This window comes from Mesorhizobium sp. M0898, assembly GCF_040319695.1.
Taxonomy (GTDB): Bacteria; Pseudomonadota; Alphaproteobacteria; order Rhizobiales; family Rhizobiaceae; genus Mesorhizobium.
The window spans coordinates 1-55,060 of record NZ_JAMYOE010000023.1 but is presented as its reverse complement, the minus strand read 5'-3'; the positions used below and the strand labels follow the sequence as shown (position 1 = coordinate 55,060).

Here is a 55,060-nt window from a genome sequence, read left to right as displayed (position 1 = left end):
CATCGAGCGCCAGCAGGTTGCCGGCGACATTGCGATGATAAGGCCCGGCGAAGACGCGATGTCCGGAATAGGCCAGGATAGGCGATCCGAGATTGGAAATTGCCAGCACGGTGGTGCCGGGCAGGCGGCCGAGTGCCGCAAAGGAGGCCATGCGCTGGCAAGCGACATCGGCGCCGTCGCCATTATCGGCGGCGGTATTGCTGTCCTCGAAGGCGACCGAGGTTGCCGCGGCAGCCCCAGTCCAGACGGCATTCACTGAAACCAGCCAGACGGCGGCCATGCGCAGCGCCACGCCGCGCGACGGGCTGACCTCTGCCCGTTGACGCCATTTGGCAATCCAGGCGGCAAGCGGGATGACGGCGAAGGCGATCGAGAATGTCGAACCGCGCACCTGCCAGGCACTGACGATGAAGGCCACGACAAGCAGCGCGCCGACAAGGCTGTCCTGCCGCCGCCAGCCGCCACGGCCAAGGCGAAGCGCCATCAGCACGAGCGCGATGAGCGGCGTGGCATAGCGCGCCACCACCCCGGCCGGATCTTCAGCGAGCAGCTTGAACAGCGACTGCGCCTCGTCGATGTGATCAAGCCATAGCTCCTTGAGGCGCGGATCGAGGTTGGCGTAGGGCGCTGCCAGGCATTGTGGGAACAAAAAGACGATGACAGCGGCCAATACCAGGGCAAGCAGGCCAAGCGAGGCGATGCGCCGTTGGCGCGTGCGGCCGGCGGGCTCGATCGACGCTATCGCCGCAAGGCCGGTTCCGGCAATCGCCGCGACGACGAACTGCACGGCCGAGAAGGCGTCGCATTGCGCCTGACCCCAGGCAGACGGCGCAATGGTGGCGACAAAGACGAGAGCGGACACGCCGGCAAAGCCGAGGCCGAAATCCCGGGCGATCAGCCTCTCGCCATTGGCGCCGAGGGCGAACAGCATGGCAACAGAGGCGCCGATGGTGGCCACATAAGGCGCGGTCTCCATGCCGACGGCCAGCATCAATCCGGTGCACAGGCCGGAGAGCAATGCCGCCGGCCTGCGCGTTGGCGCTTCAAGCAACAGGCTCAGGCTGGCCATGCTCAGCATCAGCTGGACATTGTGGTGATCGAGCGCGCCAGGCGAAAAAATGCCGAGGAAATACAGTGCGGCAGCGCCGATCACGACAGCGGGCAGCACGGCGCTGTCACCGGCAAAGCTGCGCGCGGCGCGAGCCGTGAAAAATACGGTCAGGCAGAAGAGCAGCGCCGGCCACAGCACTTGCGCAACATTCTCGGCAAAGGCCGCGCTGCCGGTCAGGGCCGATACGGCGATGATGATGGCGGCGATCGGCGCATCGACCAGCCGCGACCAATGCATGACGAAACCGCCTTCCAGGCCCATCCTGTACTGGTGGAGATCGAACCACCTTTGGCCGGCCAGCATGTCGCGAACTTCGACGAGGCGCAGCAGATTGTCGTTGTCGCCGCCGGCATTGGTCAGTGCCGGGAAGCCGGCAAAGGCATTGACGGCAAGCGCCAGCGCCGTGGCAAGCAGCGCCAGCGCGATATCGGACCTCCAAATGGAGGCGCCATCGTCGGCTGTGCTCATATCGGGACCTTTGGAAGGAATACGGTGCGGTTTAAACCTAGCCTTAACAGCTTCAATAAATAGTAAAGCCGCCCGAGCGAGGCCGGCGTTTGAGCGGTCAGGGGCCTTACAGGGCATCCGGAGACGAAAATGCCACAAGAAGTGCGCCATGAGCCGAGCATCGCCGTGCTCCTGCCTTGCTACAATGAGGAGCTGACGATCGGCGAAGTGGTGCGGCGCTTTCGCGAAACGCTGCCTGCCGCCGCGATCTATGTCTACGACAACAATTCGCGCGACCTGACGGCGCTCCGAGCCCGCGCCGCCGGCGCCATCGTGGTGCGCGAGCCGCGCCAGGGCAAAGGCAATGTCGTGCGCCGCATGTTCGCCGACATCGAGGCCGACATCTACCTGATGGCCGACGGCGACGGCACCTATGCGCCGGAGGACGCGCCGCAACTGATCAACACGCTGCTGACCGAGCGCTCCGACATGGTGGTGGGCACCAGGCGCGGCGTCGCCAACGACGCCGGCAGGACAGGCCACGCCTTCGGCAACCGCATCTTCAACAGCCTCTACAAACGTTTGTTTGGCTCGGACTTTACCGATATCTTCTCGGGTTACCGCGCCTTCACCAGGCGCTTCGTCAAGAGTTTTCCCGCCGTTTCCGGCGGTTTCGAGATCGAGACCGAAATGTCGGTGCACGCCTCGCAGCTCAAATTGCCGGTCAGCGAGATCGGCCTCGACTATGGCCGCCGGCCGGAAGGCTCCTCGTCGAAGCTGTCGACCTTTCGCGACGGCGCGAAGATCCTGTGGATGTTCGCCATGCTGATGAAGGAGACGCAGCCGCTGCGTTTCTTCGGCGCTTTTTCGGTGTTCTTCCTGGCATCAAGCCTGTTTCTGATGGCGCCGGTGCTGATCGAGTTCGCCGAAACCGGGCTTGTGCCGCGCATGCCGACGTGGGTGCTGTCGGTCGGGCTGCTGCTGCTGTCGATGCTGGCGGCGGTGACCGGGGTAATCCTCGATTCGGTGTCGCGCGGCCGGGCCGAGCAGAAGCGCATCTTCTATCTGTCGATGCCTTCCGGCCGCGTCGAACGCGAACGCGCAAGTGCGCTCGCGACTTTGAAGACCGGACCGCGCAAGACCCCGCGGGCGGCTTAGAGCCCTAAATGGGACGCCTCGCCCGCTTCATTGTCGCCGGCGGTATCGGCTTCGTCGCCGACGCGGCGGCGCTTTGGCTGGTGTTGGCGATAGCGCCGCTTGGCCCCTTCGCAGCCCGAATCATCTCGATCGGTTTTGCCTTGTCCGTCACCTGGCTGATCAATCGCCATCTGACCTTCTCGCCTTCCAGCCGCGGCGTCGCGCAAGAGGGCGCACGCTATGGCGGCGTCGGCATCGCCACCAGCCTCGTCAATTATCTCGTCTATTGCGCCATGCTGTTCGCGCTGCCGATGGTGCCGCCGCTCGTCGCCCTTGCGGTCGCCTCGCTGGTTGCCATGGCGCTGTCCTTCCTCGGCTATTCCAAGCTGGTCTTCGACCGCTGAACGCACATCGCATTGGGGTCTGCGCCAGAAGCGCAGCCTCATCATGACCTTGGCCGATTGGCAGAGGCCGCCGATTTCCTTATATCGCTCTCGTCGATGCATCGGCCCGAAAAATCGGAATCGATTTTCGGAAAGCGCGATGCATGGATTCAAAGTGTTGGAGCGTATGTGCGTCCGGGTGGACGCACGTTCGTTGCAACTGCGCCGGAGAGCACCCATGCCCCTGAAAGTCGCCGTCCAGATGGACCACATCTCTACCGTGTCGATTGCCGGCGACACGTCGTTTGCGCTGTCGCTGGAAGCGCAGCGGCGCGGGCACCAGCTGTTCCACTACACGCCCGACCGGCTGTCGCTGCGCGAAGGCAAGGTGTTTGCCCGTATCGAGGCGATGCAGGTCCGCGACGAGAAGGGCAACCATTATTCGCTGGGCGAGAAGGTGCGCACCGATCTTGCGGAGATGGACGTCATCCTTTTGCGGCAGGATCCGCCCTTCGACATGAACTACATCACCACCACGCATATCCTCGAGCGCATCCATCCGAAGACGCTGGTGGTCAACGACCCGGCCTGGGTGCGCAACAGCCCGGAAAAGATCTTCGTCACCGAATTTCCCGACCTGATGCCGGACACGCTGATCACCAAGGACCCGCTCGAGGTCGCCGCCTTTCGCAAGGAGTTCGGCGATATCATCGTCAAGCCGCTCTACGGCAATGGCGGCGCCGGCATCTTTCACCTGCACGAGGCCGACCGCAACCTCGCCTCGCTGCTCGAAATGTTCGGCCAGTTGTTCCGCGAACCCTACATCGTGCAGCGCTACCTCAAGGAGGTGCGGGGTGGCGACAAGCGCATCATCCTGATTGACGGCGAGCCTGTCGGCGCCATCAACCGCGTGCCGGCCGAGCATGATTCGCGCTCCAACATGCATGTCGGCGGCCGCGCCGAAAAGACCGAATTGACGGAACGCGAACGCGAGATCTGCGCCCGCATCGGCCCCGCGCTGAAAGAGCGCGGCTTCATCCTCGTCGGCATCGACGTCATCGGCGACTACATGACCGAGATCAACGTGACCTCACCGACCGGCATACGCGAAGTGCAGCGCTTCGGCGGCGCCGACATCGCCAGCCTGTTCTGGGATGCCGTGGAGGAGAAGCGCAACTAGCGTACATTGCTTCTGGAAGCGGCCGCGTTGCAAACCATTGCAGCCGTGGCGCTCAGCTGTTCCCCAAATGTTCTTGCCTTCGCCGGTAATCTGTGGTTGTCTCCGGTGACGCCGTTCGCGGCATGATCGCAAAGGCTTGGGGCAAAGCCTGCATCCGGGGTGAAGACATGGTGGCGCGGGTTCGCACGGTTGCTTTCCAGGGCATTGAGGCCGTGCCGGTCGACGTGCAGGTGATGATCGCGCCGGGCAAGGTCAACATGCACATCGTCGGGCTGGCCGACAAGGCTGTCGCCGAAAGCCGCGAGCGGGTGCAGGCAGCGCTGCATGCATCCGGCCTGTCGATGCCGTCGAAGAAGGTCACCGTCAATCTGGCGCCGGCCGACCTGCCCAAGGAAGGCAGCCACTACGATCTGCCGATCGCCCTCGGGCTGATGGCGGCGCTCGGCGCCATTCCGGGCGACATGCTGGCCGGCTATGTCGTGCTTGGCGAATTGTCGCTCGACGGCACCATTGCCGCGGTGGCCGGCGCGCTGCCGGCGGCGATCGGCGCCAATGCCGAAGGCAAGGGCTTGATCTGCCCGTTCGCCTGCGGGCCGGAAGCGGCGTGGGCCGGCAAGGATTTCGACATATTGGCGCCGCGCAGCCTGATCGCCATCGCCAATCATTTTCGCGGCACGCAGGTTCTGTCGCGGCCGGAAGCCGGCATCCATGCCGCGGCGCGCGACCTGCCCGATCTCGCCGATATCAAGGGCCAGGAGACCGCCAAGCGGGCGCTGGAGGTGGCGGCCGCCGGCGGCCACAATCTTTTGATGGTCGGACCGCCGGGGTCGGGAAAGTCGATGCTGGCGCAGCGGCTGCCGTCGATCCTACCGCCGCTGGCGCCCAGGGAATTGCTCGAAGTCTCGATGATCGCCTCGGTGGCCGGCGAACTCGGCGAAGGAAAACTCACCGACCGGCGGCCGTTCCGCGCGCCACATCATTCGGCCTCGATGGCGGCGATGGTCGGCGGCGGTCTGCGCGTGCGGCCGGGCGAGGCCTCGCTTGCCCATCACGGCGTGCTGTTCCTCGACGAGTTCCCCGAATTCTCGCCGCAGGCGCTCGATGCACTGCGCCAGCCGCTCGAGACCGGCGACTGCATGATCGCGCGCGCCAATCATCGCGTCACCTATCCGGCGCGTATCCAGCTGGTCGCGGCGATGAACCCGTGCCGTTGCGGCATGGCCGGCGAGCCGGGCTATCGCTGCCTGCGCGGCGATCGCTGTCGCACCGACTACCAGGCGCGCATTTCCGGCCCGCTGCTCGATCGCATCGATCTCAGGATCGAGGTGCCGGCGGTCTCGGCCAGCGATTTGATCCGGCCGGACCGGGCCGAGAAAAGTGCCGCCGTCGCACTACGTGTTGCCCGCGCCCGTACGATCCAGCGCGAGCGCTTCGAGCGGCTCGGCGCGACCGCCACCACCAACGCCCATTGCTCGCCGTCAGTCATCGAGGAGATCGCCATGCCCGATGCCGCCGGCCTGTCGCTGCTCAGGGACGCCAGCGAAAAGCTCGGCTTTTCCGCACGAGCCTATCACCGCGTCTTGAAGGTGGCGCGGACCCTGGCCGATCTCGAGGCCAGCGAGACGGTCGGCCGCATCCATCTGGCCGAAGCGATTTCCTATCGCATGAGTTCGGAACGGATGGCGCAGGCGGCGTGACGTTCCCCTCCCCCTTGAGGGGAGGGGGGCCGCGAAGCGGCCGGGTGGGGTCGCCGGTGAGACGCTCGGCCTGTCGCATTTCGAAACCGACCGAGGTGCGGAGCGTTGCGATGCTCCTCCTAAGGCGCACCGTCAGAATTGGGTTGGCGCACTGCGTTGGCGACCCCACCCGGCCCTTCGGGCCACCCTCCCCTCAAGGGGGAGGGGGGACGCCGGCGCTTACCCTTGGCCGGCGTGCATCGTGCTTTCGGTTCAGCCGTTATCCCGCGCCTTCAGCTCCAGCCGCCGTGCGTGCAGCACTGGCTCGGTGTAGCCGTTGGGCTGGATGCGGCCTTTGAAGACCAGGTCGCAGGCGGCGAGGAAGGCGATGGACTTGTCGAAATCCGGCGCCATCGGCCGGTAGAGCCGATCGCCTTCGTTCTGGCGGTCGACGATCGCCGCCATGCGTTTCATCGTCTCCATGACCTGCTCGGGCGTGCAGACGCCGTGATGCAGCCAGTTGGCGATGTGCTGCGAGGAGATGCGCAGCGTGGCGCGGTCCTCCATCAGGCCGACGTCGTTTATGTCAGGCACTTTCGAACAGCCGACGCCCTGGTCGATCCAGCGCACGACATAGCCCAGAATGCCTTGCGCATTGTTGTCGAGTTCCTTCTGGACGTCTTCAGGCGACCAGTTCGGCCGCCTTGCTACCGGCACCGACAGGATGTCGTCCAGTTTCGCCTTGGGCCGGCTCTCCAGCGCCGCCTGGACGGCGTGGACATCGACCTTGTGGTAGTGCGTGGCGTGCAGTGTCGCCGCCGTCGGCGACGGCACCCAGGCGGTGTTGGCGCCGGCCTTGGGATGCGCGATTTTCTCGGCCAGCATCGCCGCCATAAGGTCGGGCATCGCCCACATGCCTTTGCCTATCTGGGCGTGGCCGGCCAACCCACATTCCAGCCCGATGTCGACGTTCCAGGCTTCGTAGGCGGCGATCCAGGCGGCCTGCTTCATGTCGCCCTTGCGGATCATCGGGCCGGCTTCCATCGAGGTGTGGATCTCGTCGCCGGTGCGATCGAGGAAGCCGGTGTTGATGAAGACGACGCGTTCTTTCGCGGCGCGGATCGCCTCCTTGAGATTGACGGTGGTGCGCCGCTCCTCGTCCATGATGCCCATCTTGATGGTGTTTTTGGGCACGCCGAGCAGCGCCTCGACGCGGTCGAAAATCTCGACGGCGAAGGCAACTTCGTCGGGCCCGTGCATCTTGGGCTTTACGATGTACATCGAGCCGGCGCGAGAATTGGCGCGGCGCCCGTTCACGCCGATGTCATGCAGCGCGATCAGCGCCGTCAGCGCCGCATCCATGATGCCTTCCGGCACCTCGTTGCCGTCGCGGTCTGATATCGCCGGATTGGTCATAAGGTGGCCGACATTCCTGACCAGCATCAGCGAGCGGCCGGGCAAGGTCAGCGTGCCGCCATCGGGCGCGGTATAGGTGCGGTCGGGGTTGAGCCTGCGGACAAAGCTCTTGCCGGCCTTGGTGATCTCCTCCGCCAAGTCGCCCTTCATCAGGCCGAGCCAGTTGCGGTAGACCAGCACCTTGTCCTGCGCATCCACTGCGGCGATCGAATCCTCGCAGTCCTGGATGGTGGTCAGCGCCGATTCCAGCACGACATCGGCAATGCCGGCCGGATCGGTGCGGCCGATCTGGTTGTTGCGGTCGATGACGATTTCGATGTGCAGGCCGTTCTTGGTGAGCAGCACGGCTTCGGGGTCGGCGGCATCGCCGCGATAGCCGGCAAACTGTCTGAGGTCGGCAAGCGTGGTGGCGCCGGCACCCTCGCCGAGCCGCAACATGCCGTTGGCGACCGAAAGCCCGTTGACGCCGGCCCATTTGCCTGTCGTGAGCGGCACCGCCTCGTCGAAGAAGCTTTTCACCCAGGCGACGACCTTGGCACCGCGCGCCGGATTGAATTTGTTGCCTCGCTCGGCGCCGGCCGTCTCCGGGATAGCGTCGGTGCCGTAGAGCGCATCGTACAGCGAGCCCCAGCGCGCATTGGCGGCGTTCAGCGCATAACGCGCGTTCATCACCGGCACCACCAGCTGCGGCCCGGCAACCGAAGCGATTTCCGGGTCGACATTTTCGGTGGTCACGCTGAACGCCGGCCCCTCGGGCAGGAGATAGCCGATCTCGCGCAGGAACGTCTTGTAGGCCTCCATGTCGACGGGCGCGCCATTGTCGCGATACCAGCGGTCGAGCTTGTCCTGCATGGCATCGCGCTTTTCGAGCAGCGCCCGGTTTTTTGGCGAGATCTCATGGACGATGGCCGAAAAACCGTTCCAGAATGCCTCCGCCTCGATGCCCGTGCCCGGCAGCGCTTCGTTCACGACGAAATCATGAAGCTCGCGGGCAATCCGCAATCCGGCGATCTCGACGCGATCGGTCATCAGGGCTTCTCCAGGGCTTGGCCGGCTTGCCGGCCTCGGGCCTTTGACATGGCAAGGTTGTAGGGTCAACTCGGCCTAAGGTGAAGGTAGGGCGTTTTCGCTGCCGATCTCCCCCCTTGAGGGGGAGATGGCCAGCAGGCCAGAGGGGGTCGCCTCGCGTGGAGTGCAACGCCATGTGGTGCAAAGAAGGGGTCGCGCTTCATGCGAGGCGACCCCCTCTGTCGCCTTCGGCGACATCTCCCCCCTCGAGGGGGGGAGATTACGCGCTCACACCGCAATCCTTGGCCGTCCCGACGCCACCGCCACGACATGCGCCTCGATGAACATGCGCTGGCCCTCTACGGTGGAGACGCGGAACTCGCTGGCGATTTCGATCTCGGCGCTGTCGGTGCCGGCGTCCTTAGCCCGCCCGGCGGCAATCGCGCGCACATCCTTCTCCGCCGCGGCGATTGCCGCCGCCTCGTCGTTGAAATCGCGCACGCTTTCACCGGAAGCAACGCGGAACAGCCCTTCCTTGGGCTGGCTGACCCGCGCCTCGGCCGAAACCCGGACCTGGCCGACGACGGCGCCGAGTGCGTTGGCGACATCGGTATCCTGCGGCACCACGCATCGATTGCCGACCAGCTCGGCCAGGCCGACATAGTGCAGCGGCGCCGAGGCGCCGAGGCCGATCACCGGACGGTCGAGCGCGACGCTGAGCCGGGCGATGCCGGGATGCGCGTCGACGGCGCGCTGGACCAGGGCATGGGCGACGGTCGCCGCGCCATCCAGCCCGTCCTCGGCAAAGGCGGTCTCGAGGATGACTTCCGCCGACAGGCGGGTCAGCGCGGTCAGCACCCGTTCCGAGATCGCCTCCGGCGAGGCGGCGATGAACTGGCCGCGGCCGTCGCGCCTGCGCGCGAACAGCTCGGCACCCAGACGCGCCGCGGCCGCATCCCAATTGGCCTGCCGGCCCAGCACATGCGCGGCGTCCGACGGCGTGAAGCCGGCGACATGCACCAGCCCGCGCGACACCAGCCGGTTCAAGGTGGCGTTCTGGGCGTTCGAGGTCAGCAATCTGTCGAGAGCCTGCGGCACGGCGCCGATCAGCTCGTAGAGCTTGGCTTCGGCGCCGGTCAGTCCGGCCGCCAGCCGCTCCGGCACGCCGGTGCGCACCGCCAGGCGGCCATCCATGCGGCCGGGATTGGGCGCGCGCAGCTGGCGCTCGAGCTCCGCCGTGACGGCCTCGCCATGCATCAAGCCGGCCAGCGCCAGCGGCACCAGGCGGCGCGGGCCGAGCAGGATTCTCGGATTGAGCGCGCCGTCCTCCAGTGCCACTTCGGAATCGCCGCCGAGGCCAAAGGTGCGCATGGCGACGGCCTCGACCATGGTGCGGAACCCGCCGACGGTGGCGCCTTCCGGATCGAGCCGCGGCCGGCCCTTGTCGAGCACGGCGACGTCGGTGGTGGTGCCGCCGATATCGGAGACCACGGCATCGTCGAGGCCGGTCATGTGGCGGGCGCCGACGAGGCTGGCGGCGGGGCCGGACAGGATGGTCTCGATCGGCCGCTGGCGGGCAAAGGCGGCCGAGACCAAAGCGCCGTCGCCGCGCACCACCATCAGCGGGGCGGCGATGTTGCGCGCGGCCAAAAAGCCTTCGGTTGCCGCGACCAGCCGGTCGATCATCGAGATCAGCCTGGCGTTGAGCAATGTCGTCAGCGCCCGGCGCGGGCCGCCGAGCTTGGCCGACAGTTCGTGGCTGGCGGTGACCGGCAGGCCGGTCCTGTCGCGGATCAGGTTCCGCGCGCTTAGCTCATGCGCCGGGTTGCGGGTGGCGAAATAGGCGCAGACGGCAAAGCCGGACACCGACTTTTCCAGTTCCGGCAAAGCTGCCTCCAGCCCGGACAGATCGAGCTTTGCCGCATTGCCGTGGACATCGTGGCCGCCGGGGCAGAACACCACGGGATCGGTGCCGAGCGCCGCCTTCAGCCCGTCGCGGGCAAGGTCGCCCTCGGCAAAGCCGATCATCACCAGCGCCACGCGGCCGCCCTGGCCCTCGACCAGCGCATTGGTGGCTAGCGTCGTCGACATCGACACCAGTTTGATCGCTGCCGGGTCGGTGCCGGCCATTTCGAGCACCGCATCGACCGCGCCGGAGATGCCGACCGCCAGATCGTGCCGTGTGGTCAGCGCCTTGGCCTTGGCCAGCACTTTTCCGCTTGGTCCGCCGGCTTCCGACCACAGCACGGCATCGGTATAGGTGCCGCCGGTGTCGATGCCGAGGAACAGGGTTGAGGGTTTGGGCTTGGCGGTCATATTTGGGTCCGGAGAATTCGTCTCCGCCCCTTAGCCGATATGCGCCGGGCGATAAAGGCACGAGCGCTGGGCCAAGGCAGCGTAATCTCCCCCCTCGAGGGGGAGATGGCCGGCAGGCCAGAGGGGGTCGTCTCGCGTGGAGCCCCGGCATTCTCTGGCCGCGATGGCGTTGGCGTCAGGACGTACCGACCCCCTCTGTCGCCTTCGGCGACATCTCCCCCTCGAGGGGGGAGATCGCTAGGCTAGCCGACAAACCCCACGCGCTTGTGCGAGCCATCGCAGAACGGCTTGTTGGCGGAGTGGCCGCAGCGGCAGAGGAAGGTGCGTTGCGTGCGGTCGACCGTGTGGCCGGTGCCGGTGACGATTTCGACATTGCCTTCGAGCTTGAGCGGGCCGTTGGTCGTCGGTGTGACGGTCAGCGGGCCATTCCGCACCTCCAGCGCCGGCGCGTCCTTCAGCGCCGGCTCGCCGGTGGCGGTGAAGCCCGATTTGGTGTGGCTGCCGTCGCAGAACGGCTTGTTTTCCGAGGCGCCGCAGCGGCACAGCGTGGCGCGGTAAAACGTTTCGCCGCCCACCACAATCTCAGCATGGACGGCAAGCGGACCGTTTTCCCTTATGCGCACAATGTTGACCACCGGCGGCTGTTCCTGCGGCCCGCCATCCTTGCGGACATAGGTGATGGCGCCGGACGGGCAGGCTTCGGCGAGCGCCACAATCTTCTCGACGCTGGCCGCATCCGGATGGATCCACTGGCCGGGCGCGTTGGGCACGAAAACATGCGGATCGCCAAGCACGCAGTTGCGCGAATGGATGCAACGTTTTCCCGAAAAGCCGATGTCGATCTTCTCGCCTTCGACCACTGCCATGGGTGGGTCTCCTGTCGGACTACGCTATGGCGACAGTCAGGACGACGTCAAGGCAGCATTCTCCCCCTCGTGAGGGCCGACCTCGGGCGCGGCGGGAAGGGAATTCGCATTTTTTGCTCGCAGCACCACATTTTGTTCTTGCTTTGTGCCGGCAGCTATGCTACTAATTTGCGTGTGGTGCCAATTGGCTCCAACGACCCGCCCACCGAGGCGGGTTTTTTGTTTCAGCTTTGAAATTCCGTTGCCGGCCTGCACTCGCGGGACGGCCCTCTCCCCCTCGAGGGTCCCTCGAGGGGGAGATGGCCGCGCAGCGGCCAGAGGGGGTCGGCACGACCGGACTCGGCCTACTGCTGCAGAACAGGTTGGCGCTCTATGCGCGGCGACCCCCTCTGTCGCCTTTGGCGACATCTCCCCCTCAAGGGGGGGAGATCTGCCACGTCACGGAACCAGATCGATTTCCTCGGTCTCGCCGCCACTGCAGGTGTAGCAGCAATCGTCGCACTTTTCCGTATTGCCTGGGCCGACGCCCCAATAGGTGTTCTCGTCGCCGTCGACCCAGGCGCCGTAGCAGATCGATTCGCCGTCACTGCAGGACAGCGGGATCGACTTGGTCTCGCCATCGTTGAGATAGTAATCCTGATTGTTGCCCGGCCAGACATGATCGCGGTCCTGGCTGTAGAGCTCGACGCGCATGGCGTTCGGATGGCTGTTCTTGATCTCGAAGGTGACATCGCCGGCATGCGCGACGGGCCCAAACAGCGTGACAATGAACAGCGACGCGGCGACGCGGCGCGCGAGAGCATAGGACGACATGATAATTTCCCCCCGGAATGAAGCGGCCTGCCCGGCCGCGAGGGGGAACATGGCATGGCGGCGGGATGGGTGGAAGGGGATGCGCCATTTGCACATCGCGAAAGCGCAGCGTTGCCAAGGAAGACCCCTCTCTGGTTTGCTTCGCAAACCACCTCTCCCCACTTCGTGGGGCGAGGAAATGCCAATCACCGAAGCCTCACAAGACCTGGGTTCCTCGCCCCCACAAAGTGGGGAGCCGCGAAGCGGCCGGAGAGGGGGCGGTCCGACTGGCCTCACCGGCTGGGCTTCAGCAGCGTCCAGATCCAGCCGATGAATGTGAGCACGAGGAAGGGATATCCGGCAGCGGGCAGCGGCGCCGAGGTCGGCAGCAAAGGCGCACCCCACAGGATCAGGCCGGCCGAGACGACGAACAGCACAGCCGCCACGACAGCGGTAAGCCGCATCCACGGCGCGAAGGTTTTCGGCGCGCTGACCATGACCAGCGCCGCCGCCCAAAGCGAGATGCCGCCGACATAGGAGGGCACGCTGGCCTCAAGCCCTGCCGCATTGCCGGCCAGCAGCAGGCTTTCGCCGGCGAGAAAGGTCAAAAATCCAGCCGCCACCCAGTCATTGCCCTGCCGCTGATATTTCATCGTCAGCAGCGCGGTCGCCACCACGAGCGCCACGCCGTCGATCGTCCAGAGCGTTTCGCGAAGCTCGGCGCTCGCCACGAAGGTGCCGGCGAGGCCCAGAGCGCCGCCGATGGCGAGGCCGATTGCGGCGACGATGTCCAGAGTGGAAGGCATTGAGACCTCCCTTCCAAGCCAAAGGATACTTCAGGATTGGGCGTTCTTAAAGAGTGGGCTTATGCGGGCCGAAATCAACCATTTCGTGAACGGCCCGATGCCGGGAAGATTTTCCCCAAATAGCGCTGTCACGGATTTCGAGCGGCGCAGTATTGCCGGGCGAAGTGAACGGAACGAGACGGAGGCGTCGAGAGGTGCCATTCCTTTCGGGCGATGGTATGTTTCGGGTTATTTTGACCGATACAGCACACCCACGGAGCGGAAACACGTGTCTAACCGGACCACGGAGTTTCCCCACAGTTGAAATTGCAGAAAATATCTTGAACATCCGCGATATGGGGACGAATCAAATCGAAAAATTGAGCGATGCGTGCTTCGCTTCAACACGATCCGAGCGGATTTCTGAATATAAGAACCGCAAGCAGGCATTTGACTATCAGAGAGTCAGCCCCGCGTCTGTCGAGGAATTTAAAAGCCAAGGGTGGGAATTTGACAGATCCCTGAAGACGGGGACGCGTCTACGTCGAGCGAAATCAAGTGAGGAAATGTTAGAGAATCGATTTTGGTCAGTTCTCTACTTACTTGGATTTGAACGTCTTAACCTCGGGCATGATCTGGCTTTGCCGATCGAGGCGGACGGCGGGCGCACGTCTAAAACGATAAGTGTGCTGGGAATAGACGAGGACACAATTGTCGTAGCTGAGTGCCGGACAGCCGAGAGCTTAAAGCGGAAAAGCCCGTTCAGTGTGGTTGCCGATCTTGATGTGCACAAGCGATCAATAGCGAACACCCTGAGGAGGTTCCTTGGCGAGGGTTCAAACAGAAAGATAATCTGGTGTGTAGTTACCGCTCATATTCGCTGGGCGGACGGAGACCTTGAGAAGGCCAAGGAAAAACAAGTGCACGTTCTGCGAGAGCAGGAGCTGAGGTACTTTCAAGAGATTGCGAAAACGCTGGGGCGAGCAGCAAAGCACCAGTTCGTTGCCGAATTTCTAAGCGGCCAAAAAATCCCTGCACTAGCAAATAGACATGTTTCTGCCTCAAAATTTAAGCTTGGGGGTCGAACAGCATATGCTTTTACCATACCTGCAAAGGACTTGCTTAGGCGGGCATTCGTCAATCATCGCGACCTTCGAGATCCGTCTGGGGCCCCTTCGTACCAACGACTGATCGATTCCAGGAGAATAAAGGCAATTGCCGCCTTCCTTTCGAAAGGAGGATACTTCGCGAACTCCATTATCGTCAGCTTTCACACGCCGGTTCGATTCGACCAAAAGGACCGCGACGAAGATGCCGATGTGCGATTTGGTAAGCTCTATCTACCGGACTCATATAAAACCTGTTGGGTGATTGACGGGCAGCACCGACTGTATGGGGCTTCTTTGATGGAGGAGGGACGGGACCCAATTATACCGGTTGTTGCTTTTGAGAAGCTTCCCGCCACCGAAGAAGCTATTCTTTTTACGACGATCAACAAGGAGCAGAAGCAGGTTCAGCCCCGCCTGCTTGATGAGTTGGATGGCGAATTGAAATGGAACTCAGACGATCCTGAAGAGTCGGCGGGGGGAATAGCGGCTCGATCACTGGATCAACTTAGGCATGAGATTGCAGGGCCGTTCGAAGATCGTTTTGCGCCACCCGGTGTTCCAGCCACCAAAAACCAAGTTCTGACCTTGCCTCAAGTCAAACAGGCTCTCTTGAAAAGCGGGTTGTTGGGGCGACGCTCCAACCGAGATGATTCATACCTACCGGGCGCCCTAACCGGTGGCAGCAGAAAATCTACGCTGGAAAATACCTCCGACTTTCTGAGCGGCTATTTTAGCGCTGTTCGAGCCGCCAATGTCCCCAGATGGGAAGGGGGGCCTCAGCAACTGCTTTGCTACAATCCGGCGATCCAAGCCCATTTGAGGCTTTGTGGGGAGGTTGTGCGCCATTTCAATCTGAAACTAAAACTCGACCCGCACGAGATGGAGCCCCAAGCGCTCGTGTTAAGGATCGTGGAGTTTGGTAAGTCCCTTTTTGATTTCATCTCGGACAGCTCTGACGAAGCCTTTAAAGAGCGGTTCTACGTTCCGTTTGGCTCCGGGGGGCCAGCTCGCTATTTCTACAAGGCGGCAGAGCTGGTGAGTCGAGATCACACCGATTTTGAGCCAGATGGGCTGAAAGAATATTTGGCCGGTACGAACAAGGAACTACGAGAAGAATGTGACCGATTGGTTTCGTGGATCACAGACGAGGTTCACAGCTTCGTAGTTAGGCGGCTAAAAGAGCAGTATGGCTCAGACTTCTTTAATGCAGGTATTAAGAATAAAGAAATAAAAAAGAAGGCTTACGAAAAGAGCCTGGATGACCCCACTGGCGCAAAGCCGCTTGAAACTTACCTGGATCTTCTTGAATTGAAAAAGATTGTAGAAAGTTCGGAAAACTGGCCTTTCTTTAAGGAGAGCCTGCATTTTCCCCTCCCGATACAGCCCAAGGGCCTTGCAAAGAATCTAATTTGGCTGGAGGACTTTAACGAGGTTCGCAAAGTATGGGCGCATCCTTATAATCGTGCTTATTCTGAAGAGGACGTGGCTCTCCTAAAGTTTATAGAATCTGAACTTAGAAAAAGGCTGATTTGATGCTTCTCCGTGCACCAAATTCGGTCATCTCTCCGCTTAAGTGGGCTGGTGGCAAGAGGTGGCTAGCCAACCGCCACCGGGAACTGTTCCCCAACCATTTCAAGCGATATTTTGAACCCTTTCTAGGCGGTGCGTCGATCTTTCTGGGGCTGCGACCTCAAAATTCGATCTTGTCTGATGCAAATGCCGAACTGATTGCAATGTATCGAGCGATTCGCGATGACTGGTCATCCGTAGCAGAGCAGTTGGAATCGCATGCTGGGCTTCACAGCGAATCTTATTATTATCTTCAACGAAGCTCGCCTCCAGACGAGCGCTTCGCCCGGGCTGCGTGGTTTCTATACATGAACAGAGCGTGCTACAACGGTCTATATCGCGTCAATAGGAGCGGAGAGTTCAACGTACCTAAAGGTTCTAAGTCTGAAATATTGCTGAAGACCGACGATTTTTCGGCCGTTTCGTCAGCGTTTTCCGAATCGGAACTTATCTCGAAAGATTTCGAAACCATCGTCGATATGTCTAGCGAGGGGGATTTCGTCTATCTAGATCCACCATATACTGTAAAACACAATTACAATGGATTTAATAAATATAATGAAAGACTCTTTTCGTGGTCGGACCAAGAACGACTCGCAAAGTCTGTACTAAAAGCTAAAGGACGAGGAGTTAAATTAGCCGTTAGTAATGCCAATCACACTAGCGTGTTAGAGCTCTACAAAACATTTGGTGAGATAGTTGAACTTACTCGCCATAGCACTATCGGTGGGCTCAAGGCCTCGCGCGCTTCCATCACGGAGATTTTTGTGCGCGTGGGCTACTGAAAATAGGCCTCAATCGCCCATCTTCAGCGCCTGGATAAACGCTTCCTGCGGGATGTCCACCTTGCCGAACTGGCGCATCCGCTTCTTGCCCTCTTTCTGCTTGTCGAGCAGCTTGCGTTTGCGTGAGACGTCGCCGCCGTAGCATTTGGCGGTGACGTCCTTGCGCAGCGCCGAGATGGTCTCGCGGGCGATGACCTTGCCGCCGATCGCCGCCTGGATCGGGATCTTGAACAGATGATGCGGGATCAGCTCCTTCAGCTTCTCGCACATCTGGCGGCCGCGCTTTTCCGCCGCCGTCCGGTGGACCAGCATCGACAGCGCATCGACCGGCTCCTCATTGACCAGGATCGACATCTTGACCAGGTCGCCTTCCTTGTAGTCGGTCAAATGATAGTCGAACGAGGCGTAGCCCTTGGAGATCGACTTCAGCCGGTCGTAGAAGTCGAAGACCACCTCGTTGAGCGGCAGATCGTAGATCAGCATGGCGCGTTTGCCGACATAGGAGAGGTCGGCCTGAATGCCGCGCCGGTCCTGGCAGAGCTTCAGGATGCCGCCGAGATAGTCGTCGGGGGTGAGGATGGTGGCGCGGATCCACGGCTCCTCGATGGCCGCAATCTTGACGACGTCGGGCATGTCGGCCGGGTTGTGCAGTTCCTTGACCGAGCCGTCGTTCAACAGCAGGCGGTAGACGACGCTAGGCGCGGTGGCGATGAGGTCGAGATTGAACTCGCGCTCCAGCCGCTCCTGGATGATTTCGAGATGCAGCAGGCCGAGGAAGCCGCAGCGATAGCCGAAGCCGAGTGCCGCGCTGGTTTCCATTTCAAACGAAAAGGACGCGTCATTGAGGCGCAGCTTGCCGACCGCGGCGCGCAGATCCTCGAAATCGGCGGCGTCGACCGGGAACAGGCCGCAGAACACCACCGGCTGTGCCGGCTTGAAGCCGGGCAGGGCCTGTGCCGTCGGCCGCTTGTCCTCGGTGATGGTGTCGCCGACGCGGGTGTCGGCAACCTCCTTGATCGAGCCGGTGAAGAAACCGAACTCGCCGGGGCCGAGCTCGTCGACATTGATGCGGGCTGGCGTAAAGACGCCGGTGCGCTCGACCAGGTACCTGGCGCCGGTACCCATCATGCGGATGGTCTGGCCCTTCTTCAAGACGCCGTCGATGATGCGGACCAGCACGATGACGCCGAGATAGGCGTCGTACCAGCTGTCGACCAGCATCGCCTTCAGCGGGGCCGCGATGTCGCCCTCGCGCGGCGGCGGCAGATCGTTGACGATCGCTTCCAGCACGTCGGGGATGCCAAGCCCGGTCTTGGCCGAGATCAGCACGGCGTTGGAGGCGTCGATGCCGATCACCTCCTCGACCTGTTCGCGGATGCGCTCGGGCTCGGCGGCGGGCAGGTCGACCTTGTTCAGCACCACGACGATCTCGTGGTTGTTGTCGATCGCCTGGTAGACATTGGCCAGCGTCTGCGCCTCGACGCCCTGCGAGGCGTCGACGACCAGCAGCGAACCTTCGCAGGCGGCGAGCGAGCGCGACACTTCATAGGCGAAGTCGACATGGCCGGGCGTGTCGATCAGGTTGAGGATATAGTCCTGTCCATTGTTGGCGCGGTATTTCAGCCGCACCGTCTGCGCCTTGATGGTGATGCCGCGCTCGCGCTCGATGTCCATCGAGTCCAGCACCTGCTCCTTCATGTCGCGCAGCTCCAGCCCGCCGGTCGACTGGATCAGCCGGTCGGCAAGCGTGGATTTGCCATGGTCGATATGGGCAACGATGGAGAAGTTGCGGATGTTCTTGATCGGCGTGGTCATGCGGCGCGCTTTAGCAGGGGCACGGTACATCGGCAAGCGGCGGGACGCGGGTGCGGCGGCGGGGCGGCAAAGTCGTTAAACTTTGATCCATGAGATTAGAGCATAGTTTGCGCCCGGCGTGGTAGCCCACCGGTCTATCGCCGTTTCGGGGGGATCGGAATGCCGCCGTCAGCACGCAAATTTCTCAGATCGGTGAGCGGCTCGTTCGCGCCATTGCTCGCCATCTTGCTTATCCCGATGGTTGCCGCATTGGGTTTTTCCATCGACTATACCTCCGCGGTTTCAACCAGGGCATCGATGCAGAACGCCCTCGATGCAGCGTCGCTGTCGATCACGACGCTTGCGACGACCACGACGTTGGCGGACCGCCAGGTAAGCCTGCAGGACTCATATCTGGCCAATGGCGGGCAAGGCACGGCCAAGCTCGACAGCTTCGTCGTCGCCACCGACGGCGCCGCCAGCATCAAGGCTTCGGCCGGCTTTGCCATGCCGACGAATTTCATGCAGATCGCGAGGATCAACACGGTGCAGGTCGGCGTTGCGTCGGCAGTGACAAAGCGGCCGGCATTGGTGGAGGCCACGTTCAAGGTCGACAAGATCTCTGGCTGGTGGGACAAGACGGTGACGCTCTACGGCACCAAATTCGGGGACACGGTGGCCAACAAGCTGATGAGGATCTCCTACGCGTACAACAGGTTTGGCGATCCCAAAGGCTACGGGACGTCCTCTGTTTACACGATCAACGGAACGACGGAGACGCTGGTCCAGAAACAAGTATGCACGACCGTCACGGTGACCAGCTTCTATGGCTTGCCCACCGGCACAATCACTCAGATCAGCGGCACCAGGAAATACGCAACCACCTGCGTCAACACGATGTATCCCGCGACCGGCGCCGGTGCGGTGATCGATGTGAAGGACATGGATAACCTGTCTCTGGAGATGAAGATTCCGAATCCCAATCCTGGTCTTGGCGGCGGCTATCTGGCCTCGGGCACGAAAGAAACCCTGCGATCGGACGATCCGGCCACGTCCGACCGATTGTTCATCGACAAGGTCAAGACACTGGCCAATACGACTGTCGACATCTTTGAGGCCGTGCCGTGCGGCATCACCAGCAGTCAAGCGTGGGAAGATGGCGGATCACTTACCAACAACACCATAGACGATGCCGATTTTTCCTATTTTGTGACCGGCAAGTGCGCGTTCAACAAGCGGCCTTCGGAAACCGTGCTCACACAATAGGGGCGACTTGAGTGCCTACCTCCCCCTTGTGGGTCCTCAAGGGGGAGATCGGACATCGCCTCGGCCCTCGCCAATGCTCTAGGAACTCGGACTTCTCCTCAATCACGAAGCGGTGATGCTGTAACGAAGCGTGCGTCGGCGGCGAAGTGTGGACATGACACGATGTCTGCGCAGGAGAAATGCGATGCCCGGATCGACAGCGAAACGCAGCACAGCCCTGATGGGGCTCGCCGCGGCACTGTTTTCCGCGACTGTGCTGTCGGCAACCAGCGCGGCCGCCGGACAGACGCTGACCGTCGTAGAGCTGTTCACCAGCCAGGGCTGCTCGTCCTGCCCGCCGGCCAACGCCAATCTGATCAAGGTCAAGGACCGGCCCGGCGTGCTGGCGCTGTCCTTCAACGTCACCTACTGGGACTATCTCGGCTGGAAGGACACATTCGGCAAAGAAGAATTCACGCAGCGCCAGGTCCGCTATGAACCGTCGCTCGGCCGTTCCGGCCCGTTCACGCCGCAAGTGGTGGTCAATGGCAGGGCCGATGCCGTCGGCGCCAGGCCGGGCGAGATCGAGCAGCTGATTTCGAGCGGCGGCCACGGTGACGGACCTTCGCTGTCGCTCGCCGGCGGAAAGGTCAGCATCGGCGCCGGTCCGGTGCCCGGCGGCAAGGCCGACGTCTGGCTGGTGCGTTACGGCAAGGGCATCGTCGAGGTGCCGGTGGCGCGCGGCGAAAACACCGGCCGCACGCTGCCGCACGCCAATGTCGTGCATTCGCTGACCAGGCTGGGCAGTTGGACCGGCGACGCCACCGCACTGCCGCTGCCGGCGGCGACGGGCGGCCTCAGCACAGCGGTGCTGGTGCAGGTGCCGGGCGGCGGGCCGATCCTTGCTGCCGCTACCAACTAGAAACCCTGCCGAAATTTTCACAACGCGCAGCGGCGCCGCCGCATGCGATCAACCCTGCCAGAACCCTAGGAGATCATCATGACCAATCGTTTGACCAATCGCCCGACCCTGGCGGCACTCGCCTTCGCACTTTGCTCGACGGCGCTGTTCGCCGGAGGCCCGGCGCGGGCCGAAGATGCGATGAAGCCGGCGATGGCGACAAACGCCATGAAGCCGGCAACGGACGCCATGAAGCCGGCCGGCGCCATGGCGGCTGACGCGATGGCCACGACTGCGATGAAGGCGGACGATCCGATGAAGGTCGACTGCATGAACAAGGCCGCCGCCGAGACGGACGCCATGAAGAAGACAGAGGCGACCAAGGCCTGCGATGCCATGGCTCCGGCCAAATAGGCGATGCGCACAGCAATGTGAGAGCCCGGCGGACCTATCCGTCGTATAATCCAAACCAGCATCATGGGAGATCAGACATGACCGGAGTCGTGAAACGATCGTCGATTTTCGCAAAAGCAGCACTTGCCGCGCTCATCCTCACGGCCGCCGCGGCCGTATTCTGGCAGACGCCGGCAGTCTCGGCCGAAGACGCGGTGGTGATCCCGCCGCCGGCAATGGACGAGAAGGCCACCGCCGGCACCGAAAAGGCGGTCTTCGCCGGCGGCTGCTTCTGGGGTGTGCAAGGCGTGTACCAGCACGTCAAGGGCGTCACCAGCGCCGTTTCCGGCTATGCCGGCGGCGACAAGGACACGGCCGTCTATGAAATGGTCGGCACCAGCCGGACGGGCCATGCCGAATCCGTCGAGATCACCTACGAGCCGTCCAAGGTGACCTACGGCCATCTGCTGCAGGTGTATTTCTCGGTGGCGCACAACCCGACGCAATTGAACTACCAGGGTCCGGACAGCGGCACCCAGTACCGTTCGACGATCTTTGCCGAAAACGACACGCAGAAAAAGATCGCCGAAAGCTACATCGCCCAGCTCGACAAGGCCAAGGTGTTTCCCAAGCCGATCGTGACGACGCTGGAGACCGGCAAGACCTTCTATCCGGCCGAGGACTATCACCAGGACTTTCTGACGCTCAACCCGACCTACCCCTACATCGTCTACAACGATTTGCCCAAGGTCGAGAACCTGAAGCGGCTGTTCCCCAACCTCTACCGCGAAAAGCCGGTGCTGGTGCTGGCCGCCAACAAGAGCTGAGCTTTTGGGGCCTGCTGATCTCCCCCCTTGAGGGGGAGATGGCCGGCAGGCCAGAGGGGGTCGGTTCGGTTGGCGCGACGCGGTCCGGCATATCGAGGAAGACGAAGTTGGCACTCCACGCGCGGCGACCCCCCTCTGTCGCTTTCAGCGACATCTCCCCCTCAAGGGGGGAGATCAGCAGTTTCCGCGCTTCGCACTAGTCCCCCTTTTTCCAAGGCAGGCTCCAGCGCACCTTCTCCAGCGTCGCCTTTGCCTCGGCCGAGTCCGGATCGGGCTCTGTCTCGCGATAATGCGCCGAGCCCTCAGGCGGGTAGGCAAGTGTGTTGTTGAGGGCGAATTTGTCGATCTGGCTGAAGTCGGGGAAAGGCAGGTTTTCCGTCTCGCGCCAATCGCTGACCCTTTTCTCCGCGGCGATGCGTTTTTCGTCGTCGACCGGAAGGTCGGTGGCTCTGTATTCCAGTGACGAAGGGAAGGCGAACTGCGCGCCGGCATCGTCCATGATGTTGATCATGGACAGCAGGATGTCCTCGCGGATGGCTTGGAACTCGGCCACGTCGGCGGTTTTGACGTAGGTGAACACGTCGATATCGAGCGAATAGGCGCCAAAGCCGGCAAAGCGCACTCGGCACGGCTCATCGATGACGCGCGGATGGGCAATCAGCAGCTTGCGCAGCTCGGCCAGGACGTAACGTAGCTGATCGGGCCTTGGCCTCGATACGGCCGTTATAAAGCGGGTACACGCCCTTTACGTCAGTGCCGGTCTGCTCGAACTTGATCTGGGCGCCGCCGCCGCGCCACTTCGTGTCCCACACGCCCGTCCAGTTGGCCGCGTCCTGGGCATGCGCCTGCGGCATGGCCGGCAGCAGGCCGGCAAGCGCGAGTGCGCCGATCAGCGCGACCGTCCAGATCAGCAAAAGCAGCAGCCGATCCTGTCCTGCCGCAGAAAAGGGGTTCATTCTGTTGCCCTTCTTCTTGCCGGCGATTCTGCTGGGCCGGCCAGAGAAGGTTATTCCGCTTGAAGATGAATATTCTGTTTCAGGCTGCGACGGCGATGCCGGTCAGTCATAGGTCAGATCCGTCGCCTTGCCGGCGAACACCCGGTAGGCAAAGAACGAATAGAAGATGATGATCGGCAGCACGACGACCGTCCCGACCAGGATGACCGCCAGGCTTTCGGGTGCCGAAGCAGCCTGCCAGATGGTCAGCCGGTCGGGCACCACGAAGGGGTAGAACGACCAGGCGAGGCCGGCAAAACCGAGCGTGAAGATCGCGGCCAATGTCAGGAACGGGAGCAGCGCGTGGCGGTCGCCGGGTTTCGGCAGATGGAAGGTCTGGCGCCACAGCCACAGGAACAGCACTGCCGACAGGATCGGCAGCGGCGACAAATAGAGCATGGCCGGCCAGACGAACCATTTGTCGAAGATGCGCGCGCTGGCAAAGGGCGTGGCCAGCGATACCGCGACCATGCCGAGCGCGGTCAGCACCAGCGCCGTCCGCAGCCACAGCACCGCCTTCTTCTGCAGATCGCCTTCCGTCTTGTAGATGACCCAGGCCGCTCCCATCGCCGCGTAGGCCGCGGCAAGGCAGAGCGCCACCAGCGCGCCGAAAGCGACGCCGCCAGGGCCGACGTCGAGGCCGAGCACATAGACGCCGAGCATATAACCTTGCGCCAGCGACGCGATGACCGAGCCGAGGAAAAAGATGCGGTTCCAGCGGTGCTTCCTGCCGGCCGGCACCTTGGCGCGGAAATCAAATGCGACGCCGCGCAGGATCAAACCGACCAGCAGCACGAAGACCGGAATGTAGAGCGCCGTCAGAATGGTGCCGTGCGCCAATGGGAAGGCGACCAGCAGCAGGCCGACCGCCAGCACCAGCCAGGTCTCGTTGGCGTCCCAGAACGGGCCGATGGCGGCGATCATCGTATCCTGCTCGGTGTCTTCGGCTGCGGCGAACAGGATGCCGATGCCGAGATCGAAGCCGTCGAGGATGACGTAGATCAGGATAGCGAGGCCCATCAGGCCGGCGAAGATCAGAGGCAGCAGGGTCGGCCAGTCGAAGCTCATGATGTTTCTCCCGGTTGCGCAACCGGCTGCGACAGCGGCCTGTTCATGACGCCCGGCAGCGGCGAGGTGTCACCATCCTTCGCCGCCTTCAATGCCAGATGCACCAACACGCCGAGATAGGCGATCAAGAGCAGCACATAGAGGATGAGATAGACCGCGAGCGACAGCGCGACATGGCTGCCGGCGACCGGCCCGACAGCATCGGCGGTACGCAGCACGCCGGTGACCAGCCAGGGCTGGCGGCCGATCTCGGTGGTGTACCAGCCGGCCAGCGTCGCCAGCCAGCCGGACAGCGCCATCGGCACCATGACAAGCGCCAGCGGCTTGGGCAGGCCGTGGCGGCGCTTGAGGAAGAAGGCCGCCGACCAGGAGACGGCGAGCATCAGGAGGCCGGTGCCGACCATGATGCGAAAGCCCCAGAACACCGGAAATACCGGCGGATGGTTGCCGGCATAATCGTTCAGACCCGGCACGATGCCGCCGGCGCTGTGCCTGAGGATGAGGCTGGCGCCATCCGGAATGGTGAGCTCGAACCTGTTCTGCTTGGCCGCTTCATCGGGAAGAGCAAACAGCACCAACGGCACGTCGGGACCGGTGTTCCAGTTGGCTTCCATGGCGGCGATCTTCTGCGGCTGGTGTTCCAGCGTGTTGAGGCCGTGCTGGTCGCCGGCAAAGATCTGGATGGGAATCAGGATAGCGGCGGTGAAGACGCCGGTGCGCAGGGCCTTCCACATCGATTCCGAGCGATCGCCGTAGAGATAGCGCAGCGCCGACAGGCTGGCGATCAGGAACGAGACGGTCAGCCCCGAAGCAAGCAGCATATGAACGAGCCGGTAGGGCATGGACGGATTGAAGACAACGGCCCACCAGTCGGTGGCGTGCGCAACACCATTGCGCATCTCGAAACCGGCCGGTGTCTGCATCCACGAATTGAGCGCGATGATCCAGAAGGCGGACAAGGTGGTGCCGCCGGCCACCAGCACCGTCGCCAGCGTATGGACGCGGTTCGAGACGCGGCGGAAGCCGAACAGCATGATGCCGAGGAACGCCGCCTCGAGGAAGAAGGCGGTCAGGATTTCGTAGGCCAGCAGCGGGCCGGCAATGTTGCCGACCGTCTCCATATAGCCCGGCCAGTTGGTGCCGAACTGAAAACTCATGGTGACGCCGGAAACCACGCCCATGGCGAAGGACAGCGCGAATACCTTAACCCAGGTGAAATACGCGCGCATCCAGGCGGAATCGTTTGTCGCGTTGTAGCGGAGCTTGAAGAACAGCAGCACCCAGCCGAGCGCGATGGTGATCGCCGGGAACAGGATGTGGAACGAGATGTTCGCGCCGAACTGTATGCGCGACAGGATGAGCGGGTCCATGGCGGCTCCGGCTGCTGCTTGTTTGTTGAAGGATAGGCTTGATGCACCGGACGGTCAAAGCGGCGTCCCGCCGCGAGGCGGAACGCCGCAGTGCGGTTAATCTGCTTTTGCGTGGAATTTGGCTGGACGACCGGGCAGGTGTTGCCTATTCCGGCGAACCTCGATGTCCAGAACTGTCGGGAGCGCCATTGACATCCGGATTTGCGGACCGACATTCAGCGGATTAAATCAACAACTCTGTTTCAAGCAGTCGTTTTCAGCCATGCAGCCGATCATCTCGATTTCCGGGGTCACCAAGACCTACGCCACCGGCTTCAAGGCGCTGAAGGAGATCAATCTCGACATCGTGCGCGGCGAGATCTTTGCGCTGCTCGGGCCGAATGGCGCCGGCAAGACAACGCTGATCTCGATCGTCTGCGGCATCGTCAACCGCTCGTCGGGTTCCGTCACCGTCGACGGCCATGACATCAACCGCGACTACCGCGCCGCGCGCAGTCTGATCGGGCTGGTGCCGCAGGAACTGACCATCGACGCCTTCGAGAGCGTGTGGGCGACGGTCAACTACAGCCGCGGCCTGTTCGGCAAGCCGGCGGACAAGGCGTTCGTCGAAAAGGTGCTGCGCGACCTGTCGCTCTGGGACAAGAAGGACGCCAAGGCGATCACGCTGTCCGGCGGCATGAAGCGCCGGCTGATGATTGCCAAGGCGCTGTCGCACGAACCGCGCATCCTGTTCCTCGACGAACCGACGGCAGGCGTCGACGTCGAGCTGCGCCAGGACATGTGGGCGATGGTGCGCCGGCTGCGCGAAGACGGCGTCACCATCATCCTGACCACGCATTACATCGAAGAAGCCGAGGCGATGGCCGACCGCGTCGGCGTCATCAACCGCGGCGAGATCGTGCTGGTGGAGGACAAGGCCGAGCTGATGCGCAAGCTTGGCCGCAAACGGCTTGTGCTGGAACTGCGCAGTCCCCTGGCCACCGTTCCCGATGCTTTTTCGCACTACGCGCTGGAGCTTTCGCCGGATGGCGGACAGCTGACCTATACTTATGACAACCAGAGCGAACGGCCGGGCGTCGCCTCGCTGATCCGCGAGCTCGAGGCGGCCGGCATCCAGTTCCGCGACATCGATACGGAAAACAGCTCGCTCGAGGAGATCTTCGTCAACCTGGTGAGGAAACCGGCATGAACCCGCGCGCGGCCATGAATCTTCATGCGGTATGGGCGATCTATCGGGTGGAGATGGCGCGCGCCCTTCGCACTGTGCTGCAGAGCATCGTTTCGCCGGTGATTTCGACGTCGCTCTATTTCGTCGTCTTCGGTTCGGCCATCGGCTCGCGCATCACCGAGATCGACGGCATCAGCTACGGCGCCTTCATCGTACCGGGGCTGATCATGCTGTCGCTGCTGACGCAATCGATCTCCAACGCCTCTTTCGCCATCTATTTTCCGAAATTCGTCGGCTCGATCTACGAATTGCTGTCCGCGCCGGTGTCCTATCTGGAGATCGTCATCGCCTATGTCGGGGGCGCGGCGACAAAGTCGATCGTGCTTGGCCTGATCATCCTGGCGACGGCCTCGCTGTTCGTGCCGCTGACGATCGAGCATCCGTTCTGGATGCTCGCCTTCCTGGTGCTGACGGCGGTGACCTTCAGCCTGTTCGGCTTTATCATCGGCATCTGGGCGAAGAGCTTCGAGCAGCTGCAGCTAGTGCCGCTGCTGATCATCACGCCGCTGACCTTCCTCGGCGGCAGCTTCTATTCGATCAACATGCTGCCCGGCATCTGGCGCACGGTGACGCTGTTCAACCCGGTGGTCTACCTGGTCAGTGGGTTCCGCTGGAGCTTCTACGGCAAGTCCGACGTTTCGGTCGGCGTCAGCCTCGGCATGACGGTGGTCTTCCTGCTCATCTGCATAACGATCGTCGCCTGGATCTTCAGGACCGGCTACCGGCTGCGCAACTGATCGAACGGGCCTCGTCCAGGCGAAGCAGCCTGATCGATCGACCTTTCCTTGCCGAAGGCGATAGGCCTGCGCCCGATGCCTGGAGCCCGCGCTTGAATGCCTCGATCTTGCTTTTCATGCATTGTTATATATCATGTTATCGATGTTCATGGGGATGAATTGGCCTATGGAAGACGTCATACGATCGCTTGGCTTTCTGTGCCTGGGCAGCAGGCTGAAGCGTATAGGCGAGCAACTGCAAGCGGAGGCGCAGCGCCTGCTCGACAGGCTGGATGTCCCGGTTCAGGCGAGCCAATACCCGCTGCTGGCCGCGCTCGACAGGCTGGGTCCGCTGTCGGTCGGGGAACTGGCGCAATCCCTTGGCATCGCGCAGCCAGGCGTAACGCGAAGCGTCTCGCTTCTGGCCGAATTGGGACTGCTCGAAGTCAGTCCGTCGACCGATGACCAGCGGCGCAGGATCGTCTCGCTTACTCGGGACGGGCGGCGGCTGGTCGATGTCGCAAAGCGCGACGTCTGGCCTTGCATCGAGAACGTGGTCGCGGATTTGTGCGCAGGTTTTTCGGGGCCGCTTCTTGAGCAGCTGGCTGCCATCGAGGACGGCCTCGCCGCTGCCCCTCTCGACCGTCGTGTAAATAAGCCTGAGGGTGCCGCGCAATGAGACATCTGCTCGACCGCCCTATCTGGAGCGCGCTTCAGACGCGACATCGGGCCTTCGCGGAGGGTGACAACCTCGCCATGCGATATCGGCCGTCGATCGTCCCTTTCGCCGCCACTGGTGCGGACGACCCGGAAAGCCTGCGGGCGCTCGAAAACCTTGTCCCCCCGGGCGAGAGTGTGATCCTGCTTCAAACGGACGCGATTGCTCTGCCCACGGGGCTTTTCGCGACTTCGACCGCAGCCGGGGTTCAGATGATCGCCGAGCAGCCATTGCAGATCGTCTCCGACCCGCGCGTGCATCGTCTGACCCGAGACGATGCTGCTGAGATGCTCGCCCTGGCATTGCTCACCAAGCCTGGCCCATTCACGCTCGAAGCCTTGAGCCTGGGCGATTTTTGGGGTGTGAAGATCGAGGGCAGGCTTGCGGCAATGGCCGGCGAGCGCATGAAGCAACCTGGCTATACTGAACTCAGCGGGGTGTGCTCACATCCGGAATTTCGCGGCGGTGGCCTAGGAAAGCTGCTGTCCCTGTTCGTGGCAAACCGGATAGTGGCGCGCGGCGAAGTTCCCTATCTCCACGCCTATGCCAGCAACGCCGCGGCCATAGCGTTATACGAGTCCATCGGCTTCAGGTTGCGAAGCACAATGAATGTGGCCGTGGTTCAGCGCACCGAATGATTAGTCGGCGCATGATGCGCAGCATGGATGCATCCCGTATCGGAAGGAAGGATTTCGTACCGCCGAAATCCTTCCTTGAGACTGCAAGACCTTGCTGCGTGTCAGACCGCGATCTTGCCGCCGCCTTGCCTGGTGATGGCAACGACCGCCGGGCGCACCGGCATGTCCGGCTTGAAGTCGGGCCAGCGCGTCGACAAATCCTCATAGTAGGACGGACGGCCGAAAGCCTCCCAGTCCTCGCCGCCGTCGCCCGGATGCTGGACGGCAACGAAGGCGGTCTGGTCGTCCGGCGCAAACAGGGGACCGCACATTTCGGCGCCGATCGGCACGCGGAAGAACAGCTTTGATGTCGCCCGTGCCGTCCCCTCCGTATCGACAGCCCACAGACCATCGGTGCGGCCGGTGGCTTTCGGGCCTTGGCCGTCGGTGGCGACCCAGAGGCGGCCAGCCGAATCTACCGTGCAATTGTCCGGCATGCCGAACCAGCCATTGGCGGTGGTTGCGGTCGAGAAGGTGGCGCCGACGTCGGCCACAGCGGGATCGCCGCATTTCAGCAGGATTTCCCACCTGCCCTTTGTCGCGGTGAAATCACCGCCGTCCTCGACGATCTCGATGATGTGGCCAAAGGCATTTTCGGCACGCGGGTTGGCAGCGTCGACCTGGTCGGCCTTGCGCTTCGAATTGTTGGTCAGCATGACATAGACCTTGCCGTTGGCGGCATTGGGCTGGATGTCTTCCGGGCGGTCCATCTTGGTGGCGCCGAGCAGGTCGGCGGCGCGGCGCGTCTCGATCAGCACGTCGGCCTGGCTGGCAAAGCCGTTCTCCGCCGTCAGCGGCCCTTGGCCGAAGACGATCGGCAGCCATTCGACCGAACCGTCGTCGGCAAACTTGGCGACATGCAAGGTGCCGTCGTCGAGCAAATCCATGTTGGCGGCGCGGTTGTCCGGATCGAACTTGCCTGTGGTGACGAACTTATAGACATAGTCGAAGCGCTCGTCGTCGCCGAGATAGAAGACGACACGGCCATCCTGGGCGACGATCGATTCGGCGCCCTCATGCTTGAAGCGGCCCATGGCGGTGCGCTTCCTCGGCACCGAAGTCGGATCCTGGACGTCGACCTCGACGATCCAGCCGAAGCGGTTCGGCTCGTTAGGCTCCTTGCCGATGTCGAAACGGTCGTAATGCGCTGCCCATTCATAGGCACCTTCGGGAATGCCGAGGCGCTTGTAATTGGCCGCCTCCTTGTGGCCCTGCGGCAGCTCGCCCGAGAAATAGCCGTGGATGTTCTCCTCGGCCATGACATAGGTGCCCCACGGCGTGACGCCGCCGGCGCAATTGTTGATGGTGCCGATGACCTTCGTGCCGGTCGGATCGGCGCTGGTCTTGACGCGGTCGTGGCCGGCGACCGGGCCGGAGAGCGCGATCTCGGTGTTGGAGGTGATGCGGCGGTTGAGCTTGCCGTCGCGAACGACCTGCCATTTGCCTGATACCTTGCGTATCTCGACGATAGTGCCGCCATGCGCGGCCATCTCGACATCGACTTGCTCCTTGCTGAGGGGCGCCTGCTTGGCTTTGCCATCGACGATGGTGACCAGGCCCGGAAACATCAGGTGCGGATTGGTGTATTCGTGATTGACGACCAGCAGGCCGTGCTCGGCCGAGCCGTCGATCGGGATATAACCGACATAGTCGTTGTTGTAGCCGAATTGTCTGGCCTGGGCTTCCGCCGACTGTTTTGTCGGATCGAATCCCGGCGAATCGGCGAACAGCGGATCGCCCCAGCGCAGCAGCACGTCGGCGTCATAGCCAGGTGCGACGTGATGCTTGTCGTCGATGCCGGCCTCGAGCTCGTCGAAAGCGAAGGCGGAGCCTTCGGCGGCGCGGGCGTTGTCGGCGGTGATCAGCGCCAGCGGGCTGACGGTAGCGGCTATGGCCGAGACGGCAAGCGAACCCTTGAGGAAGCCGCGGCGTGAGAACCGCGCGGCGATGATCTCACCCATGGTGCGGTTGCCGGTGGGATTGGCTCCTGGCCCATCGTTTTCCTCGAGCAAGCTGGTGCGGAAATGGGCGTCAGGGGTGCGATGTTCGGTCATAGGGCCTGCCTCTGGCTGGATGGATTGCTGGAGCGTGTTGCCTGGCCAATCCGGTATTACCGGCAGGTCACAGTTTGATGACATGCCGGCTAAATTGCCACCTGCGATTTCGTATCCAACATCGGCCCCGCTTGACCGCGACCGGCGCTTCGGAAACAAGAGCTGCGGCAGGCGGTAGGGACCGCATCGGGAGGAACAAAAGTGAGTTTCTGGGGACTTGGGCAGCTCTGCGTCTCGACGGTGATCTTCCTGCTGGCGGCGATGGCCGCAAAACAGTGGGGGCTGGCGCCGAGCCTCGGCAAGATCGTGCTGACGTTGGCGCTCTACTCGCTGGGCAATCTGATCATGCTGAGGCTGATCCGTGAATTCGGCATGTCGGTGTCGTTCAGCCTGTCGGCGGTGATCCAGCTGGTGTCGGTGAATGTGGTGGCGCTGGTCTTCTTCGGCGAGCGCGTCAATGCCTTGCAGGCAACCGGCATCGTGCTTGCCATCGCAGCTGTGGCGCTGATCACGCTCGGGCCCTATCTGCAAAGGCTGTAACTGCGATCGGGCCGATGAAGAAGATTGCAAGCAGACTGCCCAACTGGCTGGAGTTCCCGGTTCTGCTGGCCGGGCTGGTCATTGCCGGCGGGCTGTGGGGGTTCGAGGAGCTGATGGAGCTGGCGCGGGCCACCACGCCGCATGCCTTCGACACCGAAATCCTGCTTGCCTTCCGCAAGGCCGGCCAGCCCGACAATCCGATCGGACCGGCGTGGCTGGAAGGGACGATGCGCGACATCACCAGCCTCGGCAGCGCCAGCGTACTGCTGCTGATCACGGCAGCAATGATCGTCTATCTGCTTCTTATCCGCAGGCCAGGCGCGGCGCTTCTCATGTTCGTCGCGGTAGCGGGCGGCCAGCTCCTGTCAAGCGTGCTGAAATTCGATATCGACCGGCCGCGCCCTGATCTGGTCTCGCATCTCGCCGATGTGGCATCGCTTTCGTTTCCGAGCGGCCACGCCATGCTGTCGGCGGTGACGTATTTGACGCTGGGCAGCATGGCGGCGCGGGTTTTGCCCGGGCGCACAACGAAGATCTATGTACTCGGGCTGGCGGTGCTGACGACGGTGGTGGTCGGCATCAGCCGCATCTATCTCGGCGTCCACTGGCCGTCCGACGTATTGGCCGGCTGGTGCGCCGGCTTTGCCTGGGCGATGCTGTGCTGGCTTGCGGCACGGTTCCTGCAGCGATGGCTTGGGCGGGCCGACGGCACCTGACTCAAATCAGCCTGTTGATCAGGCCATGACCGCAGCCTGCCAGCAGGAAAACCATCGACAGCAAGGCTGTCGAGGTTGCCAACGCTTTGAATATCTTCACCGGCTCATCCTTTTGAAGTCGTTCCTGTGAAATCGGGATCGCAGCGGATGTCCCGCCAAACGATGCCGAGGTTTGTAGCATGACAGCGCATCGGCTGGCAAAGAGTGCTGCATGTTTGGAGGCAGACCATCAATCCTTGGTGCAGGAAGACGTCGCCGCCCGCGCCAGCGCAGGAACTTCATCCTCGACTGTTCGGCGGTGCCGTTCTTCGATTCGACGGCAGCCAATGTCATCGAGGGCGCGGCCCACAAGGCGAGCCGCGCCGGCGTTCCCTTCATTATATCAGGCGCTTCAGCGCAGGATCCGCCGCATGCTGATCAACCATGGCGTCAGGCGGCCGCTGGTGACTTATGCGCCTCGACCACGGATGCGCGGGCGCAGCTGAGGAGAGCCGCGCCCGTCGCCTGAGCTGGCAACGCCGGCTTAGTCGAGGCCCAACGCTGAGACCTCGCCCTCGTTCATCAGCGGCACGAAGATTGTCGACCTGCCGTCGGTGCCGATGTCGGCGCTGCCCGGCTTGAACGTCGCAACCGCTTGCGGCGTGCCGCCGGCTTTGTAGCGGTAGAGCGTGCCGGTCATATAGGCAGTGGCGTAGATGCTGCCGCCGATGGCAACGACGCCATCGAGGTTGGCAAACTTTTCCGCGCCAGTCAGTGGCGAAACGGCCTTGGTAGCAAGATCGACCGAGAGCAGGCCGCCCGGCTCCGCGGTGCTGAAGTCGGGCTTGATGCCCTTGCCCCAGGAAGCGACGATCAGCCGGCCGCCATCGGCGAAGATGCCATTCGGCGAAGCAAGCGCCGCATCCCTGACGAACAGTTCGGGCCGGTCGCGGTCGATGCGATAGATCGTATCGGCAAGCATATCCGTGACGTAGACATTGCCGGATGCATCAGCGGTCATGTCGTTGAGAAAGACCGCGTTCGGCACGTCGATCGTCGATGTTAGCTTGCCGCTTGCGAGGTCGACGACGCGCACATGGGTGAGGTCGGCGACGTAGAGTTTGCCGCCGACAATCGCCATGCCCTTGGGCGCGTCCATGCCGTCGGTCCAGTGTTGCGTGACGAGCTTGCCGTCCATCGACAGGATCGACAGATAGCCGTTGCCGTCGGCTTCGCCGGGATTGCCGACGATGTTCGAGACGATAACGCGCTGGCCGGCGGCGTCGAACAGCGCCGATTCAGGCTGCTCGAGGCCGCCGGTGCGCCAGAGTTCAGCGGCCTGAACTGCCGGCGCGGCGGCGATGCCGACCAGGGCGAGAAGCATCGAGGTGAAGAGGCTCTTCATGGCTAGTCTCCTGTAATGGACTGGCGGAGAGCTAGGCCTTTCGATACTTTTCGGGAAGAGCTATCAGGACTAGTACCGAAGGCTGATACCAAATCGTGCAAAAGAGGTGCATCCCATGAACGGCCTGATCTTCGAAGCGCTGAAGCGGACGCTTAAGGCAAAGGGCATCACCTATCGCGTCCTCGCCGAGCGGATGGGTGTTTCCGAGCCGACGGTGAAGCGCATCTTCCACGAGCGCAACTGCAAGCTCGACCGGCTGATGGAGATCTGCATTGCCGCCGGCGTAGAGTTGGAGAACGTGCTCGGCTCTATGAACAGAGGACCAGGACCCGCCAACCAGATCGCGCCGGAGATCGAGCGCAAGCTCGCCGGGCGGCCGGCACTGCTGTTCGTCTTTGTCATGCTTTCCGAGAAATTCACGCCCGAAGGCATCATGCGCTCACAAGGGCTGAGCGAGGCTTCGATGTTCCTCTATCTGCGCGAGCTCGAGGAACTCGGCCTGGTCGCGCTCGGTCGCGGCCTGTCGGCAAGGCTGCTGATCGAGGCGCCGATCCAGTGGAATTTCGAGGGGCCATTGCGGCCGCTGTTCGAGACGACCAACAAGAATTTCATCGGCTGGGCCATCACCCATCTTGAGCGCGAGTCGACGTTCGTCAGCTTCTCCAGGCGGATGCGGCCGGAAACGGCGGAAATGGTCAGGCGCGAGGCGGAGGAATTGGCGGAGCGCGCCAAATTGCTTGCTCATCACGACCAGCACACGACGCCTGAAGACCGACTGGTCGGCTACAAATGGACGTTTGCGTTCGGCGCAACGCCGTTCCCGGTGATCATGCCGATCGGGCCGCATCCGCGCGACGCAGGCGCACGGACGGACGATCGAGTTGCGGCTGCCGCAAACGGACGACGTCTGCCGGCCTAGGTCAAAATGCAGAACGACCGAGTCCGGGCTGTTGGCGGCAGCCAGTCTGACTGAGCTTCTTACCCCTGAGTATCGGCCGCAAACCGGTTCTCAGAAGGTCCCCTGCTCAAACACAAGATCGAGCGGCTATTCGGCGGTCTTGTTCGCCACCTTGTCATCCCAGACCATCTGCCGGTAGTCGAAGCCGTATTCCAGCGTCGGCTTGACAATACGGAAATAGGGCGACAGGTCGAAATCGCGCGGCGTGTAGAGCGAGTGATGGCGGATGTGCAGGATTTCCCTGCGCGAAAAGCTCGACTGGGCCGAGGCACGGCCAGGCGCCCGGGTAATCTCCGGCAGGATCGGGTAGCGGATCAGGCCATACGCCTCGGCGATCAGCGACGAGCAGATGGCGCGCGTCGGGTCGCCGGAACCGAAAGCCAGCATGCGGCGGCGCCAGCGCACCGGCACCGGCGGCGTCGGCAAGAAGTAGCGCAGCATGTCGAATATGTTCCTGAGATCGTATCTGAGACCGAGCCTGCCGATCATGAACGCGACGACCGCTTCGCGATCGTCCGGAGCCAGGCCACTCGCCCGGCAGATGCGGGTGTTGTAGCTGCGATAGCGCGACAGCGGCACGGCGATGCAGCCATCGCCGAGCGTGACCTCGATCAGGCGCCGCCGCTCCGATCCGTCCTCCGGCTCCGGTAATGCATCGCCGATATAGAAGGCGGCATGCGACCAGGTCGACTGGGTGAGGTATTTGATCGCCGCCGAGATCTTCTGGTTGCCTTCGATGAGCAGGATGTCGCCGGGCTCGAGCGTGCGGCGCAACGTTTCGGCGTCCGACGGCGTGTAAGGCTCGTAGCCGGACGATTCCTCCTGCAGCCGGCCGGCAAGCCAGCGGCCAAGTCGGTCCAGAAGCGTGTCGCCGGGCTCGGTCATGCCAGACGGCGATTACCACAGGGCGGCAAGTTAGACCATGATCAGCCCACGCCAGGCGTGCCGGCGTCTTCGTGCGCAACTGTGAGATCTTCGCGCGCCTTACGGGCGAACTTCCTCGTCGAGCGCTTCGGGCTGTCGCCGAAAAGCTCGGCCGCCTCGGCGAGGCAGGTCTTTTTCAGGCTCTTTTCCGAACGCTTCAGCAGCTTGGCAAGCAACCGCGTCTCTTCAGCAGGACCGAGTGGCTGGTCCTCGGCATCGAGAAGCGCGCGCATGACGAACACATCATGCAGCTCGCCGAGCCGCTCGCCCAATTCGTCGACGGCCCTGCGCCGCGTTTTGATCGGCGTCGGCCACAGCCGGCCGAGCAGCGACAGGTGCATGCCATGCGTCTTGGCCGCCTTGCGCAGGTCGTGAAAGTCATCGGCTTCGCCGCGCGAAGCCGCCTTGTCCAGCGCTTTCTTGGCACGGCGCAAAGTGGTGCGCGCGCCTTCGGCGAGCACGTCGGCAGCCTGCTCCGGCTTGTCGGGCAGAGCGAGCTTGTCGATCCGGGCGACACCTTCCTCGCAAGCGGAAATCGCCGCGCCTATCGCAGCATCGAGGCCTCCTCCGCCATGCAGTTCATGCTGGCGCGCGACGAGCCTGTCACGGACGGCACCGAGGCCATCGCCGGCACTTTGCTCGGGAAAGCTTGCCGCCAGCCGGTCGATTGTTTCGACCAGCGCGGTCGCCTCGCGCGGGCCGGCAAGCAGGGCCGCCACCTGGCGGTAGCACTGATTCTCCGTCACGCAGAATGTTTCGTCTCCGGAACGGACAAGGCGCAGCAAGGCGCGGACGTTCTTCAGCCGTTTGCGGCATTTGTGCAGCCCCGGTTCGGGCCTGTCACGCGCCGCGTTCAGATGGTCGATCACCTTGCCGATCTCCTCGGCGAGGATGCGCCTGACCTCTCCGGTCAGCGACATGCGCGGATCGATACGAAAGCTCATGCGACGATCTCCGGAATCCCCCCAAGGGCGAGCGACGCGTTGTAAAATCTCGGCTCGCCGGTGACTTCACGGCCGAGCCAATGTGGCAGCATTTCGTCCTGTATATCATCCGGCGTCTCGAGCTCGGCGATCACCAACCCCGCAAGCGTCCCGCCGAAGACATCGACTTCGTAGCGATAGCCGCGATGTTTAACATGGTGGCGTGTCTTCTCGATGACATGTCCGATGGCAAAGGCCTGCATCTCCTGCGCCTCCGCCAAAGGTACCGGATATTCGAATTCATCGCGCTCGCGTGCCTGGCTGCCGAACTTGAGCGTCAGCTTGGCGGCCGCATCGTTGCTGATGCGAACACGAACCGTACGGCTGGGTTCGGCGACAAGATAGAATTGACGGATATGAATGTCCGCCTCGACCATTGCCCGCCATTCCTCACCTGAGACCAGGAATTTACGCTCGATTTCCTTGCCCATGGCCAGGCACTAAAGCGCGCACGGCCAGAGTTGGCAAGCCGCTTGACCGCACTTGACTTTAATCATTCGATTGATTAAATTGTTGGCCATGATCAAATCGCCCAGCGCCAGCGGCCTTCCTCATGAGGCGCCCAAGACCGCCGCCGATATGACGCGGGCGGCACTTGTCCGCGCGGCGTTGAAACTGTTCGGACGGCAAGGTTTCGACGGCACCTCGACGCGCCAGATCGCGGCGGAGGCCAAGGCCAATATCGGCTCGATCGCCTATCATTTCGGCGGCAAGGAAGGGCTCCGCAACGCGGCGGCCGACTACATCGTCGACACCATCCAGACCGTTGCCGGCCAGGCGATCGGCAATCTGCAGGCGCCGGTCGCGGCATTGGCGGACACCGAGGCCGCGCGGGCACATTTAGCCGTCGCACTGGAGCGGATGGTCGCCTTCATCGCGGCAAGGCCGGAAGCCGGCGAGATTGTACAGTTCGTCCTGCGCGAGCTGTCGCATCCTACCGCGGCGCTCGACCGTATCTATGACGGCGTGTTCGAACCGGCGCATAACCGGTTCTGCCTGATCTGGGAACAGGCGACGGGCGAGCCGGCCGAGAGCGAGCGCACAAAACTCACCGTGTTCACGCTGATTGGCCAGGTCGTCTATTTCCGCATCGGCCGCGAGGCGGTTATGCGCCGCATGGGCTGGCGCGAGATCGGCAATGACGAGGCCGGAAAGATCGCGGCGGTGGTGACGGATAATCTCAGCGCGATTTTGGCTCGGCGCGATTTGGCTGTCCGGAAGGATCGTGGATCATGAGCCTGCTCTGTTCTTTGCCGCTTGCCGCCCAGCTTTTCAGCGCCTGCGCGCCGGGAGCACCGCTCGCCGTCGGCTACGTCGAGGGCGACTACGTCCTGCTCGCGCCGATCGAGGTGGCGCAGGTCGAGACGATTGCGGTCAAGCGCGGCGACCGCGTCGCGCCCGGCACGCCGGTGGTGACGCTGGAAAACGCCGACGCCAAGATCGCCATCGCACAAGCCGAGGCGGCCCTTGCGCAGGCCCAGGCGCAACTTGCCGACCTGCAGGTCGGCAAGCGGCCTGAAGAGATTGCGGTGCTCAAGGCGCAGCTCGACATGGCCAAGGCGCAAGCCGCCGACGCCAAACGCCGTTACATCCGCGCCAGCGATCTGTTCAAACGCGGCACCGGCACACAGGCCGACTACGACACGGCTTCCGCGACGCTGGAGACGGCCAACGCGCAGGTCGGCCAGGCGGAGGCCAATCTCGCCGTCGGCGGCCTGCCGGCACGGCCGGAGACGATCAAGGCCGCCGACAATCAGGTCAGGCAGGCGCAGTCGGCGCTGGAGCAAGCGCAATGGCGGCTGTCGAAGCGCGTGCTGACGGCGCCCTCGCCCGGCCGGGTCAACGATGTCATCCGCTATCCTGGCGACACGGCCGGGCCGACCGCGCCGGTCATCTCCATGCTGCCGGATGGCGCGGTGAAGCTCAGCGTCTATGTGCCGGAAAGCGCGTTCTCCTCGGTCGACGTCGGCACGCTGCTCAACGTCCATTGCGACGGCTGCGGATCGGGCGTGAAGGCTCGCGTCAGCTACGTGTCGCCGGATCCGGAATTCACGCCGCCGGTGATCTACTCGCTCGAGACCCGGCAAAAGCTGGTCTATCTGGTCGAAGCGCGGCCGGAGGGCGACGCCAGCGCATTGCAGCCCGGGCAGATCGTCGACGTCGATCTGGCGGACATCGGAAAATGAACGTCATCGACGTGCACGGCCTGGTCAAACGCTTCGGCGACAAGACCGTCGTCGATCATGTGACTATGGCTGTGGCCGAGGGCGAGATCGTCGGCTTCCTCGGGCCGAACGGCTCGGGCAAGACGACGACCATCCGCATCATGTGCGGCTTGCTGACGCCGGATGAGGGCGAAGGCACCGTTCTGGGCTTCGACATCCGCACCGACAGCCTGCGGATCAAACGCGAAGTCGGCTACATGACGCAGAGATTCTCGTTCTACGAAGATCTCACGATCGGCGAGAATCTCGAATTCGTGGCACGGCTCTACCGGCTGAAGCCGCTCGACGAGCACGTTGCTAAGACGCTTGAGGAGCTCGGCCTGACATCGCGCAGGAACCAGTTGGCCGGCACCCTGTCCGGCGGCTGGAAGCAGCGGCTGGCGCTGGCCGCCTGCATCATGCACAAGCCGAAACTGCTGCTGCTCGATGAACCGACGGCGGGCGTCGACCCGAAAGCGCGACGCGAATTCTGGGACGAGATCCACCGGCTGGCGAGCGGCGGCCTGACCGTGCTGGTCTCCACCCACTACATGGACGAAGCCGAGCGCTGCCACCGCATCAGCTACATCTCCTACGGCAAGATGCTGGCCACCGGCACGGTCGAGGACGTGGTGAGGAATGCCGGGCTGACCACCTTCGTCCTGCAAGGGCCGCGGCTCGATCAGGTCGCTGCCGCACTTCATGGCCGCCCCGGCGTCGACCAGGTGGCGCCGTTCGGCGCGACGCTGCATGTCGTCGGCTCCGACAGGACGGCACTTCAGGCAGCGCTCGCCGATGTCGAGAAAGAGCACGAGGGCGTTACGGTGACGCCCGGCGAGACCAGCCTGGAAGATGTGTTCATCCAGTTCATGTCCGGTTCGAAGGACAACATGGGATGAAAAATGGGATAGACAGCATCTTTTCGTTCGCCAGGCTAGGCGCGCTGCTGATCAAGGAGTTCATCCAGATGCGGCGCGACCGCATCACCTTCGCCATGATGCTCGGCGTACCGCTGATGCAGCTGGTGCTGTTCGGCTATGCCATCAACAACGATCCGAAGAGCCTGCCGGCAGCGCTGGTGACGATGAGCAGCGATCCTTACACGCGGGCCATGGTTTCGGCGCTGCAGACCACCGGCTATTACCGCTTCGACCATGTTGCGCAAAGTGCCGCCGAAGCCGAATTCCTGATGGCGCGCGGCGACGTCGCCTTCGTCGTCACCATTCCCGCCGATTTTGCCCGACGGGTCGAGCGCGGCGACAGCCCGCAGATTCTGATCGAGGCGGATGCGACCGACCCGGCCGTCGCCAGCGGCGCCATCTCGACGCTCGGCACCGTCGCCAATCAGGCGCTGCTCAGGGCACGCGGTATGCAGGAGACGGCGGCCGAAGCTGCCCGGGGCCAGCTCCAGGTGGTGGTGCACCGGCGCTACAATCCGGAAGCCGTCTCACAATACAACATCGTGCCCGGCCTGCTCGGCGTCATCCTGCAGATGACGATGGTGATGATGACCTCGATCGCGCTGACGCGCGAGACCGAGCGCGGCACGATGGAGAACCTTCTGGCGATGCCGTCCAGCCCGCTCGAGATAATGCTGGGCAAGGTGCTGCCCTATCTGGCGGTCGGCGCCGTGCAGGTACTGGTGGTGCTGGCAGCCTCGAAGCTTCTGTTTGCCATCCCCTTCACCGGGTCGATGTCGCTGCTGTTGACGGCGGTCCTTATCTTCGTCTTGGCGCTGGTGCTGCTCGGCTACACGATCTCGACGATCGCCCGCACGCAAATGCAGGCCCTGCAGCTCACTTTCTTCTTCTTCTTGCCGTCGATCATGCTGTCCGGCTTCATGTTTCCCTATCGCGGCATGCCGGACTGGGCGCAGATTTTCGGCGAGGTGCTGCCGCTGACGCATTTCCTGCGCATCATCCGCGCGGTGATGCTGAAGGGCGCCGAGCTGCCGGCGGTGGCAACGGAAATCGGCTGGCTGGTGGTGTTCGTGGCGCTGTTCGCCGGTATTGCGCTGGTGCGGTTCCGCCGGACGCTGGATTAGGGTCGAACTCGATCCGCTTGTGCAAATGATCGAGATTTACACGGACTTGGCCTGGCCCGGGACCGGTGTCAATTCAGGCGCATTGAGCCCTTCGAAGGGATCGCGCCAGGCGTCGATTTCTTCGAGTTTAAGATACCAGCGACTGACAGAGGGATAGTCATCGAGCGGCAATCGGGCGACATCGTTGAAGGGCAGAAACGTCGCCATTCGAAAGTCGGCATAGGAAACCGAAGCGCCGACCAGCCATTCTCGCTCAGAAAGCTCGGCATCAAGTATGGCAGCGGCCGTGCGGAAGTCGCTCAGGCCCTCCTCAACCCGCGCCTGATCGATCGGGCCGAGCCCATAGCGCTGTTTGGTCCCGCGTTCGAAATGCACGACATCGCAGGCTCTTGCGAAGTTCTCTTTCCCCCAACTCAGCCATCGGATCATCTCGGGCTCGTCGTCGCCAGCGCGCCAGAAATCCGAATGCATATCGCGCGAAAGCCGACAGGCTATGGCGTCGGCCTCCCAGAGGCTTTTTCCCGAACCTATAAGGATGGGCAATGAAAGATTTGGATTGAGCGGCCGAAATCGCTCGGCCTGGCCCGGAGCGAAGGGAGAGGCGAATTCAAACTCGACCTTGGCGTTGAGATACCGTGCCACCGCGACCGCGAGGCGAGGATTGGGATTGCGGCTGAAGAACAGTTTCATTGATCTCAGTCTTTGAAGGGTACCGGTTCGACCGGGTGCAACGGAGGCTCGAGCGCCTCGAACCGGCACCTGGAATTGGTTACTATATTAGCTGGCAGCAATGATCTCGGCATAGGTGCTGAGATCGACATTGCCGCCGGAGAGCACCACGGCAATGCATTTCCCGGCAAGGTCGATCTCGCCTGACGACAGCGCGGCCAAGCCGACGCAACCGCCGGGTTCGACGACCAGCTTCAGACAAGCCATCGCATCGCGCATCGCCTGTGCCACCGCCTTGTCGGAAACGGCGATGGCGCCGGCGAGATTCTTGCGGTTGATTTCGAAAGTGATGGCGCCCGGCTCGGCGACGAGAAGGGCATCGCAGATCGAGGTGTGGCCGGGCGTGTTCGACATCCTGGCGCCTTTGATCAGCGAGCGGCGTGTGTCGTCGAAATGCTCGGGTTCCACGGCCCAGACGGCGGTGCCCGGCGAGGCGTCCTTGACCGCGATCGAAATGCCGCTGCTCAACCCGCCGCCGCCGCAGGGAACCACTACTGCATCGAGGCTGACGCCAAGCGCTCTTGCTTGGCGCATCAATTCGAGGCCGATCGTGCCCTGGCCGGCGATGATGGCCGGATCGTCGTAGGGCGGCACTAGGACCATGCCCTTTTCCACGTAAGAACGGACGACGGCAGTGCGATCGTCGCGGACCCGGTCGAAGGTGATCACTTCCGCGCCCATCTTCCTGACATTGCCGACTTTCATCGCCGGCGCATCGGCGGGCATGGCGATGACGGCCTTGACGCCGAACATCGCCGCTGCGGCGGCAACGCCTTGCGCGTGATTACCCGACGAGAAGGCGACGACGCCGCGGGCGCGTTCTTCCGCCGAGAGCGAGGAGAGCTTGTTGTATGCACCGCGGAACTTGAACGAGCCGGTGCGCTGCAACGTCTCCGGCTTGAACAGGATCCTGGCGCCGAAGCGATTGTTCAACTCCGGCGATTCGATCAGCGGCGTTTCGACGATCAGTCCGGACAATCGCGCTGCTGCACTGTGAATATCGGCGATGCCGGGAGGGGTGATCATGGCTGGGTCCTGCAAGAGATGAGACTGCCTATGTGCACGGAAAGGGAAGCCGCGCACCAATGAAAAAATGTGACCGTTACAATTCGACTTGGAAGCAGGAGTGGGCGTGACTGTCACCCACCTCTCCTCCGCCCTCCGCCATGCTTCGTCATTTCGACAAATCGCTGCCGATTACCGGCATTGCCGGCCGCCCCTCACCCCAACAGCGTCTTTTGCCGTTTGGGGCCGCCGATCTTGCGCCAGGTGTTGAAGCGATGGGTGGCAGCGGCGAAGGAGATCTTCATCTGCTGAGCAACCGAATAGCGCGACTTTCCCTCGTCGAACAGGCGATAGCAGCACTCGACGCCCTCCTCGGTCAACTTGCCGTCGGGAGCCTTGTTATGCGGATTGGCGGGATCAAATTTTTCGACCTGCTGCTCGACCAGCCCTTTCAGGCGCTGCAAGTCCGCCTCGATGTTAGCGATCAGGTCGAGAACCGGCTTGGGGTCAAACGGCTGCTGTTTTTCCAGCATCTGCGGGTTCCTTTCTCTTGGTTGAGATTCGGTTATATAGGTGAACGTTTGCCGATAGCAACGGCAATGTGTTCGGGATTTTGAAGCCTGTACCTTTGAGCATGAGTGGAGCGGGCACGATTGACCGAGGATGTGCGAAGCTCTAGTTTAGAACCGTTCTAAACTAGGGTGAATTTCTCATGCTTTCCCGCGTTTTCGGCTTCGGCCGCCGTCCCTTTGAATCGCTCTCGGAACAGGAGATCCTGGCGCTCGCCATCTCCTCTGAGGAGGATGACGGGCGCATCTATCGCGCCTATGCCGACGGGCTGGCGGAGAGCTTTCCGCAATCGGCCAAGGTGTTCGAGGAGATGGCGGAGGAGGAGGACGGCCATCGCGATTCGCTGATCGAGCTTTACCGCAAGCGCTTCGGCGAGCGCATACCGCTGATCCGGCGCGAACATGTGAAGGGCTATTACGAGCGCAAGCCGGACTGGCTGGTGAGGCCGCTCGGCATCGATCATGTGCGCAGCCAGGCCGAGGCCATGGAGCGCCAAGCCTACCTGTTCTATATCGAGGCGGCCAAACGCACAGGCGATGCGTCGACGCGAAAGCTGCTCGACGACCTGGCGATCGCAGAACAGGGCCACGAGACACTGGCGCAGCGGCTGGAGCAAAAGCATGTGCCGGGCGCGGTCAAGGACGAAGAGGCGGCGGCCGAGCAGCGCCAGTTCATCCTGACCTATGTGCAACCGGGGCTGGCCGGGCTGATGGATGGCTCGGTGTCGACGCTGGCGCCGATCTTTGCCGCCGCCTTTGCCACGCATGATACGTTCCAGACCTTTCTGGTCGGGCTTGCCGCCTCGATCGGCGCTGGCATCTCGATGGGTTTCACCGAGGTGGCTTCCGACGACGGCAAATTATCTGGCCGCGGCTCGCCGGCAAAACGCGGGCTGACCGTCGGCGTCATGACGACGCTGGGCGGGCTCGGCCATGCGCTGCCCTATCTCATCCCGCTTTTTTGGACGGCGACCATTGTCGCCGCCGTGGTGGTTTTCTTCGAGCTGTGGGCGATCGCCTTCGTGCAGAACCGCTACATGCAGACCCCATTCTGGCGCGCCGCCTTCCAGGTGGTGCTGGGTGGCGCGCTGGTGTTTGCGGCAGGGGTGCTGATCGGGAATGCTTAACCATTCACCGCCTGGCTGTCCTGAGGCGCCTCGGCGCGTTCAGTCAGGCCGTAATCGCGCACGACATGAGCGATACGCAAACGATAGTCCGCAAAGATACCGCCGCGCCCGGCCTTCTGCGCCTGCCGATGTTCCTGCGTGTTGCGCCAGGCCTTCACCGCATCCTCGTCGCGCCAGAAGGACAGCGACAGGATGCGGTTCGGATCGGCAAGGCTCTGGAAGCGCTCGATCGACAGGAAACCGTCGATGCCGTCGAGCAGTGGGCGCAGATCGGCGGCGATGCCGAGATAGGCATCGCGCATGCCCGCCGCCGGCTCGACCTCGAAGATGACGGTGATCATGGTTTTACCAAAGGAGCATGTGGCCCGGAGGCGAGCTTGAGGAAGGTGCGGTCCTCCTTCAGGATGAATTTTTCCCGCCGGGCGAACTCGTAATTCGCCTTACCGGCGGGATCGGCGGCGAGCCGGGCGCGGTAGGCTTCGTAGGCCGCAAGACTGTCGATGTTGTAGGCGGCATAAGCCGTGGTGGCCGAGCCTTCGTGCGGCGCGAAATAGCCGATCAGATCGGCGCCGCAGCGCGGGATCGCCTGCCCCCAATTGCGTGCATATTCCTCGAACGCCGCCTTGCCGAACGGATCGATCTCGTAGCGGATGAAGCAGGTGATGGTCATTTTCGCCTCCTTGGCGGTGGATGTTTTCTTGCGGTCACAGTTCGAGCCGGATCGAAACGTTCCGAAGATCGATATGCTAGGCAAATCCTTCGCTGATCATGCCTGCCAGAACGATTTCGCGCATTCGCGGCGGACGTCTTCAGGTGTCAGGCCAAGGTCCCGCAGCAGATGATCGTCGATCTCGGCGAGGTCGAGACGCTGCAGATGACGGTCGTACCACCGCTTCAGGAGCCGCCGCCGCAAGCGCCGCAAGACAATGAACGGGAACGGCCGGCGAGCAGGCGCGGCGCCGAGAATGGTCCTTGCAGGCATCGTTGTCTCCTTGATTTGCATCGAGACTGATGCTTTTCTGACGAGGATGCTTCGATGAGGAACGAACCATGCGCGAAGGACCTGACATAGCCCGCATTGCCAGCCTGGTGGGCGATCCAGCGCGGGCAAACATGCTGTCCGCACTGATGGGCGGCACGGCACTGACGGCGAGTGAACTGGCACTCGAGGCCGGGGTGTCGCTTCCGACAGCGAGCTCCCATCTGTCGAAGCTGATGGAAGGCGGGCTGCTGACGCTGGCAAGCCAGGGACGGCATCGCTACTACGGCCTCGCCGGCCCGCAGGTAGCAGGCATGATCGAGGCGATCACAGGTGTTGCCGCTGCGGCCGGGCCGCAACGAGTGCGGCCTGGCCCACGCGACGCGGCCATGCGCGTGGCGCGGGTCTGCTACGACCACCTCGCCGGCGAGCAGGCGGTGGCGATGCTGGACCGTCTCGTCGCTCGACAAGTGCTCCTGCGAGATGATGAGGAGATTCAGCTTGGGCCGTCGGCCGCCTCGCATTTCGCCGCGATCGGCATCGATGTCGAGGGCAAGGCGCGGCGACCGGTGTGCCGGGCCTGCCTCGACTGGAGCGTGCGGCGTTCGCACCTCGCCGGCACGCTGGGCGCCGCCATTCTCGACAAGATCCTCGCCGAGAAATGGGCGCGGCGCGAGAAGGACAGCCGTGCGGTGATTTTCTCGCCGACAGGCAAGCAGGCGTTCGAGAAGACGTTTCTCGCCTGACGGCTCGCTTCGACGCACTAGAACGGCTCGTCGTTTCACGGAAACACCGAACCGCTCTATCTTTTTTTGTTTTGACGCAATCCCAGACGGAAAACCGTTCCACACTTTTCCTGGAATTGCTCTAGCCGCGCTTGAGCGGCTTGGCCTGCTTGAAAAAATCCTCCCAGGGATCGGCTTGCCCAAGCCGCTTCAGCGTCGTCTTGTCGCCGATCGGAAAGGCGTTCGGCGGCAATCCGGCCTCGATTTCCGCCCAGGTCACCGGCATTGATACCGTGGCGCCTTTTTTGGCGCGCGACGAATAGGGCGCGACCGTGGTCGCGCCACGGCCATTGCGCAGATAATCGACGAATATCCTGCCGGTGCGCGCCTTCTTAGACAGCGTCGCCGTGTAGCGGTCGGGTGCGGCTTGCTCGAGCGCTCGGGCGAACTCATGGGCGAAGCCTTTGACCTCGTCCCAGTCCGCCGACGGCTTCAGCGGGACGAGGACATGATAGCCCTTGCCGCCCGAGGTCTTGACGAAATTAGGCAGGGACAGTTCGTCGAGCCGGCTGCGGATATCGAGCGCCGCGGCACGCACCGCCTTCACGTCGACACCCTCGTCGGGATCGAGATCGAAGATGATCTGGTCTGGTTTTTCCAGCTCGTCCGTGGTCGAGCCCCAGATGTGGATCTCGACGACGCCGAGTTGAACGAGGGCCACGACACCGTCGAAATCGCGGATGAACAATATCTCCTCGCCGTCGGTGGGGTCCTTCATCACGGCGATCTTGTCGTGCATGCCGGCCGAGGCATGCTTCTGGAAGAACCGTTGGCCGCCAACACCGTCCGGCGCCCGCACGAGGCTGAGCGGCCGGTTGATGACGAATTGCTTCATGCGCGGCCAGACCAGCGCGTAGTGATCGACCAGATCCTGCTTCGATACGTTCTCCTGCGGCCACAGAAGCTTGTCGGGGCGGGACAGCGTAACCGAGGTTTTCGCCGTGGCCGCGGGTTTGGCGGGCTTTGGCGTCGACTCTGCCGGAGCTGAGCGTGCTTTCGGTTTCTCCTGCACGACTTCCTCCGCCGGCTTGTCCTCGCGCAATCCCTGGAACGACGCGTGGCGTATTATACGGTCCGACGTCCAACTGCGAAACTCCACTTCGCCAACAAGTTCGGGCTTGACCCAGACCAGCCCCTTGCCCCTTGGCACCGCCCTGTCGAAGGGCGAGGTTGTCGTCTTCAGCGCATCAAGCCTCCTCTTCAGCTCGTTGGTGCTTTTGGCCGTGAAGCCGGTGCCGACGCGGCCGGCATAGCGCAGCTTGCCGCCCTCGTGATAGCCGACCAGCAGCGAGCGCAGGCCCCGCCCGGTCTTGTCCGACGGCATGTAGCCGCCGATGACGAATTCCTGGCGCGCCGTACATTTCGACTTCACCCAGGACGGGACACGGCCGCTGCGATAGGGCGCATCGGCGCGCTTGGAGACGACGCCTTCGAGCCCCAGCCGGCAAGCATGCTCCAGCATGATCTTGCCGGGCTCGGCAAAGTGGTCGCTGAAGCGCACGGCCTGATCCTCGGCCTGTCCGGCGAGCAAAGTGCGCAGCCTTTCCTTGCGCTCGACCAGCGGCTCTGAACGGATATCCTCACCGTTGAGACGCAACAGGTCGAAAACGTAGTAGATGAAACGATCCGTACGGCCCGCCGACAGATCTTGCTGCAGCAGCGAGAATGACGACACGCCATTATGCGCCAGCACGACGATTTCGCCGTCGATGATAGCATCGGTGCATTTCAGGCCGCCAAGTGCCGCGACAATTGCGCCACCGAATTTGTCGGTCCAGTCGAGGCCGGCGCGTGTCAAAAGCCGCACCTCGGTGCCGGCAAGCTGCGCCTGCATGCGATAGCCGTCGAACTTCACCTCATGTAGCCAGTCCTTGCCGGGCGGGGCGTCCCGCTCCAGCGTTGCGAGCGCCGGTTCGATGAATTCCAGCCGCCTTGCCGCGACGGCCTTCGCTTTGCTGGCGGCCGGCCGGTCGGACTGCCAGACGCTTGGCTTCTTGCCGTCGGCGGTCTTGCCTTCGCCGACCTCTTCGATGGTCAGGCCGGATTTCACCGATTGCGGCGCCTCCTGCAAAATGTCCTCGCCCGGACGCGCGGCGGCATCGTCGGATTTGATCAGCAACCAGTTGTCACGCTTTTCGCCCGGACGCGGCTTCAGCCGCACCAGATGCCAGGCGCCATGCAATTTGTGGCCATACAGTTCGAAACTGATATGGCCTTTCTTCATCGCCCTTGCCGGTTCGCCATCGGGGACCCAAGTTCCCTCGTCCCAGACAATGACCGAGCCGCCGCCATATTGGTCCTTCGGGATGGTGCCTTCAAACGGCGCATAGTCGATCGGGTGGTCCTCGACGTGCACGGCGAGCCGCTTTTCGTGCGGGTCGAGGCTCGGGCCTCGCGTCACGGCCCAGCTCCACAGCACGCCACCATGCTCGAGACGAAGGTCGTAGTGGAGCCTGGTGGCGGCATGCTTGTGGATGACGAAGATGCCACCCGCCACGGCTTTCTTGCCGCGCGAAACCTTGCCGGCTGGTTCGGCCGTCTTCTTGAAATTGCGCTTGGCGTGATACTGCTCGAGGCTGGCCATGGGCGGATCCTAAGCAGATTTGCGCCGGGCGGCTTTGGACTTGGCGCCTTTTCCCGGGTGTCCGGTCCTTGCCGGCGCACCGGCTTCCGACGAAAGGCTCTTCTTCAGCGCATCGAAGAGGTTGACGACGTTGGAGGGCCGTGGTTCCGCCTTGGCCTTCGGTGCCTTCTTGCCGGCCTTCTTGGCGCGGACCAGCTCGATCAGGGCATTTTCGTATTTGTCCTCGAATTCGGAAGGATCGAACGCCGCCTGTTTCTCATCGACGATGTGTTCGGCCAGCCTGATCATCTCGGCGTCGGTCTTCACCGTCTTGATGTCGCCGAACACTATCTCGGGCCTGCGAACCGTATCGCCATAGCGCAAGGTCGTCAGCAGCAGACCCTTGCCCAACGGCTCGATGACCACCGGACGTTCGCGGCGATAGAGCACAATGCGGGCTAGCCCCGCCGTCTTCTTGGCGGCCATGGCGTCGCGGATGACGGCGAAGGCCTCTTCCGAGACCTCGTCCGCAGGCGTCACATAATAGGGCGCGTCGAGATAGATCTGTTGGATCGAGGATTTTTCGATGAAACCATCGAGGCTCATCGTGTGCGAGGATTCGATCTGCACGGCTTCGATCTCCTCCTCCTCGATTTGGACGAAGTCGCCGTCGCCGATTTCGTAGCCCTTGATCTCGTCGCCTTCATCGAGCGGCTTGCCGCTTGCCGAATCGACATAGACGCGCTTGACGGTATTGCCGGTCTTGCGGTTGAGCACGCGGAATGAGACTTTCTCCGCCTGGGTGACGACATTGGTCAGTTCGACGGCGCAAGTGACCAGCGAAAGCTTGAGATACCCTCTCCAGGCCGGGCGCGGCGCCATGACAAACTCCCTGCACGACAATGTTCAACCGAGAACGGGCAAAGTCCGTTCCGGTTCCGGCGGCGCAAAAGGCAAGTCCGGGCTTTCAACCCAGCCTTGCCTTGTTCTCGCTCACTGCGCTACTCGGCGGCTTGCAGGTTGACCTTGCTTTCCGCTATCTCGGTAAGCTTGCGGTCGGTTGCCTGCTCCTCCTTGAGGTTGTTGGCCAACACATTGGCGCAGTCGCTGCGGCCCAGTTGCTTGGCCCAAGCAATCAGGGTGCCGTAACGGGTCATCTCATAATGCTCGACCGCCTGGGCGGAGGCGATCAGCGCAGCGTCGAGGACCTCCTTGTCGGCGATGTCGCCGCTGACGTCGTCGGCTTCTTCGAGAATGCCGTCGATGGCTGGGCAGTCGACCTGCTTGGCCTTCACGCCGTGCAGTTCGAACACCTGCTCGACACGCTGGATATGACCCTTGGTCTGAGCGAGATGTTTCTCAAAGCCGGCTTTCAGCTGCGGATCACTCGCCTTGTCGATCATCTTCGGCAGCGATTTCTCGATCTGTTTTTCAGCGTAATAGATGTCGCGCAGCGTGTGCACGAAGAGGTCGTCGAGGGTTTTGATATCCTTCGAAAAGAAACCCATGGCCTTTGCCTTTCCATTGCTCTTGCGGTTTCGGATTTTTTGGCTGCGGCCCACCCGAGCACCACAGCCTGCGGAGCCGGTTCGTCCCGGCACTGGGAAATCAACGTGCGGCTGACGGGCCGGTTCCTGGTTTTCCGGCCGCGTGCACGGAAATTTCGCGGTCCGGCAAAACCTGAAACAAAACCGCGCCTCTGCGACATTCAGGCGAAACATATGTGATGCAAAAGTCACACTGGACGAAATGCCGACGGACTGCATGGAAACACCGCGAATCAGCCGCATTCCAGCCATGAACAAAGGCATTTTCGACCAGAGATTAACATCGCGTTCACCGACTATTCACGCCTGGACGCTATGATCCCCGCAATTCGGAAGGGACATCCGAAGCGGGACAGGGACCGAGTAAAATGAGCTTCTGGAATCAAATCGCCGGCTATGCCGCCGCCATCCGCGAATTCGTCGCTCCGACCTATCGGCCTGAGCGCTATTATATGCGCGGCCCAGGCCCCGCCTGCGCGCGCCGTGGCAACACGCTTGGGATCAGCGTGCACTGATGATGACCACGGAAAGCCGTCACGACAGCCGGATCTGCCGGCCCGACGCCGACAACCGGTCAACGACCTATCGCGCCGAGCGCCCTGCGCTGACCGACAGACGGCGTGCGACAACGCCAAGGCCCTGACATTCCGGGCTTTGATCCAGCCGCCGGCAGGCCTAGTTTCATCTGACACCAGCTGTCAGGCGCCACGTGACCGTCAAGCCGAACCATTCTCCTGAACCGCCGGAATTCGATGCAAGTCGCCCGTTGATCGTGTTCGACGGCGTCTGCGTGTTGTGCTCGGGCTTTGTGCGCATGGTGGTGAAGCTCGACCGCAAGGGCCACTTCCATTTCGTAACGGCGCAGTCACCGTTCGGCGAGGTGCTGTTCAAGAAATACGGGCTGCGGACGGATCGCTACGAGACCAATCTCGTCATCGTCGATGGCGCGGCTTTCACCCGCCTGGACAGTTTCGTTGCCGTCATGGCCGAACTCGGCTGGCCGTGTCGGTCGGCGCGGATCCTGCTGCTGTTGCCGCGCCCGCTTCGCGACTGGCTCTACGGCCGCATCGCAAAGAACCGCTACGCCCTGTTCGGCAAGAAAGACAATTGCGAAATCCCTTCCGCCGAGGTGAGGGCAAGATTGATCGGCTAGATTCGTTGCCGTGGCCGGGAGCGGGCGGGGCATTTTGGGGGAACTGTTGGGGGAACTGCGGATGAAGGTTCTTGTCGTCGGCGGCTATGGCACCTTTGGCGGTCGCACTGTCGAGCTTTTGGAGGGCGAGCCGCATCTGATCCTCTTTGTCGCCGGGCGCTCGCTCGCCAAGGCTGACGCGTATTGCAAGAAGCGCGCCCCGACAGCAGCCCAGCTGGTGCCGGCACTGTTCGACCGTGACGGCGATCTCGCCGCGCAACTCGCTGCATTAGAGCCTGATATTGTAGTCGACGCGAGCGGTCCGTTCCAGGCCTATGGCGAGGGACGCTATCGCCTGATCGAGGGCTGCATCGCCCGGCGCATCAACTATCTCGATCTAGCCGACGGCTCGGATTTCGTCGCCGGTGTCTCTGCGTTCGACGAGGCGGCGCGAAACGCCGGCGTCTTCGTGCTGTCCGGCGTGTCGAGCTTTCCGGTGCTGACGGCGGCAGTGGTGCGTCGCCTGTCTTCGGACCTGACGCGGGTCGACGACATTCGCGGCGGCATCGCGCCGTCGCCCTTTGCCGGAGTCGGCGAGAACGTCATTCGGGCTATCGCCGGTTACGCCGGTCAGCCGGTGCGGCTTGTTCGTAATGGCCGTCCCGAACAAGGCCACCCGTTCACAGAGCAATTGCGCTACTCCGTCGCGCCGCCGGGCCGGCTGCCGCTTCGAAACACGCTGTTCTCGCTGGTCGACGTTCCGGACCTGCGCGCTCTGGCCAAGCTTTGGCCGGAGGCGAAGACCATCTGGATGGGCGCCGGGCCGGTTCCCGAGACGCTGCACCGCGCCCTGATCGGCCTCGCCTGGCTTGTACGCGCCGGATTGATCGGTTCGCTTTCGCCACTGGCGCCGCTGATGCATCAGGCAACGAACCGGCTGCGCTGGGGCGAGCATCGCGGCGGCATGTTCGTCGAGGTGGAGGGATCGGACCGGGCGGGCGCCATCGTCAAGCGCTCGTGGCATCTCGTGGCCGAGGGCAATGATGGGCCGCTGATCCCGTCGATGGCGGTCGAAGCGCTGGTCCGCAAAGCGCTGGCCGGACATCAGCCCGCGCCGGGCGCACGGGCGGCGATGCGCGATTTGGAGCTCCGGGATTATGAAGCCCTGTTCGCCGGGCGGACAATCTACACCGGCTTCAGGAACGGGGCGGCGGACGAGGACAAGCCGCTTTATGCCGAGCTGCTCGGTGCCGCCTGGCAAGGCCTTCCCGAGGCAATTCGGTCAATGCATGACCGTACGATCACGGCCGCAGGCCGCGCGCGCGTCGAACGCGGGCGCAATGTTCTTGGCCGGCTAATGGCCTGGACGGTCGGCTTCCCCGGGGCAAGCGAGGACATTCCGGTTCATGTCCGCTTCGACACCGACAAGGACGGCGAGACCTGGACCCGGACATTCGGCAAGCACAGTTTTTCGAGCCTACAGTCCGCAGGCCGGGGTCGATCGCAGCGCTTGCTGTGCGAACGCTTCGGCCCGCTGACCTTCGCGATGGCGCTGGTTGCAGCAGACGGCCGGCTGGCGCTGGTCTTGCGCCGCTGGAGTTTTTTTGGCCTGCCGCTTCCGATGTGGCTCGGTCCACGCTCGACTTCCTACGAAACGGTGAAGGATGGCCGCTTCCGCTTCCATGTTGAGATCTCGCATCCGCTTGCCGGCATGATCGTCCGCTACCGCGGCTGGCTGGAGCCCTCCGGCCCGCACGGCTCCAGCGAGATCGTGCCGCCTGCCAGCTTGGCCAATTCGCGACAGTCCTGCGCCGTGCACAGCGTCCAGCCCTGACCCGTTGCGCCCGAGGCGGCGAGCGCGAGGCGCCGCTGTGGCCCGACCTTGGGCGCATAGACCCACCAGCCGTTTCTCAGCACCGAGCCTTGCGGCGGCTCCATCCCGGCGCCCGATCCCTTGATGCGGGCCTCGACCAATTGCAGGCCGGACGGCAGCACCTTCCAGTCTTCCTGCCACTGGGTCTTCTCCACCGAATGCACCCAGGAGAGCGTGAAGGCAGCGACCGCGAGCGTCACCGTCTTGCCGGCCGCGACGATGCAGAGGCTCATGCTGAATTAGCCAGCGAAGCCTGCCGCGCGCGCCAGCAGTGCCAGCCGATCCAGGCAAGGGATAGCGCCCAGCCCGCCTCGTCGGTGAGCGGCAGCGCCGCAACCAGCAGCACGCCGGCGGCGAAGGCGACGAGGCGTTCCCACCAGGCCATGCGCCGGGCGAGAAATCCGACGGCCGCGGCGCCCCACAGGACGATACCCATGCAGGCTTTGATGACGATATAGGCGACCTCGACGGGATAGCCGAACTGGGCGGCGATCGGGCCGGGGTCCTGCAGCATCAGCGCCGGGGTATAGACCGCCATGAACGGCACAACGAAGCCGGCAATGGCAAGCTTGGTGGCCTGGACGCCGATCTTGAGGCCGCTTTCCTTGGCCATGGGCGCGGCGGCGAAGGCGGCCAGCGCCACAGGCGGGGTGAGATCGGCCATGATGCCGAAATAGAAGACGAACATATGGCTGACCACCAACGGCACGCCGAGCGACAGCAGCGCTGGCCCGGCCAGCGACGAAGTGATGATGTAGTTGGGAATGGTCGGTATGCCCATGCCGAGCACCAGGCAGGTGAGCATGGTCAAAAGCAGCGACAGGAACAGATTGTTCTCGCCGATCGAGATGATCCAGCCGATGAAGGTCGAGGCGATGCCGGTAAGCGTCAACGTACCGATGACGATGCCGACAATGGCGCAGGCAATGCCGACCGGCAGCGCGTTCTTTGCTCCTTCGGCAAGGGAATCCACGCATATGCGCAGCGTCTCGCGCCCGCCCTTGAAGGTGAGGCAGGCGGCGACCAGCACTGCGATGACCAGGCTGAGGATGTTGACGCCGAATTTCATGAAGGAAGCCGCGGCAAGTCCGAGCGCCAGCCAGAAGACGATGCGGAAGGCGAGAGGCCCGATCGATGCTGCCAGCGGCGTGCCGAGGATAAGCACAATGGTCAACGCCAGACCCATGGTGCCGGCGAACACCGGTGTGTAGCCGGCAAACAGCAGGTAGATCAGTGCTGCGAGAGGCAGTACCAGCGGCCAATGTTGTCTCACCGCATCCCACGGATTGGGCAGGTCGGCATTGGCCATGCCGTGCAGGCCGGCCTTGCCGGCTTCCAGGTGCACCTGCCAGAAACAGGCGCCGAAATAGAGCAGCGCCGGAATGATCGCCGCCTTGACCACAGCGGCATAGGGGATGTTCAGGGTCTCGGCCATGATAAAGGCAACCGCTCCCATCACCGGCGGCATGATCTGACCGCCCATCGACGAGGTCGCCTCGACGGCGCCGGCGAAAGCCGAGCGGAAACCGAAGCGCTTCATCAGCGGGATGGTGAACTGGCCGCTGGCCACCACATTGGCGACGCCGGAGCCGGAAATGGTGCCCATCAGCGCCGAGGACAGCACGCAGACTTGCGCCGGGCCGCCGCGCCATGAGCCGACCAGGCCAAGCGCAAAATCGTTGAACAGCGCGATCATGCCGGCGCGCTCAAGAAAGGCGGCGAAAACGACGAAGATGAAGATGTAGGCGGCCGAGACATAGATCGGCGTGCCGTAGATGCCTTCGGTACCGTAGGCGAAGGTGTCGACGAGCTGGGCGAAATCATAGCCGCGATGGATGAACGGCGGTGGCAGATGATTGCCGGCGAATGCGTAGGCGAGAAAGATGAAGGCAATGACGGCAAGCGGCAGCCCCATCAACCGCCGCGCCGCCTCGAAGACCAGCACGACCAGCACCGCGCCGACGATCAGGTCAGGCGTGGTGAGAAAGCCGGAGCGGCGGATGAGGTCGGCATAGAACACCCAATTGTACAGACCGGTGGCGAAACCAAGCAGGCCGAGCGTCCAGAACACTGCTTTCGCCGGGACGCTTTTGGCGCGCAGATTGGCGATTAGGGCAAAGCCGAGCAGCAGCAGGAAGCCGACATGCATGGCGCGTATGACCTGGCTCGGCAGGCTGCCGTAGGCGGCGATGTAGATTTGGAAGATGGAGAAGGCGATGGCGATAAAAAAAGCCGCCTTGCCAGCGATGCCTTCGCCGAAGCCAGGCGGCAATCCTTCGACAGGAGCTTCCGCTGTGGGGGAAAGAACGGTCGGGGTTGCGGTCATTAGCGGGGTTCCTGGCGGGGCTGATAGTGATGGGGTGGACGCCCCCTCGACGGCATCGATGTGCCAGAATGGTGGTGTTTGACAGCCACCGTAAGAGAGGGAGCGT

53 protein-coding genes and 1 pseudogene (1 of these 54 cut by a window edge) are annotated in these 55,060 nt (G+C 62.9%); 27 read left to right on the top strand and 27 right to left on the bottom strand.

From position 1 onward, the window contains the following. A protein-coding gene (locus NKH90_RS21870) for a GtrA family protein (RefSeq protein ID WP_352771020.1) crosses the window boundary here: on the bottom strand, positions 1–1,579 show its 5' portion. The gene continues 224 nt to the left of window position 1, outside the view; 1,579 of the gene's 1,803 nt are visible here — the first part of the coding sequence; the start codon lies at positions 1,577–1,579; its stop codon lies beyond the left edge, outside the window. Between the two features lie 129 nt (positions 1,580–1,708). Between NKH90_RS21870 and NKH90_RS21865 the strand changes: the two genes are divergently transcribed. The 4 genes from NKH90_RS21865 to NKH90_RS21850 all read left to right on the top strand — a co-directional run bounded on the left by NKH90_RS21865 (position 1,709) and on the right by NKH90_RS21850 (position 5,955). Beyond that, a complete protein-coding gene (locus NKH90_RS21865; RefSeq protein WP_352472814.1) occupies positions 1,709–2,716 on the top strand; it encodes a glycosyltransferase in 1,008 nt (335 codons plus the stop codon). An 8-nt stretch (positions 2,717–2,724) separates the two neighbouring features. Then, positions 2,725–3,099: a GtrA family protein gene (locus tag NKH90_RS21860; protein ID WP_352472815.1), complete on the top strand. Its 375-nt coding sequence runs from the start codon at positions 2,725–2,727 to the stop codon at positions 3,097–3,099. Between the two features lie 217 nt (positions 3,100–3,316). Next, positions 3,317–4,258 carry a glutathione synthase gene (gene gshB / locus NKH90_RS21855; protein WP_352491152.1) on the top strand — a complete coding sequence of 314 codons (942 nt, stop codon included), beginning with the start codon at positions 3,317–3,319 and terminating at the stop codon, positions 4,256–4,258. A gap of 167 nt (positions 4,259–4,425) precedes the next feature. Next, complete coding sequence (locus NKH90_RS21850; protein WP_023679867.1) at positions 4,426–5,955, top strand: YifB family Mg chelatase-like AAA ATPase; 1,530 nt, start codon at positions 4,426–4,428, stop codon at positions 5,953–5,955. Positions 5,956–6,207: 252 nt separating this feature from the next. Here the strand turns inward: NKH90_RS21850 and NKH90_RS21845 are convergent, their stop codons facing one another. The 5 genes from NKH90_RS21845 to NKH90_RS21825 all read right to left on the bottom strand — a co-directional run bounded on the left by NKH90_RS21845 (position 6,208) and on the right by NKH90_RS21825 (position 13,138). Beyond that, positions 6,208–8,379 carry a malate synthase G gene (locus NKH90_RS21845; RefSeq protein WP_352820812.1) on the bottom strand — a complete coding sequence of 724 codons (2,172 nt, stop codon included), beginning with the start codon at positions 8,377–8,379 and terminating at the stop codon, positions 6,208–6,210. A gap of 267 nt (positions 8,380–8,646) precedes the next feature. Next, positions 8,647–10,674: a hydantoinase/oxoprolinase N-terminal domain-containing protein gene (locus NKH90_RS21840; protein WP_352820810.1), complete on the bottom strand. Its 2,028-nt coding sequence runs from the start codon at positions 10,672–10,674 to the stop codon at positions 8,647–8,649. Positions 10,675–10,916: 242 nt separating this feature from the next. After that, positions 10,917–11,540 (bottom strand): CDGSH iron-sulfur domain-containing protein, encoded by a 624-nt coding sequence (locus NKH90_RS21835; protein ID WP_352820809.1) that lies wholly within the window; start codon positions 11,538–11,540, stop codon positions 10,917–10,919. A gap of 438 nt (positions 11,541–11,978) precedes the next feature. After that, positions 11,979–12,353, bottom strand: a complete 375-nt coding sequence (locus NKH90_RS21830) for a hypothetical protein (protein ID WP_352820808.1) — start codon at positions 12,351–12,353, stop codon at positions 11,979–11,981. Between the two features lie 272 nt (positions 12,354–12,625). Continuing rightward, positions 12,626–13,138, bottom strand: a complete 513-nt coding sequence (locus NKH90_RS21825; RefSeq protein WP_352820806.1) for a hypothetical protein — start codon at positions 13,136–13,138, stop codon at positions 12,626–12,628. Positions 13,139–13,458: 320 nt separating this feature from the next. Between NKH90_RS21825 and NKH90_RS21820 the strand changes: the two genes are divergently transcribed. Together NKH90_RS21820 and NKH90_RS21815 are read left to right on the top strand one after the other, a co-directional pair. Next, positions 13,459–15,759 carry a DGQHR domain-containing protein gene (locus NKH90_RS21820; protein ID WP_352820805.1) on the top strand — a complete coding sequence of 767 codons (2,301 nt, stop codon included), beginning with the start codon at positions 13,459–13,461 and terminating at the stop codon, positions 15,757–15,759. After that, positions 15,759–16,580: a DNA adenine methylase gene (locus NKH90_RS21815; protein WP_352684053.1), complete on the top strand. Its 822-nt coding sequence runs from the start codon at positions 15,759–15,761 to the stop codon at positions 16,578–16,580. Before NKH90_RS21820 ends, NKH90_RS21815 begins: the two co-directional genes overlap by 1 nt. 9 nt (positions 16,581–16,589) lie before the next feature. Here NKH90_RS21815 and lepA read toward each other — a convergent pair whose 3' ends face one another. Further along, entirely contained in the window at positions 16,590–18,395 is a 1,806-nt protein-coding gene (lepA, locus tag NKH90_RS21810) for a translation elongation factor 4 (protein WP_352820804.1), read from the bottom strand. A gap of 159 nt (positions 18,396–18,554) precedes the next feature. On the opposite strand from lepA, the gene NKH90_RS21805 reads away from it, so the two are divergent. The 4 genes from NKH90_RS21805 (at position 18,555) to msrA (ending at position 21,740) form a co-directional block, all read left to right on the top strand. Further along, complete coding sequence (locus NKH90_RS21805) at positions 18,555–19,640, top strand: TadE/TadG family type IV pilus assembly protein (RefSeq protein WP_352472836.1); 1,086 nt, start codon at positions 18,555–18,557, stop codon at positions 19,638–19,640. Positions 19,641–19,824: 184 nt separating this feature from the next. Next, positions 19,825–20,541, top strand: a complete 717-nt coding sequence (locus tag NKH90_RS21800; protein ID WP_502898865.1) for a DUF1223 domain-containing protein — start codon at positions 19,825–19,827, stop codon at positions 20,539–20,541. Positions 20,542–20,619: 78 nt separating this feature from the next. After that, complete coding sequence (locus NKH90_RS21795; protein ID WP_352683642.1) at positions 20,620–20,934, top strand: hypothetical protein; 315 nt, start codon at positions 20,620–20,622, stop codon at positions 20,932–20,934. A gap of 77 nt (positions 20,935–21,011) precedes the next feature. Then, positions 21,012–21,740 carry a peptide-methionine (S)-S-oxide reductase MsrA gene (gene msrA, locus NKH90_RS21790; RefSeq protein WP_352683643.1) on the top strand — a complete coding sequence of 243 codons (729 nt, stop codon included), beginning with the start codon at positions 21,012–21,014 and terminating at the stop codon, positions 21,738–21,740. Between the two features lie 196 nt (positions 21,741–21,936). Here msrA and NKH90_RS21785 read toward each other — a convergent pair whose 3' ends face one another. From NKH90_RS21785 to NKH90_RS21770, 4 genes are all read right to left on the bottom strand, one after another. After that, entirely contained in the window at positions 21,937–22,398 is a 462-nt protein-coding gene (locus tag NKH90_RS21785) for a hypothetical protein (RefSeq protein WP_352820859.1), read from the bottom strand. Beyond that, complete coding sequence (locus NKH90_RS21780) at positions 22,373–22,696, bottom strand: hypothetical protein (protein ID WP_352820801.1); 324 nt, start codon at positions 22,694–22,696, stop codon at positions 22,373–22,375. The genes NKH90_RS21785 and NKH90_RS21780 overlap by 26 nt, the downstream gene beginning before the upstream one ends. A gap of 102 nt (positions 22,697–22,798) precedes the next feature. Further along, complete coding sequence (locus NKH90_RS21775; RefSeq protein WP_352771417.1) at positions 22,799–23,803, bottom strand: cytochrome d ubiquinol oxidase subunit II; 1,005 nt, start codon at positions 23,801–23,803, stop codon at positions 22,799–22,801. Further along, the gene (locus NKH90_RS21770) at positions 23,800–25,173 is read right to left on the bottom strand and encodes a cytochrome ubiquinol oxidase subunit I (protein WP_352820799.1); all 1,374 of its coding nucleotides are present in this window, start codon (positions 25,171–25,173) and stop codon (positions 23,800–23,802) included. Before NKH90_RS21770 ends, NKH90_RS21775 begins: the two co-directional genes overlap by 4 nt. A gap of 262 nt (positions 25,174–25,435) precedes the next feature. Here NKH90_RS21770 and NKH90_RS21765 point away from each other — a divergent pair, with 262 nt between their 5' ends. The 4 genes from NKH90_RS21765 (at position 25,436) to NKH90_RS21750 (ending at position 28,473) form a co-directional block, all read left to right on the top strand. After that, positions 25,436–26,362, top strand: coding sequence for an ABC transporter ATP-binding protein (locus tag NKH90_RS21765; protein ID WP_352472842.1), 927 nt, complete (start codon positions 25,436–25,438; stop codon positions 26,360–26,362). A gap of 14 nt (positions 26,363–26,376) precedes the next feature. Further along, positions 26,377–27,138 carry an ABC transporter permease gene (locus tag NKH90_RS21760; protein WP_352472853.1) on the top strand — a complete coding sequence of 254 codons (762 nt, stop codon included), beginning with the start codon at positions 26,377–26,379 and terminating at the stop codon, positions 27,136–27,138. Between the two features lie 166 nt (positions 27,139–27,304). Further along, positions 27,305–27,796, top strand: coding sequence for a MarR family winged helix-turn-helix transcriptional regulator (locus tag NKH90_RS21755; protein WP_352539811.1), 492 nt, complete (start codon positions 27,305–27,307; stop codon positions 27,794–27,796). Continuing rightward, on the top strand, positions 27,793–28,473 hold the full coding sequence (locus NKH90_RS21750) for a GNAT family N-acetyltransferase (RefSeq protein ID WP_352820797.1): 681 nt from the start codon (positions 27,793–27,795) through the stop codon (positions 28,471–28,473). Before NKH90_RS21755 ends, NKH90_RS21750 begins: the two co-directional genes overlap by 4 nt. Before the next feature lie 101 nt (positions 28,474–28,574). On the opposite strand, the gene NKH90_RS21745 is transcribed toward NKH90_RS21750, so the two are convergent. Then, positions 28,575–30,566, bottom strand: coding sequence for a PhoX family protein (locus NKH90_RS21745; protein ID WP_352820795.1), 1,992 nt, complete (start codon positions 30,564–30,566; stop codon positions 28,575–28,577). Between the two features lie 201 nt (positions 30,567–30,767). Between NKH90_RS21745 and NKH90_RS21740 the strand changes: the two genes are divergently transcribed. The 3 genes and pseudogenes from NKH90_RS21740 to NKH90_RS21730 form a co-directional block, all read left to right on the top strand. Next, entirely contained in the window at positions 30,768–31,106 is a 339-nt protein-coding gene (locus NKH90_RS21740; protein ID WP_023679017.1) for a hypothetical protein, read from the top strand. Positions 31,107–31,120: 14 nt separating this feature from the next. Then, entirely contained in the window at positions 31,121–31,822 is a 702-nt protein-coding gene (locus NKH90_RS21735; RefSeq protein WP_352820793.1) for a phosphatase PAP2 family protein, read from the top strand. 259 nt (positions 31,823–32,081) lie between these two features. Further along, positions 32,082–32,330: pseudogene (locus tag NKH90_RS21730) on the top strand (sodium-independent anion transporter); the annotation flags it as partial. A gap of 15 nt (positions 32,331–32,345) precedes the next feature. Here the strand turns inward: NKH90_RS21730 and NKH90_RS21725 are convergent. Further along, a complete protein-coding gene (locus tag NKH90_RS21725) occupies positions 32,346–33,206 on the bottom strand; it encodes an SMP-30/gluconolactonase/LRE family protein (protein ID WP_352820791.1) in 861 nt (286 codons plus the stop codon). Positions 33,207–33,321: 115 nt separating this feature from the next. On the opposite strand from NKH90_RS21725, the gene NKH90_RS21720 reads away from it, so the two are divergent. Then, positions 33,322–34,125, top strand: coding sequence for a helix-turn-helix domain-containing protein (locus NKH90_RS21720; RefSeq protein WP_352820789.1), 804 nt, complete (start codon positions 33,322–33,324; stop codon positions 34,123–34,125). A 126-nt stretch (positions 34,126–34,251) separates the two neighbouring features. On the opposite strand, the gene NKH90_RS21715 is transcribed toward NKH90_RS21720, so the two are convergent. From NKH90_RS21715 to NKH90_RS21705, 3 genes are read right to left on the bottom strand one after another with little or no spacing between them, the layout of a single operon-like run. Then, the gene (locus NKH90_RS21715) at positions 34,252–35,049 is read right to left on the bottom strand and encodes a C40 family peptidase (protein ID WP_352684032.1); all 798 of its coding nucleotides are present in this window, start codon (positions 35,047–35,049) and stop codon (positions 34,252–34,254) included. Positions 35,050–35,090: 41 nt separating this feature from the next. After that, positions 35,091–36,032, bottom strand: a complete 942-nt coding sequence (locus NKH90_RS21710) for a CHAD domain-containing protein (protein WP_352820787.1) — start codon at positions 36,030–36,032, stop codon at positions 35,091–35,093. Further along, complete coding sequence (locus NKH90_RS21705) at positions 36,029–36,502, bottom strand: CYTH domain-containing protein (protein ID WP_352473606.1); 474 nt, start codon at positions 36,500–36,502, stop codon at positions 36,029–36,031. The genes NKH90_RS21710 and NKH90_RS21705 overlap by 4 nt, the downstream gene beginning before the upstream one ends. An 88-nt stretch (positions 36,503–36,590) precedes the next feature. On the opposite strand from NKH90_RS21705, the gene NKH90_RS21700 reads away from it, so the two are divergent. Genes NKH90_RS21700 through NKH90_RS21685 form a run of 4 tightly spaced genes read left to right on the top strand, consistent with a single transcriptional unit; the run spans position 36,591 to position 40,319 of the window. Then, positions 36,591–37,307, top strand: a complete 717-nt coding sequence (locus tag NKH90_RS21700; RefSeq protein ID WP_352684028.1) for a CerR family C-terminal domain-containing protein — start codon at positions 36,591–36,593, stop codon at positions 37,305–37,307. Further along, entirely contained in the window at positions 37,304–38,257 is a 954-nt protein-coding gene (locus NKH90_RS21695) for an HlyD family secretion protein (protein WP_352817890.1), read from the top strand. Before NKH90_RS21700 ends, NKH90_RS21695 begins: the two co-directional genes overlap by 4 nt. Then, on the top strand, positions 38,254–39,174 hold the full coding sequence (locus NKH90_RS21690) for an ABC transporter ATP-binding protein (RefSeq protein WP_023679007.1): 921 nt from the start codon (positions 38,254–38,256) through the stop codon (positions 39,172–39,174). The genes NKH90_RS21695 and NKH90_RS21690 overlap by 4 nt, the downstream gene beginning before the upstream one ends. Positions 39,175–39,182: 8 nt before the next feature. Beyond that, the gene (locus tag NKH90_RS21685) at positions 39,183–40,319 is read left to right on the top strand and encodes an ABC transporter permease (protein ID WP_352473617.1); all 1,137 of its coding nucleotides are present in this window, start codon (positions 39,183–39,185) and stop codon (positions 40,317–40,319) included. 36 nt (positions 40,320–40,355) lie between these two features. Here the strand turns inward: NKH90_RS21685 and NKH90_RS21680 are convergent, their stop codons facing one another. From NKH90_RS21680 to NKH90_RS21670, 3 genes are all read right to left on the bottom strand, one after another. Next, positions 40,356–41,009 (bottom strand): glutathione S-transferase family protein, encoded by a 654-nt coding sequence (locus NKH90_RS21680; RefSeq protein WP_352817888.1) that lies wholly within the window; start codon positions 41,007–41,009, stop codon positions 40,356–40,358. Between the two features lie 87 nt (positions 41,010–41,096). Further along, positions 41,097–42,074 (bottom strand): threonine/serine dehydratase family protein, encoded by a 978-nt coding sequence (locus tag NKH90_RS21675; protein WP_352817885.1) that lies wholly within the window; start codon positions 42,072–42,074, stop codon positions 41,097–41,099. 194 nt (positions 42,075–42,268) lie between these two features. Continuing rightward, the gene (locus NKH90_RS21670) at positions 42,269–42,586 is read right to left on the bottom strand and encodes a hypothetical protein (RefSeq protein WP_352451855.1); all 318 of its coding nucleotides are present in this window, start codon (positions 42,584–42,586) and stop codon (positions 42,269–42,271) included. A gap of 179 nt (positions 42,587–42,765) precedes the next feature. Here NKH90_RS21670 and mbfA point away from each other — a divergent pair, with 179 nt between their 5' ends. Continuing rightward, entirely contained in the window at positions 42,766–43,749 is a 984-nt protein-coding gene (gene mbfA / locus NKH90_RS21665; protein ID WP_352473594.1) for an iron exporter MbfA, read from the top strand. Here the strand turns inward: mbfA and NKH90_RS21660 are convergent. The 3 genes from NKH90_RS21660 to NKH90_RS21650 all read right to left on the bottom strand — a co-directional run bounded on the left by NKH90_RS21660 (position 43,746) and on the right by NKH90_RS21650 (position 44,731). Further along, positions 43,746–44,090, bottom strand: coding sequence for an antibiotic biosynthesis monooxygenase family protein (locus tag NKH90_RS21660; protein WP_352539800.1), 345 nt, complete (start codon positions 44,088–44,090; stop codon positions 43,746–43,748). The two genes, mbfA and NKH90_RS21660, sit on opposite strands and share 4 nt — an antisense overlap. Next, on the bottom strand, positions 44,087–44,419 hold the full coding sequence (locus NKH90_RS21655) for an NIPSNAP family protein (RefSeq protein WP_352684016.1): 333 nt from the start codon (positions 44,417–44,419) through the stop codon (positions 44,087–44,089). Before NKH90_RS21655 ends, NKH90_RS21660 begins: the two co-directional genes overlap by 4 nt. Positions 44,420–44,515: 96 nt before the next feature. Then, positions 44,516–44,731: a DUF1127 domain-containing protein gene (locus NKH90_RS21650; RefSeq protein WP_352539798.1), complete on the bottom strand. Its 216-nt coding sequence runs from the start codon at positions 44,729–44,731 to the stop codon at positions 44,516–44,518. A gap of 68 nt (positions 44,732–44,799) precedes the next feature. Here NKH90_RS21650 and NKH90_RS21645 point away from each other — a divergent pair, with 68 nt between their 5' ends. Beyond that, a complete protein-coding gene (locus NKH90_RS21645) occupies positions 44,800–45,474 on the top strand; it encodes an ArsR/SmtB family transcription factor (RefSeq protein ID WP_352539797.1) in 675 nt (224 codons plus the stop codon). 121 nt (positions 45,475–45,595) lie between these two features. Here the strand turns inward: NKH90_RS21645 and ligD are convergent, their stop codons facing one another. From ligD to NKH90_RS21630, 3 genes are all read right to left on the bottom strand, one after another. After that, positions 45,596–48,097 carry a DNA ligase D gene (ligD, locus tag NKH90_RS21640; RefSeq protein ID WP_352820784.1) on the bottom strand — a complete coding sequence of 834 codons (2,502 nt, stop codon included), beginning with the start codon at positions 48,095–48,097 and terminating at the stop codon, positions 45,596–45,598. Positions 48,098–48,106: 9 nt separating this feature from the next. Next, complete coding sequence (gene ku / locus NKH90_RS21635; RefSeq protein ID WP_352820783.1) at positions 48,107–48,958, bottom strand: non-homologous end joining protein Ku; 852 nt, start codon at positions 48,956–48,958, stop codon at positions 48,107–48,109. Positions 48,959–49,077: 119 nt separating this feature from the next. Continuing rightward, positions 49,078–49,584, bottom strand: coding sequence for a YciE/YciF ferroxidase family protein (locus NKH90_RS21630; RefSeq protein WP_352473615.1), 507 nt, complete (start codon positions 49,582–49,584; stop codon positions 49,078–49,080). Between the two features lie 407 nt (positions 49,585–49,991). On the opposite strand from NKH90_RS21630, the gene NKH90_RS21625 reads away from it, so the two are divergent. The 3 genes from NKH90_RS21625 (at position 49,992) to NKH90_RS21615 (ending at position 52,589) form a co-directional block, all read left to right on the top strand. Further along, complete coding sequence (locus NKH90_RS21625) at positions 49,992–50,138, top strand: hypothetical protein (RefSeq protein WP_023718851.1); 147 nt, start codon at positions 49,992–49,994, stop codon at positions 50,136–50,138. A 194-nt stretch (positions 50,139–50,332) separates the two neighbouring features. Further along, entirely contained in the window at positions 50,333–50,776 is a 444-nt protein-coding gene (locus tag NKH90_RS21620) for a thiol-disulfide oxidoreductase DCC family protein (RefSeq protein WP_352473583.1), read from the top strand. Between the two features lie 61 nt (positions 50,777–50,837). After that, a complete protein-coding gene (locus NKH90_RS21615; protein WP_352820782.1) occupies positions 50,838–52,589 on the top strand; it encodes a saccharopine dehydrogenase family protein in 1,752 nt (583 codons plus the stop codon). Here NKH90_RS21615 and NKH90_RS21610 read toward each other — a convergent pair. Both NKH90_RS21610 and NKH90_RS21605 read right to left on the bottom strand, forming a co-directional pair. Further along, positions 52,478–52,861 carry a DUF1850 domain-containing protein gene (locus NKH90_RS21610; RefSeq protein WP_352451865.1) on the bottom strand — a complete coding sequence of 128 codons (384 nt, stop codon included), beginning with the start codon at positions 52,859–52,861 and terminating at the stop codon, positions 52,478–52,480. The genes NKH90_RS21615 and NKH90_RS21610 overlap by 112 nt on opposite strands. Beyond that, complete coding sequence (locus NKH90_RS21605; protein ID WP_352820781.1) at positions 52,858–54,954, bottom strand: TRAP transporter permease; 2,097 nt, start codon at positions 54,952–54,954, stop codon at positions 52,858–52,860. The genes NKH90_RS21610 and NKH90_RS21605 overlap by 4 nt, the downstream gene beginning before the upstream one ends. Between the last annotated feature and the right edge of the window lie 106 nt (positions 54,955–55,060).

Excerpts from the sequence above, each read along its gene's own strand:
- NKH90_RS21690 (WP_023679007.1), top strand. The coding sequence starts at position 38,254 with ATGAACGTCATCGACGTGCACGGCCTGGTCAAACGCTTCGGCGACAAG.
- NKH90_RS21630 (WP_352473615.1), bottom strand. The coding sequence starts at position 49,584 with ATGGGTTTCTTTTCGAAGGATATCAAAACCCTCGACGACCTCTTCGTG.
- NKH90_RS21670 (WP_352451855.1), bottom strand. The coding sequence starts at position 42,586 with ATGCTGGAAAAACAGCAGCCGTTTGACCCCAAGCCGGTTCTCGACCTG.
- NKH90_RS21745 (WP_352820795.1), bottom strand. The coding sequence starts at position 30,566 with ATGACCGAACATCGCACCCCTGACGCCCATTTCCGCACCAGCTTGCTC.
- ligD (WP_352820784.1), bottom strand. The coding sequence starts at position 48,097 with ATGGCCAGCCTCGAGCAGTATCACGCCAAGCGCAATTTCAAGAAGACG.
- NKH90_RS21800 (WP_502898865.1), top strand. The coding sequence starts at position 19,825 with ATGCCCGGATCGACAGCGAAACGCAGCACAGCCCTGATGGGGCTCGCC.
- NKH90_RS21815 (WP_352684053.1), top strand. The coding sequence starts at position 15,759 with ATGCTTCTCCGTGCACCAAATTCGGTCATCTCTCCGCTTAAGTGGGCT.
- NKH90_RS21830 (WP_352820808.1), bottom strand. The coding sequence starts at position 12,353 with ATGTCGTCCTATGCTCTCGCGCGCCGCGTCGCCGCGTCGCTGTTCATT.
- NKH90_RS21720 (WP_352820789.1), top strand. The coding sequence starts at position 33,322 with ATGAACGGCCTGATCTTCGAAGCGCTGAAGCGGACGCTTAAGGCAAAG.
- msrA (WP_352683643.1), top strand. The coding sequence starts at position 21,012 with ATGACCGGAGTCGTGAAACGATCGTCGATTTTCGCAAAAGCAGCACTT.
- NKH90_RS21765 (WP_352472842.1), top strand. The coding sequence starts at position 25,436 with ATGCAGCCGATCATCTCGATTTCCGGGGTCACCAAGACCTACGCCACC.
- NKH90_RS21660 (WP_352539800.1), bottom strand. The coding sequence starts at position 44,090 with ATGATCACCGTCATCTTCGAGGTCGAGCCGGCGGCGGGCATGCGCGAT.
- ku (WP_352820783.1), bottom strand. The coding sequence starts at position 48,958 with ATGGCGCCGCGCCCGGCCTGGAGAGGGTATCTCAAGCTTTCGCTGGTC.
- NKH90_RS21775 (WP_352771417.1), bottom strand. The coding sequence starts at position 23,803 with ATGAGCTTCGACTGGCCGACCCTGCTGCCTCTGATCTTCGCCGGCCTG.
- NKH90_RS21715 (WP_352684032.1), bottom strand. The coding sequence starts at position 35,049 with ATGACCGAGCCCGGCGACACGCTTCTGGACCGACTTGGCCGCTGGCTT.
- NKH90_RS21695 (WP_352817890.1), top strand. The coding sequence starts at position 37,304 with ATGAGCCTGCTCTGTTCTTTGCCGCTTGCCGCCCAGCTTTTCAGCGCC.
- NKH90_RS21605 (WP_352820781.1), bottom strand. The coding sequence starts at position 54,954 with ATGACCGCAACCCCGACCGTTCTTTCCCCCACAGCGGAAGCTCCTGTC.
- NKH90_RS21705 (WP_352473606.1), bottom strand. The coding sequence starts at position 36,502 with ATGGGCAAGGAAATCGAGCGTAAATTCCTGGTCTCAGGTGAGGAATGG.
- NKH90_RS21710 (WP_352820787.1), bottom strand. The coding sequence starts at position 36,032 with ATGAGCTTTCGTATCGATCCGCGCATGTCGCTGACCGGAGAGGTCAGG.
- NKH90_RS21615 (WP_352820782.1), top strand. The coding sequence starts at position 50,838 with ATGAAGGTTCTTGTCGTCGGCGGCTATGGCACCTTTGGCGGTCGCACT.
- NKH90_RS21795 (WP_352683642.1), top strand. The coding sequence starts at position 20,620 with ATGACCAATCGTTTGACCAATCGCCCGACCCTGGCGGCACTCGCCTTC.
- NKH90_RS21840 (WP_352820810.1), bottom strand. The coding sequence starts at position 10,674 with ATGACCGCCAAGCCCAAACCCTCAACCCTGTTCCTCGGCATCGACACC.
- NKH90_RS21760 (WP_352472853.1), top strand. The coding sequence starts at position 26,377 with ATGAATCTTCATGCGGTATGGGCGATCTATCGGGTGGAGATGGCGCGC.
- NKH90_RS21755 (WP_352539811.1), top strand. The coding sequence starts at position 27,305 with ATGGAAGACGTCATACGATCGCTTGGCTTTCTGTGCCTGGGCAGCAGG.
- lepA (WP_352820804.1), bottom strand. The coding sequence starts at position 18,395 with ATGACCACGCCGATCAAGAACATCCGCAACTTCTCCATCGTTGCCCAT.
- gshB (WP_352491152.1), top strand. The coding sequence starts at position 3,317 with ATGCCCCTGAAAGTCGCCGTCCAGATGGACCACATCTCTACCGTGTCG.
- NKH90_RS21675 (WP_352817885.1), bottom strand. The coding sequence starts at position 42,074 with ATGATCACCCCTCCCGGCATCGCCGATATTCACAGTGCAGCAGCGCGA.
- NKH90_RS21835 (WP_352820809.1), bottom strand. The coding sequence starts at position 11,540 with ATGGCAGTGGTCGAAGGCGAGAAGATCGACATCGGCTTTTCGGGAAAA.
- NKH90_RS21750 (WP_352820797.1), top strand. The coding sequence starts at position 27,793 with ATGAGACATCTGCTCGACCGCCCTATCTGGAGCGCGCTTCAGACGCGA.
- NKH90_RS21725 (WP_352820791.1), bottom strand. The coding sequence starts at position 33,206 with ATGAAGAGCCTCTTCACCTCGATGCTTCTCGCCCTGGTCGGCATCGCC.
- NKH90_RS21805 (WP_352472836.1), top strand. The coding sequence starts at position 18,555 with ATGCCGCCGTCAGCACGCAAATTTCTCAGATCGGTGAGCGGCTCGTTC.
- NKH90_RS21650 (WP_352539798.1), bottom strand. The coding sequence starts at position 44,731 with ATGCCTGCAAGGACCATTCTCGGCGCCGCGCCTGCTCGCCGGCCGTTC.
- NKH90_RS21655 (WP_352684016.1), bottom strand. The coding sequence starts at position 44,419 with ATGACCATCACCTGCTTCATCCGCTACGAGATCGATCCGTTCGGCAAG.
- NKH90_RS21770 (WP_352820799.1), bottom strand. The coding sequence starts at position 25,173 with ATGGACCCGCTCATCCTGTCGCGCATACAGTTCGGCGCGAACATCTCG.
- NKH90_RS21735 (WP_352820793.1), top strand. The coding sequence starts at position 31,121 with ATGAAGAAGATTGCAAGCAGACTGCCCAACTGGCTGGAGTTCCCGGTT.
- NKH90_RS21860 (WP_352472815.1), top strand. The coding sequence starts at position 2,725 with ATGGGACGCCTCGCCCGCTTCATTGTCGCCGGCGGTATCGGCTTCGTC.
- NKH90_RS21610 (WP_352451865.1), bottom strand. The coding sequence starts at position 52,861 with ATGAGCCTCTGCATCGTCGCGGCCGGCAAGACGGTGACGCTCGCGGTC.
- NKH90_RS21625 (WP_023718851.1), top strand. The coding sequence starts at position 49,992 with ATGAGCTTCTGGAATCAAATCGCCGGCTATGCCGCCGCCATCCGCGAA.
- NKH90_RS21645 (WP_352539797.1), top strand. The coding sequence starts at position 44,800 with ATGCGCGAAGGACCTGACATAGCCCGCATTGCCAGCCTGGTGGGCGAT.
- NKH90_RS21865 (WP_352472814.1), top strand. The coding sequence starts at position 1,709 with ATGCCACAAGAAGTGCGCCATGAGCCGAGCATCGCCGTGCTCCTGCCT.
- NKH90_RS21680 (WP_352817888.1), bottom strand. The coding sequence starts at position 41,009 with ATGAAACTGTTCTTCAGCCGCAATCCCAATCCTCGCCTCGCGGTCGCG.
- NKH90_RS21845 (WP_352820812.1), bottom strand. The coding sequence starts at position 8,379 with ATGACCGATCGCGTCGAGATCGCCGGATTGCGGATTGCCCGCGAGCTT.
- NKH90_RS21700 (WP_352684028.1), top strand. The coding sequence starts at position 36,591 with ATGATCAAATCGCCCAGCGCCAGCGGCCTTCCTCATGAGGCGCCCAAG.
- mbfA (WP_352473594.1), top strand. The coding sequence starts at position 42,766 with ATGCTTTCCCGCGTTTTCGGCTTCGGCCGCCGTCCCTTTGAATCGCTC.
- NKH90_RS21780 (WP_352820801.1), bottom strand. The coding sequence starts at position 22,696 with ATGAACCCCTTTTCTGCGGCAGGACAGGATCGGCTGCTGCTTTTGCTG.
- NKH90_RS21825 (WP_352820806.1), bottom strand. The coding sequence starts at position 13,138 with ATGCCTTCCACTCTGGACATCGTCGCCGCAATCGGCCTCGCCATCGGC.
- NKH90_RS21850 (WP_023679867.1), top strand. The coding sequence starts at position 4,426 with ATGGTGGCGCGGGTTCGCACGGTTGCTTTCCAGGGCATTGAGGCCGTG.